Here is a 57,671-nt window from a genome sequence, read left to right on the forward strand (position 1 = left end):
CCTGGGCGCACGTACGCGGGACACTGCTGCGATGGACGAGCCCCTGAGGCCCTTCCTCACGATACCGGCGCAGCCACTTGTGGACAGTGCGCACCGAGATCCCGAAAGCCGCCGCAATAGTCGCTGCAGCCTCTCCGTTCTGGTGACGCAGAACAATTTGCTCTCGACTGTAAAAACACGTGCGGGCATTCTTGTGCGGGTTGTTCATTCCATCGATCCTGAAACTGATTGTGTTTGGTCACCAACCAGTCTCAGACCTTCAATGCGAATGAACAACCTTCTTGGAACTCACACCTAGGCGCTGGAAACCTGCCGTGTTTCACTCTTGGCGCAACCGGCAAGAGGAAGGCCGGCGACGGTACCGGTCTTCTGGGCGGTGTCATGAAGCTCCGCAAAGGGCAGGGCCGGACTGAAGTGATATCCTTGCACCAGACGGCACTGCAGGGACTGCAGCACATCCAGCTGGGTGGCTTCCTCGACGCCTTCCACGATGCAGAGCATCTGCATGGACTGGCAGAGATTGACGATGGACTTCACCACGCCTCTGGCGACCGGATCGTCCAGCCCCGAGATGAAGCTGCGGTCGATCTTCACGCAATCGATCGGCAGCCGGTGAAGATACCCGAGGCTGGAATAGCCGGTTCCGAAATCGTCAAGCGCCAGTTTGACACCTGCCTCGCGCAGGGTTTGCAGGCAGGTTTCCGCCGACTCATAACTGCCGATGACGGCCGTTTCGGTGATCTCGAAAGTGATCAGGCACGGATCGTACCCATGCTGGCGGATGACCTCGAGCAGAGAGCTCACCGTTTCGGGAGAGGTGATATCATGCGCCGACAGGTTGAACGACAGGGCCAGTTCGCCGGGAAGCGACTTGAGCTGTGTCAGCGCCTTGTCGAACAGCGAGAGGGTAAGGCGGTGGATCAACCCCGTACGTTCCGCGATCGGAATGAAGGTATCGGGAGAAATCCAGTTCAGATCCGGGGTTTGCCAGCGGGCAAGGGCCTCGAAACCGATAACCGTGCGGTCCGGCAGAGAAACGATCGGTTGAAAGTAAACCTGGAACTCCCTTGAAAGATCTGCGCCTTGCAAGGCGCATTCAATGGTTCTTTCGGAACGGATGCGCGCCTCGTGTTCAGTGGAGTAGACGGTCGTCCTGCCGCGCGTCGTGGTTTTGGAATGGTAGAGCGCGTAGTCGGACCGGTCGAAGAGAACATGAGCCGAATTTCCCGCTTCCGGATAAAGGGCGATGCCGCAGGAAGCCCCGACGGACATCCTCAGGTCGCCGACCTTGTAGGGCTCGCTGATGCGGGCACACATGGCCTGGCCGGTTGTTTCGGCCTCCCCCGGGTCGCCAGGAAAGAGAAAGCCGAATTCATCGCCGCCGAGACGACAGATCTCGACGCCGGGCAGATCCATCGCCTTCAGGCGGTTGCCCACTTCCGACAGGAGAAGGTCTCCGATCTGGTGACCATAGGTGTCATTGATCGGTTTGAAGCGGTCCAGGTCGACAACACCGACGGCAAATCGTTTTCCGTTCTTTTCGTCCGCCTCGATCAGGGCTTCCAGCCGGTTGAAGAAATAGCGGCGGTTCGGCAGGTCGGTCAGGACATCTGTCTGGGCGAGGCGTGCGTTTTCGGCATTCAGCCGGGCGGTTTCGACTTGTTTTGCCGCAAGCTCCGCCTGAGACTGGATGAGTTTGCAGAAGCTTCTGTAACTGCGCAGAAGAACCTGCAGGACAACCACGCAGACGAGGAAAATGTTCAATGCGATGGCGGTATAAACATCCTCGCCCTGCTGGATGTAGTAAATGAGGTAAGGCACCGTCACGATGAACATGACCATAAGTGCCGCCTGAGGCAGGTGCATCAGGCAGAAAATGCAGCCGATCACCGTAATCGCGATAAACAGAGCGACATGGCCGCGTTCAGCCTCGCTGCCGTACCCGTCCAGACTGAGCGACCAGGCGATATAGATTGCCGCCATGAGACTGCCCGTAAGAACGGTCCGCTGCATTTTTCTGATCGCTTCCTCCGGCCCGAGTTCCTTTGTGCGCGAACTGGCCCACACAAGGAGCCGGATGCAGGTGAAAACCAGGATGGGGGCAAGGATGCCGACGGTCAGATAAAAGGGGGTGCTGTCGTAATGGGTATAGGAAACCGCGATGGCGTTGACCATAAGGAGCGCGTACAGCGACGGAATCTGGGTCTTCAGCTCGCGGTACTGAGCCTGGGCAATCTCTGGATGACGCGGGTCAATCATCATCCATCTTGCGAATGCCCTGATTTTGTTCATCAATATCTCCCGCATCGTTTATTTTTTTCGTGCATGCAGGTGAAAGAACAGTCATCTCACCTGTCATGAATAAAATTCGGATATTTCGACGTTGCCGGGAATCAATACAGGTAGACGACGTAAATAAAATGATCGCGCCGGATACTGTATTGACGTCGGGGAAGCAAATCAATTTCAACTCGTGGTTAGCCACGGTTGCATTTCCCCGTCAAAGCTTCGCCGAAAATCCGGTAGACGCAAACCCCGGTGCCTCAACCCCCTCTGGCAGTACAGCGTTTACCTTAATCCGGCGATAGTCAATAGGAAGCAGCGTTGGGCGCGAATAAGAAAAGCCAACTATTTTTTTATGGAGGAATTGGAGTATATAGAACGACATGGCCGACCGCACCCGAACCAGACTCCTGAACGCGCTGAAATGCTCCGGTCCCCAGACTGCGGCAGACCTGGCGGCAGGGTTGAACGTAACTGCCGTAGCTGTCCGGCAGCACCTGGACGGGCTGCTGCAGGAAGAGCAGGTGACTTTTGACGACGTCAAGGGTGCTGTCGGGCGGCCGAAGCGCGTCTGGGACCTGACAGCCCAAGGCCATCGGGAGTTTCCGGACAGTCATTCGAACCTGGTTCTGGGGTTGCTCGACGGGCTTACCGACCTGTTCGGCGAAGATGGCCTCGAAAAGCTGATCTCTCATCGGGAAGCCCAAAGCCGCCATTCTTATTCGCAGGCTATGGGCGGTGCTGATAAACTGTCGGACAAGGTTACGATTCTGGCTGGGTTGCGCAATCTGGAAGGATATATGGCCGAGGTGGCCAAGGATGAAACCGGCTATCTCCTGATTGAAAACAACTGCTCGATCTGCGCGGCCGCAACCGCCTGCAATGGGTTCTGCCAGTCCGAACTAAGACTGTTCAGGGATGTTCTCGGAGCGGACACGGTCGTCACTCGCACGGAACACCAGCTTTCCGGCGACCGGCGCTGCGTCTACAGGATCGAGCCCCAGGCATAAATCATGTTTCAGTGAGGAGTTTGAACGCGTGTCATTCGCAAAGCCGTTTCTTGCGCGGCTGATCGACCGGTATTTTCACCCATTCGAGACACACCTGAAGCCGCTCGATCTTCCGCTGACACCCTTGCCGGACAAGAGTCCGTTGCATCTTGTCCTGCACTTCGCCGGCATGTTCCGCACTCAACTGGTCATCGTCTCGCTGCTGGCCATGATTTCCTCGGGACTGGGCCTGGCGGGCACCTGGACGATCTCCTACGTCGTCGACGGCGTGACCTCGCAAGGCGCGCAGGACTTCCTGAACGGACACGTCTGGTTCCTGTGCGCAATCTTCGTGCTGTTCGTGATCATCGATCCGCTGGCCTTCCTTCTGCGCCAGACATTCGCCTTCCAGACCGTGCGTATCCTGCTGCCGGCGGCGATGCGCTGGCAGGCCCACAAGGCGGTCGAGGCCCAGGATCTGGCGTTTTTCGAAGACACGTTCGCCGGGCAGGTGGCCTCGCGGATCGCCCAGGTGACAATGTCGGTTCATCGCCAGATGATGCTGGCAATCGAGACCATTCCCTTTCTGATCATCCAGTTCGGCGGATCTTTTCTGTTGTTGCTGGCGCTTGCCTGGCCGCTGGCAATCCCGGTCTTCTTCTGGATCGTTGCCAACATGCTGGTCGCCTGGCTGGCAATCCCGACCTATATGCAGCGCTCGGAAAAAGTGGCTGCCGCCATGTCGCGGGCCGCCGGCGCGATGACGGAGGTCTATTCCAACATCGCCACGGTCAAGCTGTTCGCGGCCGAGGATTCTGAGGCCGGCGCGATCCGCAAGGTCATCGGCGAGACCATCGACACGCGCCACAACGAAAACCGGGCCTATATCCTGACCGACAGCGGCGTCTATGCGCTCAACGTCCTGATGATCCTGGGCGTCGTGTCGATCGGCTTCTGGGGCATGACCGGAGGCTGGGTCACCATTGGCGATTTTGTCGCCGGCCTGACGGTGACCCGTTCGCTTTCGCATGCCTCGTCGAGTTTCATTGGCGTCGGCCAGTCGATCACCAGCACGCTGGGCACGATCCGCGACGCCATGCCGATCATGACCAGCCGGCCGAAAATCACCGACGATCCCGGGGCCACCGAACTCGATGTGAGTGCCGGCGAGATCCGTTTCGAGAATGTCACCTTCGCCTATCAGAAGGACCGCGCCCCGATTCTGGAGAATTTCAACCTGACGATCGCTCCGGGCGAACGGGTTGGTCTGGTCGGTCTTTCCGGGGCGGGAAAGTCGACCGTGATCTCGCTTCTGATGCGCCTGCGCGATGTATCCGCTGGCCGCATCCTGATTGACGGTCAGGACGTTCGCGACGTGACGCAGGCATCGCTGCGCAGCCGGATCGGAGTCGTGACCCAGGATATTTCCCTGCTCAACCGCTCCATCCGCGACAACATCCGTTATGGCAGGCCGGATGCGAACGACGACGAAATCCGTGAGATCGCGAGGGCTGCAGAGGCGCTGGATTTCATCGAGGACCAAAAGGACAGCAAAGGCCGTGAAGGCCTTGCCGCCCATGTCGGCGACAGGGGGGTAAAGCTCTCCGGAGGGCAGCGCCAACGCATCGCCATCGCCCGGGTGCTTTTGAAAAACGCACCCGTCCTCATCCTGGACGAAGCCACTTCTGCCCTCGACAGCGAGGCCGAACAAGCCATTCAGGAAAATCTTGCGCGGATGATGGACGGCAGGAGCACGCTGGCTGTCGCCCACAGACTTTCGACCATCGCCGCTCTGGACCGGCTGGTGGTGATGGAGGCGGGCAGGATTGTCGAGCAGGGCAGCCACAGGGAGCTTCTTGCCGGCGGTGGGCTCTATTCAGCGCTCTGGGAACGTCAGTCCGGCGGTTTTCTCGCGCTCAGTGCTGCGGAGTAAAGCTTCCGCCGGAGTCCCGCCCGCAAGGACGCACAATCAGGGGAACTCCACTCTTGCAGGCGCTGCATATCTGGCAGCCCTCAAGGGCTATCATGTTGGAAAAGTATAATCCGCCCACCTGTTGATTTTCCGAAATCCTGGAGACAATACTCCCTTCATGGATAAAAGAGACCGTGCCGAACTTTTTCGCGAACGCCTGTCCGACGCTCTGCGCAGCCGGGAGATGAACCGCAGCGATCTGGCGCGGGGGGCGGGACTGGACCGCTCCACGGTCTCGCAATTGCTGTCCGAGGAAGCGCCTCGCCTTCCCAATGGCCAGGCGCTGGCTGCCATCGCGACGGCACTCAGCGTCTCCTCGGACTGGCTGCTGGGCCTGTCGACCCACAGGGGCGCAGCGGCGGAAATCCTCGATCAGGCGGTTCAGGTGGCCGAGACTGACCGCCACCCGGTCGATGAGCATTTGCTTGCCTGGTACCGGGACGCGGTGGGGACAAAGATCCGCCACGTCCCGGCCAACCTTCCCGATGTGCTCAAGACCGAGGCCGTTCTGGCCTTCGAATATGCCGGCGAAACGCTGCGCACCGCCGATCAGGCCATCATCGGGACCCGCGACCAGCGCGCACTCCTGAGCCGCGCCGAATCCGACATGGAGATCGCGCTGCCCAGGGAATCCCTGGAGGGCTTTGCGGAGGGAGAGGGCATGTGGGCCGGACTGCCTGCCGACGCCCGCCGCGAGCAGCTGGACGTGATGGGCCGGACGTTGAATGACCTCTATCCCTCCCTGCGCCTGCATTTGTTCGGGGCCAACGACCGGTATTCGGCGCCCTTCACGGTGTTCGGCCAGAAGTGGGCGGCGCTATATCTGGGCCAGCGCTACCTGGCGTTCTCCAACACCCGCCACGTTCAGCTCTTTTCCGGCCATTTCGACGACCTCGTCCGCCATGCCGTCATCCGCTCGCACGAAGCCGGAGAGTTCGCGGTCCGCCTCGCGGAGGGCATCTAGGAGATTAACTTTCGGCCCATAATCTTGCGCGTCTCAAGATTGAACGTCCGCTGATCTACTGCGTGCCGTGTTTAAGCGGCTTCATGGAGTCAGGAAGACGCCCGAGGCAGCATTTGCTTTGCAAATGCGTTCGGGCGATCTTCAGAATTCAACGCGACGGTTCTTTAATGATGCGCGTGGTGTCCATGCAGGGCCTTGGCAGCGGAGACGGAGCGCACCGGTTCGAATTCCTCCGCGACAGCCATATCCCAATAGGTCGAATAACCGGGAATGTTGTGTGCCTCGTCGAGCAGGACGCCTTTTTTCAGCCAGGTGAGAGCCGCGCTCGCGGGCAGGATTTCGCGCTCACCTTCCCGGAGATAAAAGTGCTCCGGCTTGAATTCGCGCGGGTGGTTTAGGCCGGCCGCCGCGGTGAATTCGATCAGTGCATCAAGTGTGTTGCGATGGAAATTCGTCACTCTTTCCGCCTTGTCCGGAACCACAAGAGCCTGCTGACGCTTGAGGTCCTGTGTGGCGACGCCGGTCGGACAGCGGTTGGTGTGGCAGCTCTGGGACTGAATGCAGCCGACGGCAAACATGAAGCCGCGTGCCGAGTTGATCCAGTCCGCGCCCAGACAGATGGTTCCGGCGAGATCGAAAGCGCTGAACAGTTTGCCGCTGGCGCCGATCTTGATGTCATCGCGCAGGCCCGCGCCCACAAGGCAGTTGTGAACGAAGGAAAGCCCCTGAAGCAAAGGCGTTCCGAGCCGGTTGGCGAACTCGATGGGCGCTGCGCCGGTCCCGCCCTCGGAGCCATCGACAACGATGAAATCCGGCTTGATGCCTGTCTTCAGCATGGCTTTGATGATCGCCATGAACTCCCAGCGATGACCGAGACACAGTTTGAAGCCGACCGGCTTGCCTCCGGACAGGTCCCTGAGCGTCCGGATGAATTCCAGAAGTTCGACCGGCGTGGAAAATGCCGAATGATGCGACGGAGAGACACAGTCCTGGCCCATGGGAACGCCTCTGGCTTCGGCGATCTCCTGTGTGACCTTTGGTGCGGGAAGCACGCCGCCATGACCGGGTTTCGCGCCCTGGCTCATCTTGATTTCGATCATCTTGATCTGCGGATTCGCCGCCTGGCTTTTGAATTTCTCCGGATCGAAGGTGCAATCCTCGGCCCGGCAGCCGAAATAACCGCTTCCCAGTTCCCAGACGAGATCGCCACCGCCTTCCCGGTGATAGCGCGACACGCTGCCTTCACCGGTGTCGTGAAAGAAATTTCCGGCCTTCGCGCCCTTGTTGAGTGCCAGAATGGCGTTGCCTGAAAGCGCGCCGAAGCTCATCGCGGATATATTGAAGAGCGAGGCCGAATAAGGCTGCTTGCATTCCGGTCCACCGATGGTGACGCGCAGGTCTTCGTGGCTGACCGGCTTCGGGCAGATGGAGTGATTCACCCAGGAATAGGAGCCGTCGTAAACGTCCTGTTCCGTCCCGAAGGGCAACACGTCCTCGATGTTCTTCGCCCGGTCGTAGACCATGGACCGGCGCTCGCGCGAGAACGGTTTGCCGTCCTGGTTGCTTTCGAAAAAATATTGCCGGAGTTCCGGGCGGATGGCTTCGAAAAGATACCGGAAGTGTCCGGTCACCGGATAATTGCGCAGGACCGCGTGCGCGTTCTGACGCAGGTCAAGAACACCGATCACCGACAGAGCCGCGAAAACCAGAAACGGCCAAAGGAAATGGCCTGAAACGGCAAACATCAAGATGATGCTGATGACGGCAAGGAGGATGCAAAGAACAAATACGGTATAGCGGGCAGGGAACACGGGCTGGTGACTCCTTGAAAAGCTTGCTCCAACAGTTGTGTCAGGCCCGACGGAAAAAGAAAAGGGCGGTAAGCTGCGATAGGGGTCTGACCCGTTGAAAAGATACGGCAGCGCCAATGAAAGGCCGGTCCAGTCTCTCAGCAATCCCCGGGCAGGGCTCTATCTCGGCAGGAACCGTTCGATCAGCCGTCTTGCCGTTTCCCTGGCGCCGGGTTCGCTCGACATGAGTTCGGCCGCACGTTCCGCTTCGTCCCGGTAACCGGGTTTCTCCAGATCCCGAAGCGCTGCCGCGAGATTTTCAGGTGCCAGCTTTTTTTGCGGGATCGGCGCCGGCCCGGCACCGATGCCATGCAAACGGGCACCCCAGAACGGCTGGTCGGCGAAGACGGGGCAGATGAGAGAAGGTTTTCCCCAGCGAACCGCTTCATGCGTCGTTCCGGCTCCGCCATGATGGACGATTGCTGAACAGCGCGGAAAAAGCCAGCTGTGCGGCGCTTTTTCCAGCAGCAGCACCCGGTCTTCCAGATCGACGGGAATTGCATCTTTTTCCAATCCGCCCCAGCCCGTGGAAAGGATCGCCCGCTGTCCGGTGATCCTGAGGGCCGAAAGGACGGCTTGCGTCAGTCTTTGCGGCTTCTTGCTCGGCATTGACCCGAAACCGAGATAGACCGGAGCGGCTCCCGACTCAAGGAAAGCGGCCAATTCCGCGGAAGGCTGATATTCGGGATCGGGTTCACTCAGCCAGTAGCCACATTGCCAGTTCTCCTCCGTCCAGTCGGATGGGGTCGGCACCAGTGCGCGGGAATAGGCCTGCAGGCTCAGCGCTTTGCTTCCATCCGGCATGTGACCGTCAAGGTGGGAGCCTGGGACGGCCAGTTCTTTGTTCGCTTCGTCCCGCAGCGGCTTCATCGTCGAAGCAAGCCCCGCCCTCATCAGTTGGCGAAAAACCGGGAAGCTCAATCGGTTGAAGGTTCTGCCAAGATCCGGGAGGCCGAAAAGCGGCACGGGAAAATCGCCCGTCGGCGCGGTGACCGGCTGCAGAGCCGTCGGCAGGGCTGGCACATTCAGCCGCCGGGCTACGAGGGTCGTCACTGTGGCCTTCAGGTTGAACAGGATGAGATCAGGTTTCTCTTCAAGCCCGGCACGCCAGAGCGCAAGCGTGACATCCTGCTGCAAACGCATGTTTCTGCGGGCTGAACGGACCGCGCCCCTGAGCGAAAACAGCGCCTCCCTGATGTCGGGATCTTGCAGAAGCGTCTGATAATTGATCGGCAACGGCCGGGCCGTCGCTCCGGCGGCCTCGATCATCTCCTCGAAGCCTTCGCCCGTGCAAAGGACGACGTCCGCTCCTGCACGGCAGAATTCCCTGGCAAGCGCGGAATAGGGCTGAACGTCGCCGCGCGTGCCGAGACAGGCGATCAGGATCTTTTTGCGGGAAACGGACATCGTGTTCCTTTACAGCGGCTGAGGGCACGGACAAGGACAAGCCACCCCGCAGATGGATCTTTTGTCCGGATTTGCAACGTATGACCCTATCCCTTAAGCCTTCCCGACCTGTCGCCATCGCAGCATCCGGTGTCCGGATGAGCACGGATTCCGATCCTGTTTTTAAAGGGTTCGCATGCAGACCACATTCTCGATCCGCACCAACGGTCAGGGCCTTTACGAGTTTACCGGTCAGGTGGCCGGCTGGCTTGGCGAAGAGGGCGCGGGTGACGGGCTCGTCACGCTGTTTGTCCGCCACACCTCCTGTTCGCTGTTGATACAGGAGAATGCCGATCCCGATGTGCAGAAAGACCTCAAGGCCTTTTTCAGCCGTCTTGTGCCCCCGGCCGATGATCCGTCCATGAGCTATCTCGTTCATACCTTCGAGGGACCGGACGATATGCCCGCCCACATCAAGGCCGTGCTCATGCCGGTGTCCCTGTCCATTCCGGTTGCGAGCCGGCGGATGGCGTTGGGCAACTGGCAGGGGATTTATCTTTTCGAGCACCGCACGCGCCCGCATCAGCGGCAGGTGGCGGCTCATTTTCTGGCGGATCGCTAGCCTGCTTTGAACAGCCGCGCTCACTGACGGAAAAGGGAAAATTTCAAAAAGTGTGACGATCGTCACTTGTTGAGAGCAGGTGGACCGGAGCCTTTGTCCTGGAATCCTCTGCCACGATTGAAAATCGGATCCCTCGATCGCTCCGTCCCGGCAGGGCGTGCCGCCCCTGTCGAATATGAAGCTTGCCGTGGGCAGGCCGATGCTCCCTGCCGTACCGGTGAGGAGACCGGTCTGTCATCTCGTTTAATGGATGTGCGTTGAGAGGGAAGGGCAGTCTGTTGTCAGCGCATTGAAATGCAGACCCGGATCGCGCCGGCATTGTCCCACAGGGCGATATCCTTGTCGTTGATCCGGAAGGCATAGGTTCCGGCGGGATCGCGGGAGTTTATGGCAAGTGCCGCGAATTCTGCGAAAGGAACGATCCTCCCAGCCTGGTCGCGCACCAGCATCTCTCCGAAGGCGTAGGCCTGATCGTATTTGTATCCGAATAGCGGACCGAGTTTCTGGGCCGACTGTCCGGAATAGCCGCGCGGGCCGACAGGTGCGGCTTGACCGTTGATCACGCTCCAGCTTCCCGAATAGCCAATCTTGCCGATCCTGCCCTCGGGTAGGGACATCTGCTGCCATCCCTTTTTTGCCTGAACATCGACGCAGTGCTCCGCGGCAAGGGCGTCGGACGGCAAAATCAGGAGTAGAAACAGCGCGAAACGGGCAGATGCCATGGGCCGGGTCCGAAGTGGAGCTTTTCGGCACTAAGACAGCATTTCTGCCGCTACGTCAAGGGCTTCCGGGGAACGGCGGACGGTGCCTCACGCAAGCTTCACACAGGCTTGCCTTGCAAGTCTGGGGTCGAGAACCCACATTCTCAGGTGAACGATGAGGGTCGTTCCTCCCCAGACTGGCGCCCGGCTTTTTCAAAGCTGCGGCGCCTTCTTTTTGCGGGTAAGCTATTGATCCCGGCGCCTCGCGAGCCTGAACACAAGGGAGGTGGACGGGAAGCCATGTCGCTTGAGACAGGGTGGCCCGCGCCGCCGGACGGGGGCGACGCGGGCTCTAACACCGGCCTGAAAAGGAGGGGCTCAGGACGCGGTGTCAGCCGCAGCCGCCAGAAGGGCGGCGATCTGATCTTTCAGGTGCAGGCGTTTTTTCTTCAACTCCTCAAGAGCCTCGTCGGACGCAGGCTCCACATCCGTTTCGATGCGATGCACTTCCCGGTTTATGGTGTGATATTCGTCCGCAAGCCGGGCGAAATGCGCGTCGTTGGTCTTGAGGGCGTGCAGCGTCTCGGCCGCTTCAGGAAATTCTTCATGCAGTTCGTGGGGAACGTGGCTCATTATTGCCTCCTTGTGAGATTCCCAAATTGCCGTTTGCAGGGGCAATCCACCTTGAGACAGATCAATCGGCACCGATTAGAGCGCGTCGCGCTTGAACGGGTTCTTGGTTCGGGAAGGTGCCGGGGCAGCGTCCGCATTGCAAATGCGTTCTGGTGGTTTCCTGAATTCAATTCAACGCGACACGCGCTAGCGGTGGCTGACACCGGCCGGGAGCCTTCTGAAGGGTCCGGAAGATATGGCGAGGACAAATTTGGCCGTTCGGCAGGGCCGTCACCAAGCGGGGCGGGCACAGGGCTGCGTGCGCCCGTGGTCCCGAGCGGTGGTCGTCGGAGAACGCCACCGGAATTCCTTCAGGTTTCAAACCAGGGCTGCGGACTTCAGCTTGGGCAATCGGCCCGTGGTCGGCATCTTATGCTGCAGGCTCTGATCCAGCAGGTAGAGCGCGAAATCGTGGATCGGCATGGGCCTGGCGAAATAGTAGCCCTGCGCAAAATCGACATTTTGTGTTTTCAGCAAGGCGAGCTGCTCGGCGGTTTCGACGCCTTCCGCACAGACCTTCATGCCATGGGCATCTGCGATGCCGAGGATCGCGTGGACAAAGACGCCGCGCGCGCTCTCCGACTGCGTGCCCAGGTCATCGATGAAGATCTTGTCGATCTTGACCAGATCGGGGTTCAGGGCCTTGATCTGGGCCAGGTTGGAATAGCCGGTGCCGAAATCGTCAATCGCGATCTGGCAGCCGATGCTGCGCAGGTATTCCAGTGACTTGGCGATGCTGGTGCCGGTGCCGATACCGGTTTCCAGAATCTCGCAGCTCAACGATATCTTTGCCTGTGTTGCCGTTTCGAAGACCGGTGACCTGATCACCGTCTGGATTCGCTCGTCGTCCAGATCCGCCTGGAAGAAATTGACACCGACCTTGAAGTTCGGCCGCCGGGCAAGGAGCGGTGTCAGCTCCTTCAGCGCCTTGGCGATGATGATCTCGGTGAATTCCCAGGTCAGTTCCAACTCCAGGATGATCGGAATGAACTCATCGGGAAACAGCTTGCCTTGCGCATCCTCGAAACGGGCGGCAACCTCGCAGCCTTCGCATTTCATGGTGTCCAGTGTCACGAAGGGCTGGAAGTGCGGCACGAAGCCGGCGCCCCCCTTCACGATGGCGCGACGGATCCGGCCGGACGGACTGTTGCACTCGCGCACGAGGCGGCACACCCGGTTGCGACACCAGCAGGCCTGTGAAGAGACTGAAACCGGCAAAGATCGCGATCAGCGTGCTGTTTTCTTCAACGACCTGATCAAACCGGATCATGGTGAGATAGCAGAGCCTGACGAACCCTTCGCCGCAAGCCTTCGCGTAGACATGGCCGATGACCGGACCGAGGCTGTTGTGCGCGCGCGTCAGCAGATCCGGGTTTCCCTCGGCATAATAAAGCCCGACATGGGGATCCTCGATATCCGAAACGAACATCAGGTCTTCCGAGGAGCCCTGAAGTTTGCCTGTTCGGAAAAAGGACACCGCATAGCGGTTCTGCTTGAAGAGCGTGACCGAGCCGACGCCTTCAACCCTGTCGAACGGAACGCGGTACCAGAGCGAGCGGCCATCGGAAAACAGATTGATGGAATCGGGGGGACCAAAGTCTAAAGCAGGCTCGAAGCGGCCGAAACTGGAAGCGCAGGCCGATTTGGTATCGCCGTCCGGGAAAAACCAGATGTTCGTGATCTGTCTGTTTTTATAGACCAGAGAGTTGAGCAGGTTCAGGTGCTGTTCGCTGCAATCCTGCACCGGAAGCGATTCCACCCGCTCGTAAACCAGCTTGCTGCGCTCGATGTTGTCAAGCCAGACGCCAAGCAGATCGGATGTGCGGTTGTGCAGGTCCCGGTGTGCATCGAAAGCGATGCCGATCCAGGCCATTGTCATCATCATGACAAACGTCACCACACCCGCCAGATTCGACAGAAGACGGGGACGGTTGAAAAATGTTCTGAAGTTTAAAGACATCAATCTGTCTGGGTCCCTTTCTGTCTGCCAAGGTGTGAACTCACAACTGAAGACGACAGGGCACCTTTAAGTGCGACTTACCGTCTTGTGCCGTCTGGTACCGTCTGCGGCGCAAGCATTCTGCCCGGTCTTCCCTGAAGCACTTCCAAAACAGGCGCCTCCGGCGGACCGGCAGACGCAGCTACAAGGTTGCGGCATTTCTCCGGTGCTCCGTATTGCTTGTCCCGCTACGGTTGCGGTCCGATACGCGCCGTACATGTCTACGTAATTATTTCAAGTGTTTTGGTGTGAGCAAGCTTAATAAAAGGTCAATGTATTAGATCCAATGGAAACTATTCTTTCTATATTGCGCAAAGGGCAGTCATACAACTTCGAATATATGTTGAGTGCTGGAGAGGGATTGCTGGTTGGACATGGTGGGGTGCGTCAGGCGGGCGGCGCATTCCACCATGTCCGGGGGGGGGGGCTTCGCGACTGTCAGTAAAAAGACAGGGCAGTCCCGGCGGCCAGGAAATTTGTCCAGACTTGACATGAATTTGCAAATCGCGGCCCCTTGCGCTCTCCTGACAGAAGGCTGTCAGCAGGGGGTTGTTAAGCTGGTCTCCGTTACAACGCCAAAGGAGACTTTGCATGAGCTTTATTCCCGACAACTTCACCATTTGGATGGAGATTCCGGTCCTGGATCTGGACAAGGCGGTTGCGTTCTATAACGACGTATTCCAGACGGAGCTTGTCCGTGTCACCGATATGGGTCCGGATGAATTCGCGATGTTTCCGGTCAAGAACGGCGGCACGGCGGGGCATCTCTATCCCGGCAAGCCGCCGGAAAAAGGCACCGGATCGACCATCCATCTGGCCTGTCCGGATGGCCTTGAATCAACGATGGAACGTTTTGCCAGGGCGGGGGGAGAAGTCATTTCCGACCCTATCGCAATTCCCGCAGGCCGGTTTGCCTACGGGATTGATCCTGACGGCAATTCCATCGGCTTGTTCGCGCCCTAGAGTCTGTGGACGATCAGTATTTGGTCGAGGTTTGTATGCAAAACGCCCAGTTCAAGAAACAAGGTCGCCGGAAGGGTGTTCCCTTTCATGACATTGCGACGCCGAAATGGGCGTTTTGCGCCAAATCTCTTCGAGACGCGGCGGATTTCGGTCCCGATTGCGTCTGAAAGTCCTTACGGTGGGTGGCGCCACTGCGGGTTTTCCTCCTGTTCGGACACCGAAATCCGACTCGCGCCGCGACCCAAAACCTGATTGTTCACAGCCCCCAAGGAGCCCGCATCATGAGACGTGCCGACCGCCTCTTCCAGATCGTGCAGCATCTGCGCGGCGGCCGGCTTGTCCGGGCGCGTCAGCTGTCCGAATGGCTGGAAGTTTCGGAGCGGACCGTCTATCGCGATATTGCCGATCTGCAGGCCTCCGGCGTTCCCATCGAAGGGGCCGCCGGGGTTGGCTACATCATGCGCGACGGCTATGACCTGCCGCCCCTGATGTTCTCCCGGGACGAAGTTGTCGCTTTGCTCGCCGGTGCGCGTCTGATCCGGGCGTGGGGCGGGGCCGCGATGGCCCGGGCCGCCGAAGAGGCGATGATCAAGATCGACGCTGTCCTGCCGGAAAGAATGCGCGTGCGCCACAACGAGGTGGAGATCCACGCGGTCGCTTCGGAAATGACCCAGGAGGTCCGGGCGTATATCGATTTTCTCGAAGCGGCGGCGGATGCCCGCAAGCGCCTGTCCATCGCCTATTGCGACGGGAAGGGCGATGCAACCTCCCGGGTGGTTCGTCCGCTGGGCCTTTGGTTCTGGGGCAAGGTCTGGACGCTCGTCGCCTGGTGCGAACTGCGCGAGGATTTCCGCATGTTCCGTCTGGACCGCATTTCCGAGATCCGCGAGACGGGAGAAAGATTCTCCAAAGAGCCGGGCAAATCCCTGAAGGATTTTTACTGCCAGATGGAAGAGGCAGGCTACCAGGCATCGCGGAACTGACCCTTCCGGCCCGGCAAGTGCCGGTGGTCAGCGCAAAGCCGCGTACCCGCTGCCGAAAATCTCGCGCAGCAGCTTGCGTTTCATGGCGTGGGCATAGTCTTCATAGTCCTCCGCCACTTCGACGAACGCGCCGGGGCCTTTGAGGACCCTGGTGCGGTAATAATTGACCGGGGCCGTGTCCTGACCGGCGATGACCAGAGCGTTGACGGTGATGTCCGCGAAATCGAAGGCGCGATAAGCGCTCTCCGGGCCGAAGCCTTCGTTGTTGATGCCGTCGCCGGCGATATCGATCACCTTGCGGGCACACGGCTCGGGAGCTTCCTGCATCCGCACGGAAGCGTGTCCAAGGGCGTAGCCGATAGCGGTAGGAAACTCGGTGAAACCTCTGCGCGAACGGCGCAGGGCTGCTGCGGCCTTTTCGGCGCTGCGCGCATCGACAAGCTTCTGCCAGGAGAGCTGCAGCAATTGCTGGTACCTGCCGCTCCACTCGAAACTCGTCACCCAGATGCCGCCGACGGCTTCGATCGCCTCCACCACCTGCGGGTCCTCAAGGGCGTTCGCAAGACCGTTGAGCTGAAGAGCATGTTCGCGTGCATCGACACTCGCCGATCCATCCATGGCGAGGACCAGCGCAAGGGAACAGGAAGAGGCACGTGCGCTCGTCCAGGGTGCCGCCAGACACAGGATCGCCAAAAGCACGACGGCAAGCGTCCGCACTCCTGAGGACTGCGCCATATACGGTCGTGGCAGGTTCGGCATCCGAATGCGGTGATGCATGTAATTTTCCCTGACTGCGGCTTCAGGTTAGCTGTATGACGCGCCGCATGCAAAGAGGAGCGTGCCATAAAGGCGACGTTAAATGCTGCAATGCAAATTTATTCGCCACAGCACTTGAACGCACGGCAGCAACTGGGCAGGGTTGGAGCATGTACGCATCCCACGGATTTCTCAGGTCTGACATCGGCGACGTCGATGTCGTTTTTCATGACGGCCTTTTTCATCTCTTTCACCTGGTTCTGCCCAATCACGATTTCATAGCTCATGCAGTCAGTCCCGACGGCATGACCTGGCGCCGTGTCAAGAACGCGCTTTTTGTCGGTGAGCCCGGCGCCTGGGACGACGACATGCTGTGGACCATGCATGTGACCGCCGATCCTGACCGGCCGGGGGAATGGCGCATGTTCTATACCGGCCTCGCGCGTTCCGAATATGGGCGTGTCCAGCGCGTCGGTCTTGCGCGCTCAAAGGATCTTTATCATTGGGAGCGCTGCGAAGGCGGGGCCTATCCGCTTGAAATTCCGGCGCCGCATTATGAAAGCTCGATCGATGAAGGCCGCCACTGGGTCAGCTTTCGCGATCCGTTCTTCTATCATGACAGCGAGACCGGAGAGCGGTTGATGCTGAGTTCGGCGCGGGTGAAGGACGGGCCGGTTATTCGCCGGGGTTGCGTGGGCCTGGCCCGCGAGACAAGCGCGGACAAATTCACTTTCGAGGCGCCCTTGCACCGTCCGGGTCTTTACGATGATGTCGAGGTTCCCAATCTCTTCAAGCTCGACAACCGCTATTACCTCCTCGGCTCGATCCGCGAGGACACCAAGATCCACTACTGGTATGCCAACTCAATCGCCGGGCCTTACGAGAATTTCTTCGACAACGTGATCCTGCCGTCGGGCAATTATGCCGGCCGGATCTGCCGCGCCGATGGCGACCTTCTGCTCTTCAACTTCTTTTCCAAGACGGAAAATGTCCACGGACGCGAAACGGTCAAGAAGCTGCTGCCGCCGCCAAAGCGACTGGTAAGCGACCAGGCCGGCCGGCTGAAGGTCAAATCCTATTCGGGCTTCGACGCTCTGGTAACGCATCGCGAAAGCGTGACGGCGTCCTATCAGTGCAAGACGCTTTACGGAAACCCCCACGCCTCCGCGATAGACCGTTCCGACGGCCTGCATTTGTCATGCAAGAGCGGCTATGAAGCGTTTCTTCTGCCGGGAAAACACGAGGATTTCCGTCTGCGGACGCAGTTGATGCTGGAAGGATCGGGCAAGACCGGGCTGGTGCTGCGCATGAACGAGGAAGGCGACGGCTATTACCTGTCCCTCGACCTGGTCAACGGCATGGCGCAGATGCGTGCCTGGGGCGCCAATCCGACGCCTGAATTCGAGCACGCCTTCCGCTTCGATCCGCTTCAGGACGCCAGTTTCCGGGGCGGCGGTCAGGGCCCATGGCAGATCGAAGTCGTCGCCCACGGTCAGTACATCGAGTTTTCCATCGACGGCTATGTGGTGCTCAGTCTGGTTGACGACGCCTTCGCCGACGGCGGCGTCGGCTTCTATACCGAAAGCGCCGCCGTCTGCCTGAAGAACCTCGATATAGAAACCTTGCGGCGCCCGGTGACCGAGGACGCGTCCGAGCAGGTCTACACCACGACATATGTTGCCCCCGAGGAGGAGGTTGAGGGATTGTGAGCGGCAAAACCGACAGTCCTCAGCCCTGGCTTCTGGTCAGCGATATCGACGATACGCTGACCGGGAACTGGCAAGACCTGAACCGGCTCTGGCAATCGCTCAAGCTACGCCACGAAGGGGCCAGGCTGGCCCTGAATTCAAGCCGCCCGGCAGTCAGCGTCGACCGGACGCTGGCGGACTATTTTCCCGCGGACTTCACGGCCGACGCGATTATCACCGGTTTGGGAACCGAAATCCGGCTGGGCCGCTATTGGCTGGAGAGCTGGCAGACGCAATTCCTCGACTGGCCGGACAGGGACGTCCGCAGGCTGGTCATGGAACTTGGCTTTCCGCCACATGCGGACATTTTCCAGACGGAAGGGAAAGCCAGCTTTTCCGTCCCGGGAAAGGTGGAGGTGGGACGCATACTGGAACGCCTGGAAAAGGAAGGCATCCCGCTTAAATATATTTACTCAGGCGCGAGCGATCTCGACATTCTCGCGCCCGGTGCCGGCAAGGACGCTGCCATGCGCCACCTTGCCGATCACCTCGGGATACCGATGCAGAACACGGTAGCGGCGGGGGACTCAGGCAACGACCTGGCCCTCTTCGAAGCGGCGGGCAGGGCAATTGCCGTCGGCAACGCGCGAGAGGAACTCCTCGCCGCGATGCCGCGCCGGAAGACTTACCGAGCGAGCGCGAACCATGCCGCCGGGGTCCTCGAGGGATTGATAGAATTGGGAATGCTGCAGCAAGCAGCAGCCTGAACGACACGAGCCAACTGAAAGCCTGGGAAGACGGAGAACTAAACACGTAAAAAAGGTTGGACCACATGAACAAGCACAACATCGGATCACTCCTGATGATTTCGCTGCACGGCTATGTCGCCGGGACACCCGAATTGGGAAAACCCGACACGGGCGGCCAGGTGGTTTTCGTGCTGGAGCTTGCCAAGCGGTTTGCCCGCCTCGGCTACCGGGTAGATGTCATGACACGTCAGTTCGAGGGGCAGCCGGCCGAGGATGTCGTCAATGACAACCTGCGCGTTGTGCGCGTGCCATTCGGCGGTGAGGATTTCATCCGCAAGGAGGACATGCACGACTGGTACGGCGATTTCGTCACCAACGCGCTTGCCATGATCCGTCACCGCAACATTCACTACGACGTCATCAACAGCCACTACTGGGACGCGGGCGTCGCCGGACAGAAGATCGCCGAGGAACTGCAGATCCCCCACATCCACACGCCGCACTCCCTTGGCTGGTGGAAACGCCACGACATGGTCGGGGCCAGTGATGAAGAGATGGCGGGTTACCGCTTCGACGAACGGATCCAGAAGGAATTCGTGCTCTACCGCAACTGCGATCACGTCATCGCGACGACCGAGCAGCAGACCGATCTGATCATCGAGCACTACCAGCTTCCCAGGGAACACATCACCATGATCCCGCCCGGTATAGACGAGGGCAGGTTCACGCCGTCGACGCCGGACAGGGTGGCCGCGGCGCGGCAGAAGCACGATATCCGCGAGACGGATATCTATGTCGTCGGCCGGGCGGCGGAAAACAAGGGCTACGACCTCATCATCGAAAGCCTGCCGCACCTGCTCAAACTGCAGCCCCAAGCGCGCCTGGTGCTGGCGGCAGGCGCGAATTCCGACAGCGATATCGCGCTCCTCAATCAGTGGAAGCAGGTTGCTTCCGACATGGGCGTCTCGGACGCCATAAGCTGGCGCGGCTACGTGGAAGATGACGATCTGGCCGATTTCTTCCGGGCTCCGGGCATCTTCGCCTTGCCCTCCCGCTACGAGCCTTTCGGCATGACGGCGGTGGAGGCAATGGCCTGCGGTACGCCGACGGTTGTCACCGTTCATGGCGGTCTTCACGAACAGATCGAGTTCGGCCGCCACGCCCTGGTCGCCGACCCCAAGCGGCCGGAAGAGTTCGCCGCCATGCTCAACATGCCGATGCAATATCCCTGGCTGCGCGACACGCTGGCCGTGGAAGGCGCCCGCTTCGCCCGCCGCTCCTTCGGCTGGACCGGCATCGCCCGCCGCACCCTTCAGGTCTTCGAACACTTCAAGGGCCGCTACGACGACCTGCAGACAGAGGAACTGGTAGCGCTGTAGAGGGCATTGCTTACGGGCGAGCTCACTCCTGTCCGGTCAAGCGAGAACTGGCGCGCAACACTGTCTGCACCCCTCTCTCGGTTACCGGGTCCCCGCGAAGGCGGGGACCCGGTAACCTGCCGCCTCGGTTTTTTTTATTCCATCTCGGACCACGCGGAATACTGGATCACGGTCTTGCCGCTGCGCGGCAAACCGGGATGACAAGCAATTGCGCACCCCTGAAAATCCTCCCCGGCGAGACGCGTTGGGCGAGGGAGTGCGTTCAGCCAGACACGGCCGCCACCTGTTTTTCTGTCTCCATGCAGGCGACGAGGTGAGACTTATCCGGGTGCTGCAAGGAGCGCGGGATTTGCCGGACGTATTAGGCTGACGATTCTGCGCCCTTAACGCGTGCCAATTTGGATGTTCATCGCCGTTAGATTTCATGCTGAAAGCAGGCGTTCGCTGCAACACAAACAAAGGTCAGAGAAGCGCGGAGAGTGTGAATTCGCCGCAATTGCACGGAGGCTGTGTCATGTGACGAAAAGCGGACGTCCACTCGACCGGGATTCGATGAACGATGCTGCAGCACCGCATGGCAGCTTCGAGCCCAAAGTCACGGATGCTGCGAAGTGCATGAATGTCGGCTTCAGTCTCACAATCGGCCAAGCCAGCAGCTTTTCTCATTCTCTACAGTGCATCACTTTGACCGTGAGATGCGGAAGTGTCAGTCTGTTCAATATGATGTCAAATTCCGAGAGAGTGAACGTGCCAGACACCTTAAGCATCAGAAACCTGACTTGGGATGAATTCGTGCCGAATTTCAATGCGCATGTTCCGACAGCCTTCGCTCAGGATCATTCCTACGCTCTTTCAGACGCACTTTCGGAGCGTGAAAAAGAAAAAATGGCTCTGTTGGAAGCCAGACTCGGTAAACCATTCGAGCTTTGCCTCGGGGTTTTCGACGCAGAGAACCGCTTTGTTGGCTGGAGTTGGGGCAAACAGGAGAGCAAATCGACATTCAATATGATCAATTCAGCAGTATTGCCGGAGTTTCAAAGACAAGGAGTGTATTCGAAACTTGTCAGGCGAGTTTTGACAGAAGCTAAAACGCAAGGTTTTCAAGTCGTCTATAGTCGTCACTGTGCAACAAACAATGCGGTGATAATCCCGAAGCTCAAGGCGGGTTTCCTCATATCGAAGTTTGAACTCAGCGACACGCATGGCGTGCTTGTTCATCTTCACTACTATACCAATCCGACGCGAAGGCAGGTCATGGATTACCGCTCGGGTCAACGAAGCCTCGGCAAAGACCTTGAACAGTTATTTGGGAAGGCGTAACCGGTCGTTCGGATTGTATACCTGAAGATCCGCTTAGTCCGCTCTGCCGACTTTGCCGCGTGTCCTGGTTTAGCAGTTGCCGCGAACGTCTCCTTCGACTGGCCGCACCGCAGCGACATTGAGTCGGACGAACAGCAGCTCCGGGCCGAAACCTCCAGATGCTGCGCAGCCTATGAAGGTCTGCTATGAAGAACCATAGCAATGAGATAAGGCAGACAATGTCGATCAAAATTCTTCCTGCCAATCCGAATTGGCCGGCCCAATTTTCAATTATCAAAGCATTGCTTGAGAGAGCCTTACCTGAAGGCGGTTTAATCCATCATATTGGTTCGACCGCAGTACCGAATCTTGTCGCCAAAAATGTCATTGATATCCAGATCAGCTTGGCGTCGCTGAAAGACCTCGAAACGGAAGCAATGGTTGCAGCGGGATGTAGCCTCGGTCGGCCAATCTGTGACCATTGTCCACCGGGCATGTCTTTGCCGCAGGATGAATTGGCTAAACAATTCTTTCGCTGTAACGAACCATTTGTGGCGAACATACATGTCCGCGAGAAAGGTCGCTTCAACCAGCGCTATCCACTCCTTTGCCGAGATTACCTTCGCGCACATCCACTGGCAGCAAAGGCATACGGCGCGATCAAGCAACAACTTGCGCTTCACTTTCCGACAGACGAAGACGCCTATTACGACATCAAAGATCCAGTCTTTGATCTTCTGATGGTCGGAGCCGAGGACTGGGCGCTTTCAACAGCCTGGGTTCAACCGCCGTCGGACTAGAGGACGATGAACTGTGCTTTGCAGGATGCGGACCCACATTTGAATTGTTGAACGGCAGCAAAATCCGCTCTGCCGACTTTACCGAGTGCCCTGGCTTTGCGGTTGTTGCGCATGTCTCCTGCGACAGGTTGCACCGCAGCAGCATGGGGGCGGACGAGCGGCAGCAATGGGCCGGCAACAGACTGGCGGGTTTAACGTCGAGGATCTGGCAAGCGGACATTGTCGCTGCTCAGACGCATAGTCCCTTTGCGCACAAACGACCTCTCGTTTCTTTCGTAACAATGGCTGTTTTGTCTCCCGTTTTGGAAAGACGGAATAATTTCAAGACCGTGTGAGATCTGTTTTGAAACGGCCATTTGTCCAGTGATTTAATGCGTGTCGCGTTTGAGTGGTTTTGTGCATTCAGAAAGACGTCTGAACTGATGCGGTGGATGCCCCCACCTAGCGGCATCGAGTATACCAAGACGTGTGTGGATGCCCCCTGTTTGGCAAGCTTTATCTTCGATTTTTCGGCGGGGTCTTCGATCGGACGTGTGTCAGGCCTCAAATTGTGGCCTTCGATAACGCCACGGGCCGGTATGCTGTTCGGAAAGCTGGGTTCACATCGGTTCAGAGAGCTGCAAGCGCTCGAGCCCCGGGTCTGATTTTCCCTGCCTTGAACTTCGAAGTCCGTGTCGCGTACTCCTCGTCGATCGCTCACCCAGGCCTTGCGGCCATGTCGTGCCTTTTCCCTTCTCGGTTTCAGGTCACGCMATTCGATAATCCTCTTGCTTGGTTGACATGGCCCAGATCATCCGGGCCATTTTATTCGCCAGCGCAACGGCCGCGACCATCCTGGGCTTGCGTGCTACGAGGGCAGCGAGCCAGCGATTCGAACTGCCACCCTTTCGGACCACCCAGCGGATCACGCTCATCGCTCCGACGATTAGCAGTCGGCGGATATCGGTCTGCCCCATCTTGCTGACCGCCCCCAGCCTGGCCTTGCCCCCCGTGGACCTCTGCCGTGGCACGAGGCCGAGCCAGGCCGCAAAATTCCGCCCACTGTCAAAAGTGTCGAGGTCGGGCGCAAACGCCGCAACGGCCCCTGCCGTCACAGGGCCGATCCCGGGGATGGTACAAAGCCGCCGCAACTCACAATCTGTCTTCGATGCATCCTCCAACTCGTTTGCCAGCCGTTCGATCACGTCGGTCAGCCGCGCTATCTGCTCGAGATACACCGCCCCCATCTCCCGAACGGGGTCAGGCAGGTCGCWGCTCTCGTCCGCCAGCGCATTCTCTAGTAATTTCAGGCTCGCCGGTCCCTTCGGCGCCACCAGCCCGAATTCGGCCAGATGTCCGCGGAGCGCGTTGATGAGCTGCGTGCGCTGCCGGACCAAGCATTGGTGGGTGCGGAACGCGACAGCACGGCCCTGGGTTTCGGCACTCTTCACTGCCACGAACCGCATAGTCGGACGCATGGCCGCCTCTGCGATAGCCTCCGCGTCCGCGCGGTCATTCTTCTGGCGCTTGACGAACGGTTTCACATACGCCGCCGGCACCAGACGCACTTCATGACCGTGAGACTGTGCCATCCGGCCCCAGTGATGCGACTTGGCGCATGCCTCCATAGCAACGACACAGGCCGGCTGCTCGCCCAGAAGTGTCGCCAACCGGTTCCGAGACAGTGCACGATTATACAGAACCGTCCCATCGGATCCGACCGCACAAACCTGAAAGCTGCCTTTTGCTAAGTCGATCGCCAGAATGCTGATCTTCGATGTCATTGATGCGCCCTCCGCTCGGTGAATATAGAACCGTCTTGGTATACTCGATGCCGCTGGGTGGGGGCATCCACCGCATCAGTTCAGGTAGCAACTTTGATGAACCAAACGACAGAAGCTGGACCGGGGCTCCAGTCGAACCTCTCTACGCAGAGCGCCGAACGGCATTGTTGAAAGCGACAGGAGCGGCTGGCTTCACCAACCTGCCCAGTGAATGGTGGCACTATGACTACGGAAACTGGGTCTGGGCCTGGTACAGCAGCCAGTCAGCCGCTTACTACGGACCAACCCAGCTTCCACGTGACAGTTCAGCCGCGTAGCAGGGTCCTGAAAAAATTACCGAGTGTCCTGGTTTAGCAGTTGCCGCGAACGTCTCCATCGACTGGCTGCACCGCAGCGGCATGGTGCCGGAGAAACGGCAGCTTCCGGACTGAAAGCTCCCCTCGAACTTCGTAGGTGTGACTGTCCGATCAGGCAGCTTGCTCATCCGCAAGCCGCCTTCATGTCGGGCCCGAGATGTTTTTCCAAAGCCCAAAAGCCTCCCACCTCCCAATCCAAAACAACCGGTTCAGCTTGCGTTCATGTGAAATTGATTACACCTTGCCCAACACTTCGTGAGCAGAACCGGAATCAAACCCGTGAAACACATATTTGTCATACTTGTGCTCCTTTTCGCCGCGGTGGGACCGGCGCAGGCGGCCTGTCTGTCGGACGCGGCGGCCCGCAAGGTCGTCGCCAGCGGCCAGGCGGCTTCGCTGGGGTCCGTCAAAGGCCGGGTTCAGGGGGAAATCCTGAAGGCCCAGCTGTGTCAGCAGGGCGGGGGCTATGTCTATGTTCTCTCGGTCAAGAACGGCGGCAAGGTGACGACGGTCACAGTCAGCGCCCGCTAGATAGACGATCAAGGGGCCGGTCCCGCGCATGCGTGGGGGCCGCCGGATCATTTCACTGAACTTCGAAAAGTCGGAACTCATGCGCATTCTTGTTGTTGAAGACGATACCGATCTGAACCGCCAGATCGTCACCGCTCTGGAAGAAGCCGGCTATGTGGTCGACAGTGCGACCGATGGGGAAGACGGGCACTATCTGGGTGACACCGAACCCTATGACGCGGTTGTTCTCGATCTCGGCCTGCCGACGCTGGACGGGCTGTCGGTTCTGGAAACCTGGCGCCGCGACGGCAGGACGATGCCGGTGCTGATCCTCACCGCCCGGGACCGCTGGTCGGACAAGGTCGCGGGGATCGACGCCGGGGCGGACGACTACGTTGCCAAGCCCTTTCACATGGAGGAAGTGCTGGCACGGGTCCGCGCGCTTGTCCGCCGGGCGGCCGGTCATGCCTCCAACGAACTGACCTGCGGCGCCGTGCGTCTCGACCTGCGCGCAGGCAAGGTCACCGTGAATGGCTCGGCGATCAAGCTGACCTCCCATGAATACCGGCTGCTGTCCTATCTGCTGCATCATCAGGGCAAGGTGATCTCACGAACGGAACTCACCGAACATCTGTACGATCAGGATTTCGACCGGGACTCCAATACGGTCGAGGTTTTTGTCGGCCGTTTGCGCAAGAAGATCGGCTCGGATCTGATCGAAACCATCCGGGGTCTCGGGTACCGGCTGGGAGCAGACGGTGACAAGTGAGTCGACGCCGGCAGGGGAGCCGCAAACGGCCCGCAAGCCGCAGCGCTCGCTTGCCGGGCGTCTTGTTTTCGTGGCCGCTGTCTGGGCTACTGTCGCACTTGCCCTGGCCGGTATCTTCCTGGTGAGCCTCTATCAGAGTGCAAGCGAGCGCGCCTTCGACAGTCAGCTCGAAATTCACATCAACGCGCTGATTTCCGGAATGCTGGAGACCGATGCCGCGGACAACGGGGCGAGCACCACGCTGTCGGTGGCGGACTACAGCGGCGATCCCCGTTTTTCCCTGCCGCTGTCCGGCTGGTACTGGACGGTTCGCCAGGCAGGCAATGCGGAAATCATCGGAGCTTCGAAATCCCTTGTGGGCGATCCGCTCGACGTGCCGGCGATCGGTGACAAGGAGAGCGGCGCGGGGTTCGTCGCAGGGCCCGGCGGAGACGAAATTCGCGTCCTGCAGCAGAATATTTCGGTCGGTGAGACGCCTTACATCATCGCCGTTGCAGCCGCGACGGCGGACTTCTGGGCCGATATCTACGAATTCGGCCGTATGGCAGCGCTGACCTTGTGCATTGTCGGCCTCGGCCTGATCCTGGCGATCTTCCTGCAGGTCCGCATCGGGTTGAAACCGCTTGCCCGCCTGGAGGCATCGCTGTCGGCCGTCCGTCAGGGCGAGGCCGAGCGCATCGACGAGGCCTTGCCGCGCGAAATCGCGCCGCTGGCGGTGGAACTGAACGCGCTCATCGGGTCCAACAAGGAAATCGTCGAACGGGCGCGCACCCATGTCGGCAATCTGGCGCACGGGCTGAAGACGCCGCTGTCGGTGATTTCCAATGAAGCCCGCACGGCCGGCGGGCCACTGGCGGACAAGGTTTCCGAACAGGCGCAGATCATGTCCACCCAGATACAGCATCATCTGGAGCGGGCGCGTATGGCGGCGCAGCGCCGGGTGATCGGCGTCTCGTGCGAAACGGAGCCCGTGCTTTCCCGGCTGATTCGCGCCATGAACAAGATCTACCAGGACAAGGGCATTGCGGTCGGCTTTGAGCAGAACGGCGAGATCCGCTTTCGCGGGGAAAGCCAGGACCTGGAGGAAATGGGCGGCAATCTCATCGACAATGCCTGCAAATGGGCGGCCTCCCGGGCTTCGGTCACGGTTGCGTCGCTGATCGACCCGGCGACCAATCGGGACATGTTCACGATAACCGTGGAGGACGACGGCCCCGGACTGACGCCAGAAGAGCGGGCGGAGGCGGTCAAACGCGGCAGAAGGCTTGATGAAACCGTGCCCGGCACCGGGCTGGGCCTGTCGATCGTGGCCGATCTTGCCGCGCTTTACGGCGGCACGCTCGAACTGGACGGATCGGCGCTGGGCGGCCTGAAAGCCAGGCTGACCTTGCCGGCTCTTGTCGACAGACGCTAGAGACGAGAGCAATCGGAAGTTAAGGACAAGACCAATAAATTGTGATGAAAATTGACGCAGACTATGGCGTCAAAGACTGTATGAAGGCCTAGTTCGGCCACAAATTGAAAATAACAAAGGTTCATCTGCGGGTTCTGACCGGCTTCCATGATCATTCCGTGCCCGGGAGGCGCGATTGAGGACGCCGGGTCGAGACATCGGTCCGCTGTCCCGGTGCCGGGAGAGCCTGCCTTGAAACTGATTGCTCCGGGAGCTTTCGAGCATGTTTTTGCGCGGTGCCACATGTGTTGCTCTTGCCATGGTTATGGCGGGATGCTCCATGACGTCCAATTCCGGCGACACCGCCGGATTGGGCTCGTTCTTTGGCGATCCGAAGTCCGGTGTGGCCGGGTCCGAGGCGAATACCGCCATTTCCGTTCTGGTGAACAACGAACTCGGCGAAGCGCTCGAGCCTTCCGACCGCCGCGCGGCGGAAGATGCACAGGATCGGGCCCTGCGGGCGCGGGGACTGGGTGTAGCGGTCGCCTGGCAGAACGAGCGCACCGGCCGCAGCGGTCAGGTGCGTCCGGGCCCGGTCTATTTCGTCAACGAGACAAGCTGCCGGGAATTCACCCACGAAATGGTTCTGCAGGGACGCGTTCTGCAGGCGAGGGGCACTGCCTGCGAAACGGATCGGGGCGCCTGGCAGGTCATCGGTTAAGCCTGGGTCGCTGACGGTCCCGCAGAAGGACCGCAGGTCAAGCGTGTGTTTCGGATTACTTAAATTATTCTCAACATTTAGTTAAACCTTGTGGCGTTAGTATTGCGGAGATTCGGATCGCTATTGACGCTGTGAATGACCCACTCGGACCAGCTAGAACATAAAATCAAATCGTATCTGAGCAGTCTCACGCCGCAGGCCGTGCAGGCTTTGGTCCGTAATATGGAACGGGCCCAATTTCACAAGAATCCCGATCCCAACCTTCAGGTGGTTCTCGCTGCGGCTCTTGGTCTTCTGCGCAAACAGGACGAGCCGAAGCCTGAAATCGACGGGGGACTCCAGAGGCGAAACCAGATCCAGCGCATGTTCTTCGCGCCGCTGGAGGACTTTCTGATCAACGAAACCCTGCCGATCCGGCAGGAAGCCCGCATCAACCGCAATGTGCTCGACCGTGTCTGGAAATGGCTCGGGCGCGACCTCATGCCGGAAGATTTCCAGACCGTCCTGGAACAGGCAGGCAATATGCAGATCAGCGGCGAACGGGTCTCCGCGCTCGTCCAGGCGCTGCGCACGCGGGCGGTGGATGCCCTCGGCGAAGCCCTGCACCACAGCGAGGTGTCCGATACGCAGCGGCGCCGGATGGGTATCGAGCTCGGTGGAGAACGCGGTATTGCCGAACTCAGGGACATTCAGAAGATTTTTTCCGCCGAGCGCTGGCTCGTGCCGTTTCTGCAGAAAATTCCCGAACGCATCAACGAACAAAGGCTGAAGCGCGACAAGGATGTGCTGCGTCTGGTGGACAAGTGTTCCTACCGGTTTCCCGACCATGTTTCCATCATCGCCGCCGCCCTGGTTGAACGCTCCGAAGCGCCGGCCGCCCTGTGCAGCTTTGCCGGGCGCCTCGCCGGTGACGACGATCCCAAGGCAATCGAGAAATCGCAGTTCGCGCCGTTTGTCGATGTCGTGATGAGCGAGGCCGAACGGCTGCAGATCCTGGCGCTTGAGCACTGCAACAACAATCCGGATCCGGTCGCCTTCTCGCAAGCGCTCCAGGAATACCACTCGCTCGTGCGCGGTGTCGAACGGGACATGGACCTGTCCGTCTCCGGCAAATGGCGCAAGCGTCTGGCGGAAAGCAAGCGCAGCCTGTCCAGTGTTGTGACAAACGAGTTGAACAACGCCCATGGGGCCGTCCGCCGTGCGCTCCAGGTGCCAAAATTCGACCAGGACGGCAAACTGCAGATCGATCAGGAAGCAATCGACGATGCGGTGCGGACGTTGCGCGTGGTGAACATGGTCCGAAACGCCTCGGAGACCTTTGCCGTGAACGAGGTCGGAAAACGGACCAGGCAGGCCGTCGAGCAGACGCTGGAAATCGTCACCCGGTCGCAAATCTCCGATCTCGGCAAAGCCCGGGGCCGGCAGTTGCAGGCCCACCTGGCTGCGGCCGATGTGGCGATCATGCTGTCGGAGATCTATTTCGGGTCCGAATACGCTAACCAGCTCCGCCGCAGCCGTCAGGCGGCCGTGGCCAAGGCGCGCAAGTTGAGCACGTCGGAACAAGGTAATCCGGAGCGCAAGCTGGTCGCCAGCGCACTGGGCGGCAGGTAGTCCTTTGTCGCTGCCGGAGAGCTGAGCCGCGACCGCCGGTCACAGCGGTGCCATCTTGCTTTTGTCGGGATTGGGCGGTCTATAGTGCCCCATGGTATTTTGGATCCTTATCGCTGTCATGACAGCGGCTGCGGCCCTGTCCGTGCTTGTGCCCATGTCGAGAGCCCGTCGTTCGCAGGACGGCCCGTCCGGGAACGCGGACGAAGCCGTTTACCGCGACCAGCTCAGCGCCATCGAAGCCGAGCTGAAACGCGGATTGATCGAACCGGAAGCCGCCGGTGCGGCGCGCACGGAAATCGCCCGGCGGTTGCTCAACGCGCATGACAACCATGAGCGGGAAGCCGGCAGGATCAGCCAGGCACCGAGATTGAAATTCGTCCAGGGACTGGCGCTGTTCGCGCTGCCGGCGGTGGCCGTAGGCCTCTATCTCTTCTTCGGAGCGCCGGATGTGCCTGACGCTCCGCTCGCCGCAAGGCTCCAGGCTCCGGCGGAAGAGCAATCGGTGGATATTCTCGTGGCCCGGGTCGAGCGGCATCTGGCGGAAAACCCGGAAGATGGCCAGGGGTGGGTGGTGATCGCACCGGTCTACCTGTCGATCGGCCGGGCGCAGGACTCCGCCCGCGCCTACGCACAGGCAATCCGTCTGCTCGGACCGAGGCAGGACTGGCTGACCGACATGGGCGAGGCGATGGTCATCGCCAATCAGGGCCTTGTCCCGGCGGAAGCGCGGCAGGCGTTCGAACAGGCCGCGGCGATGGATGCTTCCGCGGTCAAGCCGCGCTTTTTCCTGGCGATTGCCCTTGGACAGGAAGGCCGAAAGTCAGAGGCAATCGAGGCCTGGCGCAATCTCATCGCCGGGGCCGATGGCACGGAAGCCTGGCTCGGGGCCGCACGCAATGAACTGGCGGAGCTTGCAGGGGCGGACGGTCAATCGGATCGGACGAGCCAGACGCTGGCGCCGCGCGGGCCTTCACAGGAAGATGTCGCTGCCTCGCAGGACATGAGCCCGGTCGACAGGCAGGCGATGATCCGCTCCATGGTCTCCGGCCTTGCCGAGCGGCTCGCCGATGAGGGGGGCTCCGTGTCGGAATGGGGGCAGTTGATGCAGGCCTATGTCGTTCTGGGCGAAATGCAGAGCGCGGAAAATGCGCTTGAAGACGCGCAGGCCGCTTTTGCCGACAAGCCGGAGGACTTGTCTTCCATCAAGGACGCGGCAAGGCAACTTGGTCTAACAGGATCATGAGACAAGAAGAGACTTCCGCGCCTCAAGGGGCAGAAGGCAGCGGGAAGCGGGCGGAAAACAAATGACGCGTAAACAAAGAAGGTTGACCCTTATCGGAACGGCAGGCGTTGTGCTCGCCTCGGCGTTCGGACTGATCCTTTTTGCTCTCTATGACGAACTTGTCTTCTTTCAGAGCCCGACCGATATCGCCCTGACCCCTCTTCCGTCCGGTCAGAGGATCCGGTTGGGCGGCCTGGTCGAGGAGGGCTCGGTCGTTCGCTCCGACAATGCGGAAGTCAGTTTTCGTGTCACCGACATGGAGAACACGATATCGGTCACCTATAAAGGGATATTGCCGGACCTCTTCCGTGAAGGGCAAGGTGTGGTGACGGAAGGTATTGTCAGTCCGGCCGGGATTTTTATCGCCGATAGCGTGCTTGCAAAGCACGACGAAAACTACATACCCAAGGAAGTGGCCGAAGCACTGAAGAAGCAAGGCCATTGGCAGGGCGGGAAAGCCGCGGCCAACTGACCTTTTGGGCCTGCGAGTTTTCGGGGCTGCGATCTTGTGGGGGGAGTGATCTGGTGAACGGAATTTGGGAGAGCCAATGATCGTCGAATTCGGACATTACGCGCTGGTGCTGGCCTTTGCTCTGTCGCTTGTGCAATCCGTTGTCCCCCTGTGGGGCGCGCTTGCCCGAGACGACCGGCTCATGGCCGTCGCCGCACCGGTTTCCGTGACGACGTTCATCATGGTGTTGCTGTCCTTCGCCGTGTTGACGAACGCCTATCTGACCGCGGATTTCTCGGTTCTGAACGTTCTGGAAAACTCCCACTCCGCCAAGCCCCTCGTGTACAAGTTCACCGGCGTGTGGGGCAATCATGAAGGCTCTATGCTGCTGTGGGTGCTGATACTGGTGTTCTTCGGCGCGCTTGTCGGGTTTTTCGGGGGCAATCTCCCGAAGGACCTGCGCGCTGCGACCCTGGCAGTCCAGGGCTGGATTTCCGCCGGTTTCATTCTTTTCCTGCTGGCGACGTCCAATCCGTTCGCCCGGGTTGCCAATCCGCCCCTGGAGGGCGCGGATCTCAATCCCATACTTCAGGACATCGGTCTGGCGATCCATCCACCGCTTCTTTATGTCGGCTACGTCGGCTTCTCGATCACATTTTCCTTCGCGGTCGCCGCCCTGATCCTGGGGCGCACGGATGCCGCCTGGGCGCGCTGGGTACGCCCCTGGACGTTGCTCGCCTGGAGCTTCCTGACCCTGGGTATCGCTATGGGGTCCTACTGGGCCTATTACGAACTCGGCTGGGGAGGCTGGTGGTTCTGGGATCCGGTTGAAAACGCAAGCCTGATGCCGTGGCTGGCAGGAACGGCCCTGCTTCATTCCGCGATTGTGATGGAACGGCGGGAGGCGCTGAAGATCTGGACCATCCTTCTGGCGATATTCACTTTCTCGCTGTCGCTGCTGGGGACTTTCCTGGTCCGCTCCGGTGTCCTGACCTCCGTGCATGCATTTGCCACCGATCCGACCCGTGGTGTGTTTATTCTGGCGCTGCTGTGTTTCTTCATCGGCGGGTCCCTGGCGCTCTATGCCTGGAGGGCTCCGGCCCTCAAGCAGGGAGGTCTCTTCGCGCCGATCAGCCGGGAAGGGGCCCTGGTGCTGAACAACCTGTTCCTCACCTCCGCCTGCGCCGCCGTCTTTGTCGGCACGCTTTACCCCCTGTTTCTGGACGCCGTCACAGGAGAGAAAATCTCCGTCGGCGCGCCGTTCTTCAATCTGACCTTCGGACCGCTGATGGTGCCGCTCCTGATCGCAGTTCCCTTCGGCCCCGTGCTCTCCTGGAAACGCGGCGACCTGCTGGCGGCCTCTCAACGGCTATACGCGGCATTCGGCCTCGCCATCTTGATGACGGTTTTCACCTTCTGGCTCTGGGGCATGGACATGGTTCTGGCGCCGCTGGGCGTCGGCCTCGCGGTCTGGGTCATGGCAGGTGCGGTCGCTGAAATTCTGACCCGGGTGAAAATCCTGGAGATTGGCCCGTCCCGTGCCTTTTCGCGCCTGATCGGTTTGCCCGGATCTGCCTGGGGAACCAGTATGGCCCATTTTGGCGTCGGTGTGACTGTTCTGGGCATCGTGACCGCGTCGGCGTTTCAGGAAGAGCGGATAGCGACCGTGCGGCCGGGAGACGTCGTGGAGCTGTCCGGCTATCAGCTGACGTTCGATGGCGCAGCGCCCCGGCGCGGCCCGAATTTCACCGAGGAAGTCGGTCATTTCACGATCCGCCAGGGCGGCATCTTCGTCGCCGAACTCGATCCGTCAAAGCGGGTCTACACGGCCCGGCAGATGCCGACAACGGAGGCGGCGATCCACACCACCGGGTTCTCGCAGCTCTATTTGTCCCTTGGAGAAAGCCGGGGTGACGGCGCTGTCGATGTCCGGGTCTATTTCAAGCCGCTTATTACCCTGATCTGGATCGGCTGCGTGATCATGGCGCTGGGCGGCGCTGTGTCCATCGCCGACAGGCGGCTTCGCGTCGGGGCGCCGAAACCGGCCAGAAAGCGCAAATCGGCTGCGCCGGCGCCGGCGGAGTAGGCATGCGATGATCCGGTCCCTTTTCACCAGCTTTTTCCTGTGTCTCTGCCTGCTGGCATCGCCGGCCATGGCCGTGGCCCCGGACGAAATTCTGGACGATCCGGCGCTGGAAGCGCGGGCACGGGTCCTGTCCGCCGAACTGCGCTGCATGGTGTGCCAGAACCAGTCCATAGACGACAGCGACGCGCCTCTCGCCAAGGATCTGCGGGTCCTGGTTCGCGAGCGCCTCGTCGCGGGCGACAGCGATGCGCAGGTGATCGACTATCTCGTCTCCCGCTACGGCGAGTTCGTGTTGCTCAAACCCAGGTTCGCCTGGAACACGCTTGCCCTCTGGGCGGCAGGACCTCTGGCGCTGGTTGCGGGTCTTTTTGCGATTATCCTTGCCCTGCGCAAACGGCGGGCACAGTCGGCGCAGGCTGCCGACAGCCCTGTCGCTGGCCTGTCCGAGGAGGAAGAACGCAGGCTGAAGGCGCTGCTGGAGGATAACGGCTAAAGCTTTGTCCGGTCGAGCGGCCGGCGGGAAAATATCGTCCGCCGGGCTGGTATCCCGGTTCCGACGGCCAATCCCTTCACGAAGTTGTACCCGGGTGTGATTTGCATGCCCGGCTCGCGTGGTTACTTGTGAAGCATTCTTCAAATGCTCATCCCGCGAGGAGATCCACGAATGGCAAACCGTCCGCTGAAACTGGAATTTGACGGTGCGCATGGCGCTCGGCTCGCAGCAAGACTGGATCTTCCCGCCGGCGGGATCAGGGCCTTCGCGCTCTTTGCGCATTGTTTTACCTGTTCCAAGGACATCGTTGCCGCCCGCCACATCGCCGCGGCGCTCAGTAAGGAAGGAATTGCGGTTCTACGCTTCGATTTCACCGGACTGGGCGGTAGCGGCGGAGATTTCTCCTCCACGGGCTTTTCCTCCAATGTGGAGGATCTCAAGCTGGCCGCGGATTTCCTCCGCAAGACCTATGAAGCACCGCAGCTTCTGATCGGACATTCGCTCGGCGGCGCGGCGATACTTGCCGTCGCGGGCGACATTCCCGAAGCGCGGGCTGTGGTGACGATCGGCGCGCCCGCCGATGCCGATCATGTTCTTCACAATTTCAACGGCTCCATCGAGGAAATACGTGAAAACGGTGCAGGGGAGGTAAACCTTGGCGGGCGCCAATTTACGATCCGCCGCGAATTTCTCGACGATCTGCAAGGGCAGTCGGTCAGGGAAAAGACTGCGGAACTTCACAAGGCCCTGTTGGTCATGCATGCGCCGCTCGACGAGACGGTCGGCATAGAAAACGCCACCAATATCTTCGCCGCCGCCCGTCACCCGAAAAGCTATGTCTCGCTGGATACTGCCGACCACCTGTTATCGGCGGAAAAGGACGCCTCCTATGCCGCCAGGGTGATTGCGGCCTGGGCGGGCAGATATCTGGACATGGGCGTGCGCGAAACCGCCAACAAGGACAAAGACGGGGTCGAGGTCCTGGAAACGGGCCAGGGAAAGTATCAGGTGATGGTGTCGAGCGGAGCTCACAGCTTGCTTGCCGACGAACCCGTGGCTGTCGGTGGTCTGGACAGCGGGCCGTCGCCTTACGGCTTTCTGTCGGCCGCGCTTGGAGCCTGCACTGTCATGACGCTGCGCATGTATGCCAACAGGAAAGGTATCGATGTGGACAGGATCGGCACGCGTGTCCTGCATGGCAAGGTTCACGCCGCCGACTGCGAGGATTGCTCGGACGGCCTGAAGGCGCAGGGCGGGAAGATCGACAGGTTCGAACGTCTGATCTCCTTTGAGGGAGATCTGGGTGAGGCGACACGGCAACGCATGCTGGAAATCGCCGACAAATGCCCGGTTCACAGAACACTGGAGGCCGGCGCGGCGGTGGTGACGCGGGAAGCCCCGTCAAAGACCTGAGGAATGGTGCGGCGATCTCCGCCAAATGCCGGTCTTCAAGAGGGGAGGGAACCTTCAGGCAAGTTTTTTTGCAAAGTGCCGAGCCGTATTTTCGTGAACGATAGCAGGCGGCGTGCGTCTTTGCCGGAAAGAGCCTCGTAGTCCTTCGTCCACTTCTCGACTGTCGATTGCGGCTGTTTGCTGTGGTTCGTGCGTGCCCGGCACAATGCGGAATATTCACTGTCTTCGACGCCCATCGCCCGGCAAAGAACCGCGATGCCTGTGGCATCGTAGCGAAGCATGACATTGGTAACGTATTTCTGCTCCAGGCCGGACATTTCTGCGAGCAGGAAGCTAACGTCGAGCAGGTTGTTGGAAAGGGAAAGCTGTGTCACGGCCTTCCCCAGCGAGCGCTGGCCGGTCCGGATTTCCTTCAAGGTCGCCTTCGCGCAGATGCGCCTTGCCTTGCGTTCCAGTTTGGTGCTGGTGACGATCTTGCCGGCCTCATGGAACAGGTCGTGAAGGAGCGCTTCATTTTCGTCGCGCATTTGACGGATCCTGATCTTCTGCTGCTCCGGCATCAGGTCGATCAATTTGTCATAGTCGACTTCCGTGATGTCTGAACGTTCCATCATCGAGTCGCGAATATTCTCGTCGCTCTCCGCCAGCTTGATCAGCATGCGGGTCCCCCAGCCGGAAATTTCTGCGCCCGCGTTCGCCGCGACGGACTGCTTGACGGGCTTTTCGCCGCGCTCCAGAAGGACGTCCGTCACTCTGGGTTCGAGATGCTTGCGCTTCGAAATTGCCAGAAGATGACCTTGCCCCATCGTTTTCGCGAGCTGAAGAATATCGGCTGTGTCGAGAACATTGGAAGATGTCAGCATGGGGCGGGCGATGTCGATTTCCTCACGGCCCAGTTCGCAGGCGACCTCGTGCGAAGTGCTGTCAATTGGCGCAAGTTTTTCCGAAATCGCTTTTTTTTGAGCGGCCTCCATCGAGGGGAGCATGCTTTCCAGAACCGAATTGAAGATCGCGATCTCTTCCGTCCGGCAACTGTCCGCACCTTTTACGAACAGGCTGGTGACATGCTCAACCAGTTGATGGCGTTTTTCCGGTGAGCTTTCCTGGGCAACGTTGAGAAGTTCGGTGATCATGTCGGGTTATCCGCTTTACCTGTATTACGAATAACGAGTAGATGTTTACAACAGCATAAAGAAGAACAGATAATTTTTTAAATGAAATTACTCTAGGTAATTATCGCAATAATTTATACGGTTATTTTAAATAAGGAGTAGGGTTTATTTCAGGTTGCTCGTCTTTTTGAGGGGTGCAAAAAAATCTACATGAAAATCATTGCGGCATCGCGCCGGCAAGCTGCGGTGTTGCCGGAGGCGAGCCGGACAGTTGTCTCCTTGTGTGAGAGTGGCACCCCGAGTTGCTGCGCGCGCAGGACAGATGAAGCGGAAATTGGGAATGGGCCATACCAACCGCAACAAACAAGAACCTGTTGGATGGCTGACGGTCTGCAAGGCGCGGCGCGCAGATCGGCCCGGTTGGCCGGTCCAGGGACGTGGGCGTAGTCAGGCGGGCCTGAACAAGCCRCCGGAGGCCATGACATGAGCGCGCTCCRCAGCGTCGCGCGTCTTGGCCGATGCCCCGCATCGCCCTGCGACACGCTCCTCGCGGAACGCGCTCATGTCATGGTCAAAYAGGKTCTTATTTATTGCGGCTGGTATAAGCGCTCGGAATACGCATGAGGGGGCGATGGCCAGGCAACCAGTGAGCTTGACGGTTAGGCTCCGGCTTACGCTCTATGCCGCCTCTTTCTGTTTTACCGTTTTCAGCCTGATCTTCATGAGCGCGAGCAGCCGCCGCGCATCAGTTTCGTCCAGCATATGGTAGTTGGTAAGCCATTTGCTGCCGGTGCTTTCCGGAAACTTCAAGTGTTTGCAGCGTTCCTTGCAAATCGCCTGAAACTCCTGCGCACCGATGCCCGTGGCCCTGCAGACCGTGGCGATACCGGTGGAGTCGAAGCGGATCATGAGCTTGTGGACGTATTTCATATCCAGAGCGGAGAAGAAGGATAAAAGGGCGACCGCGTCCAGAAGATTGTGTTCGACGGCAAGCTGATAGACCGCCTTGTTCAAGGTTGTCTTGCCCAGCCGGATACCTACAAGCCAGGACTTGGGACTGACTTTGGATGGCCGCCGGACCAGTTGGGCGCCGGCGGCGACTTCTTCATCGTCCTTGAAAAGGTCATCCAGCACCTCCTCGTTCGATTTACGCAGATGCCGGAGGCGATCACCGAGTTGCTGGGGCAATTCCTTAACCAGGGCCTCGAACTGGGTCATTGTGATTTCGGCACCCAGATTGGCGGCAAGAGTCTTTTTGACCGCCTGGTCACCCCGTTTGAGCATGAATTCGGAAAGGCCTTTGCCAACGTGATCGCGCTTGGCCATGGCCAGGAGATGTCCCTGACTTTTGGTTTCGGCGATCTTCAGCAGATCCGTGTCCTGCAGGGATTGCGAACGTTCCAGAACGGCTTTGGCGATAGGAAGGTCGTCTGCGGCAATCGTGGCTGCCAGACTGGAAGAGGTCGCCTGGATGTCGGCAAGGCGCTCGGACACCTGCTTGCGTGTGTCCGTTTCAAGCGAACCGTAAACGCCTTCCAGCATGCCATTGAGAAGATTCGATTCTTCCGAGCCGCCACTATCTGTTCTTGCCGCGAGCAAGTCTGTAACATGCTCAGCAAGCTGGTGCTTTTTCGTCGAAGAACTTTCTTTGGCAAGATGGAGAAGCGTATCGATCATGCATGTACCCTATCAAGGGGATTTTCTCAGAATTTTCTTTATAAGCGGTGAATAATGTCGCGAAGACCCCGGGAAAATTACTTAAGCAGCGCGAATTCTGCACGCGGGGTTTTTCTCTCAAGCTGGTTGCGCGATTGATAGTCTTGACGCTATTCCAGCTTTGCTTCATGGGATTGCTATGCCTGAACATCCAATCCTTTATTCTTTCCGCCGCTGCCCCTATGCCATACGGGCGCGGCTTGCGATCCTCGTGAGCGGTCAGACGGTCGAAATACGTGAAATCGTCCTGCGTGAGAAAGCTCCTGAATTCCTGGAAACCTCTCCATCCGCCACCGTTCCGTGCCTCAAGCATGGAGATGCTGTTGTGGACGAGAGCCTGGACATCATGCTGTGGGCGCTGGAACGCAACGATCCGGAAGACTGGCTCAGGACTGGTGGCGCGGACCTGGACGCCGCCCTTGAGCTGATCCGCGCCTGCGACGGTCCCTTTAAGAAACATCTCGACCGCTACAAGTATGATACGCGCCATCCGGATGCCGATCGCGACCATGAGCGCCAGGCCGGAGCCGTATTCCTGACGCACCTGAACGATGCTCTGAGCCGGGATGGCTGCTGGTTGCTGGGTCCGCGTGCGTCGATTGCCGATTATGCCATTCTGCCGTTTGTACGCCAGTTCGCCAACACGGACCGGACCTGGTTCGACAGTCAGGACTGGAGTGCGCTGCTGCTCTGGCTGGAAGCGTTCGAACGCTCCGAACCATACCTGGCGGTCATGCGCAAATGGCCCCGCTGGTGCAACGGCGATGCGCCGGTCCTGTTTCCCGCGTAGGTTCCGTGCCGGCCGCTACGTGGTGATGCAGGCGAGCTCCTTTGGCGGCCGGGCGGCTTTCTGGGCGTTCTCCAGTTGCATGACCATCAGGTTCAGAAGCCGGGTCGCATCGCGCGCATCCAGGAGGCTGTAGTTGGATGCCCACAGCGTGATGATCGATGCAGGCAGGCGCAGGTGGCTTCCCCGGACACGGCATAATGTCGAGTAAGCCAGATCGCCGACACCCAGCGTCTTGCATATAACGGCGAGGCCGGTGGCATCGAAACGCACCAAGAGGTGGGACACGGTCTGTTCGGGCACACCCGAGACTTCCGCGATGAGAGAGGCGACGGCCATCAGATTCTTGTCAAGGCAGAGTTGGGTCAGAACCTGATCCAGATGTACGCCGCCCTTCTTGAGGATGGCAAGCCAGTCCGCTATCGGAATGCGGGTGTCGCGCTCGGAGAGATCCGGTCCGACGGTCAGATCCCCTTCCTCCCTGAGCAGATCCTGGATGAGCTGCTCGTTCGACTTGCGCAGATGCGAGATCTTGTTGCCCATCTTTCCGGGCAGTTCCGCAACGAGCCGGTCGAAGTCCTCCGGTGAGATATCCGCCCCCAGATTGCAGAGAATGAACCTGCGAACTTCCGCGTCTCCCAGGGTCAGAAGCAGGGTTGTGAGTTCGCGGCCGAGAACCCCTCTCTGCGAGATCGCCTTCAGGTGCTCCTGACTTTTTTCGCGTGCGAGCTGCATCAGGTCTTCTTCGCTCAGAGCGGGAGATTTTTCGAGAATGGGGGCCGTGATCGAGGCCTCTTCGGACGCCAGAAGGCGTGCCAGGTCGCGCGAGGTGGATGAACTGCCGGCGAGCTTCTCGCTGATCCTTCGCTTCGTCGAGTGTTCAAGATCCGAAAGGGTATTTGCCAGAACGGCGTTGAGCGAGTCGACTTCACCAGCGTCCAGGGAATTCAGTCCCGTGGCGAGTTGATCGGCCACAAATCCGGCAAGATGATCGCGTTTTTCCTTTGGGCAACTTTCGACAAGGGTACTCAAGGCGGTCATCTGGAGGGGGCGACTCGATTTTCAACGGAAGGGTATTGCCTCTTTTATCACTAGTATAAATACCTAAAAATTAAAGAATATCTGACGCTTTCGAAGCGTTTTGTTTTAAATGCGAGCAACTGTCACCGGCTCCGATGCTACCTTACAAAATCGTAATGCCACCGACAGGCGCCTGTAAGGCTGGCTCACCTACCTTCCTCTTCGAACCAGACGCGCGAATCCCCGCTCGCGTTCAAAGTGACCTTCAAGTCGAATGTCGGTAGAGGAAATAGATATGAAAAATCGTGGCTCAGTCTCACTCTTGCGGTCCCGCCGCGCCAAGCTGATGGCGGGAGCGGTTGTACTTGGCGCCGCAGGCCTCTTGAGTGCGCAAACCATTGTCCCCAGCCAGATGGCTCTGGCGGATGCGGTGCGTGTCGATGCGCAGGCGCCGACCGACTTTTCCCAGGTTGTCCGCACTGTCAGCCCGGCCGTTGTCTCCGTTCAGGTGAAGCAGGCCGTGGAGCCGCGGATGATGAACTTCGGCGGCAAGGACAATTCACCGGAATTCTTCAAGGGACTTCCGGAAGGACACCCCTTCGAGCGGTTTTTCCGTGAATTCGGCGGCCGCGGTGGCGAGGAAGGACAGAACCAGCGTCGTTCTCCGCGTCAGTACGGCATGTCACAGGGCTCCGGCTTCTTCATTTCCGCAGACGGTTATGTCGTCACAAACCAGCACGTGATCGACAAGGGGACAGAGTTCACGGTCATCGGCCAGGACGCCAAGGAATATGACGCAACCCTGATCGGTGCCGACAAACGCACGGATCTGGCACTGCTGAAGGTCGAAGGCGACGAGGACTTCACCTATGTCGAGTTCGCCAAGGAAGCACCGCAGGTCGGTGAATGGACTGTCGCCATCGGCAACCCCTTCGGCCTCGGCGGATCGGTTACGGCCGGCATCGTCTCCGCCCGCGGCCGTGATATCGGTGCTGGTCCCTATGACGACTTCATCCAGATCGATGCGCCCGTCAACCGGGGTAACTCCGGCGGTCCGGCCTTCAACATGCATGGTGAAGTCATCGGAGTGAACGCGGCCATTTTCTCGCCCTCCGGAGGCAACGTCGGCATCGCCTTCGCTATTCCGGCCTCGACCGCGCAAGATGTGATCATGGAGCTGAAGGATGACGGGACGGTCGTTCGCGGCTGGCTGGGCGTTCAGATCCAGAATGTCACCGACGATATCGCCGAAAGCCTTGGCCTTGATGAGGCTCGCGGCGCGATTGTCGCGGAAGCCCAGGAAGACAGCCCGGCCGAGAAAGCTGGACTGCGCTCGGGCGACACCATCCTGGCCGTCGACGGTGCCAGCGTGAAGGGGCCGCGCGAGCTTTCCAAGATCATCGCAACCTACGATCCGGACACAAAGATCGACGTGACGATCTGGCGCGACGGCGAAGAGCAGGACGTTTCGGTCACGCTGGGCCGTTTGCAGGAAAAGGAGCAGGCCGCGGCGGCATCGCAGACTGAAAAGACCAAAACCAGCCTGGATGAACTCGGCCTCGTGCTGATGAGCCGGGAAGAAGCCGGTCTTGAAGGGAAGGGCGTTTTCATCGCCGAGATCGACCCTGACAGCGCAGCCGCTGAAAAAGGCCTCAATCCCGGCGATGCCATTCTGGAAGTCGCCGGCATGAAGGTCGAAAACCCCGCGGATGTCATCAAGGCACTCGAAAAGGCTGAAAAGGATGGCCGCAAGGCGGTTCTGTTCCGGGTTGAAGCCAACGAAACGACACGGTTCGTGGCACTTCCCATGAACCTCGCCTGATCGGGACCCGGCTCTTCGGAGCCGGGCCTGACGGCAGGGCCGGTCTGCCCTCTGCCCCAAACCCCGACGGACCGGTCCTTGCCTTGGGTTCAATGTAAAGAACCCGCCAGGGCCACCCGGGCCATTGTTATTCCGGCACAACTCAAGGTAAAAGGGGGGTATGTTGAGAATTCTCGTTATTGAAGACGACCCCGAAGCTGCCGGCTATCTCGTCAAGGGCCTGAGCGAGCTCGGCCATACGGCGGATCAGGCGGCTGACGGACAAACCGGCCTGCAGATGGCCATCGACAGCAGCTACGATATTCTCATCGTTGACCGGATGCTTCCGAAACTGGACGGGCTTTCCCTCATCAAGGAACTGCGCCGGGAAAACAACCACACTCCGGCCCTGATCCTCTCCGCACTTGGTCAGGTGGACGACAGGGTGAAGGGTCTTCAGGCCGGTGGCGACGATTACCTGCCCAAACCCTACGCCTTCACCGAGCTTCAGGCCCGTATCGAGGCTCTTGCCAGGCGGCCGAAATCGGCCCAGCAGGTGGAAACGACCTACACCGTCGGTGATCTGAGGCTCGACCGCATGACGCGCTCCTGCCGGCGCGGCGAGACGGACATACCGCTCCAGCCGCGCGAGTTTCGCTTGCTGGAGTATCTCATGCAGCATGCGGGCCAGGTGGTCACCCGCACGATGCTGTTGGAAAACGTCTGGGAATATCACTTCGATCCGCAGACGAATGTGATCGATGTCCACATTTCCCGGCTGCGTGGCAAGATCGACAAGGGATTTGACACACCGCTCCTTCATACGATCCGAGGCGCCGGGTACACCATCCGTGACACGGTTCACTAAATTTACCAGAACGACCGCTTTCAAGCTGTCGCTGCTCTATATTGCCGTGTTCACGGTGATGTCCGGATTTCTGCTGTTCTATATTTCAGACAGCACCGACACGCTGATGTCGGAACAGGTCGTGCAGACTGTTGACGCGGAGCTGAAGGGTCTGTCCGATATCTACGTGCGGGGAGGGCTGCGCGATCTGGTGGACACCATCGACCGCCGCTCCCGCCACCCCGACGCCAGCCTCTACCTGCTGGTGGATTTCGCAGGCAATGCCCTGACCGGAAACATCGCGCGATTGCCGACCGTCGTGCTGGAAGAGGCCGATGGCGGGCTGCGCAGGGTGCGCTACACGCGACTCGGTCAGGACACGGAAGACATCGAACGCCAGGCGATGGTCCGCATTTTCGAGCTGCGCGGCGGGTTCCGCCTGCTTGTCGGCCGGGATCTCGGCGACCAGTTGCTGTTTTCCAATCTTCTGGCAAATGCGCTGCGGCTCTGGCTGATCCTGGTGGTTATCCTGGCGGCGATCACCTGGTTGTTCGTCAGCCGCAGGGTGATGAAGCGCATCGACGAGATTTCGGCCACTGCCCGCACCATCATGAACGGCGATCTGTCCAGACGGTTGACGCTGGCGGGCAATGAGGACGAATTCGACCGGCTGGCCGTCAGTCTCAACGCCATGCTGGAGCGGATCGAACTGCTGATGCAGTCGATGAGGGATGTGACCGACAATATCGCCCATGACCTCAAAACCCCGCTGACGCGGCTGCGAACCCGCGTGGAAACCACTTTGCGCGAGGCGGAGGGAGAAACGGCATATCGTCCGGCGCTGGAAGCGACGCTTGAGGAAACCGACAATCTGCTGCGGATATTCAATGCGCTCCTGCGGATCGCCCGGATCGAATCCACGGCTCCCGGATCGGTCATGGGGCCGGTGGATATCGACAAGCTGGTCGCGGAGGTCGCGGATCTCTACGAGCCCCTGGTCGAAGACGAAGGCGGCCGGCTTGAAACGGATGTTCCCGCGGGGCTCAACGCGGACTGCAACAAGGATCTGATCAGCCAGGCCCTTGTGAACCTCATTGAGAACGCCCTGAAATACGGCCGGCCGGAAAACGGCGAGCTGTTGATCCGCCTGTCCGGCAGGGAAGAGGACAGCCGCGTTGTCCTGACTGTGACGGACACCGGTCCCGGCATTCCGCAAAAGGATCAGGACCGGGTCAAGGAACGTTTTGTCCGCCTCGAGGAAAGCCGATCTGAACCGGGCACGGGCCTGGGCTTGAGTCTGGTCAAGGCGGTGGCGCGCCTGCATGGTGGAGAATTACACTTCAACAGTGAGGGGCCGGGCCTTTCCGCCCGGATCGATTTGGCCACGGTGGGTGACGGGGATGGTGATGGACGGGACAGGACATCCGAAAACGCAAGGTTGCCACTTGGAAGGTGATGGCGGAAATGCCGTACTCGCCGATCGTATCGCCGTGGTTCCGGCCGCGCCCGATCCTGATCATGCGGCTCTCTTTCTGAAGGACCTTCTTGCGCATGCGGAAGCCGGGGCGCCTCTCGGCGCGCTCTTTAAGTCGAAGCCGGAGGTGAAAGACTTCCTGACGGGCATTATCGGCAATTCGCCTTTCCTGCGCGATCTCATGCTGACCGATCCGCCAAGGCTTCTGCAAATCCTGGAGGAAGTTCCCGAAGCCCGTGTCGGACGAATTCTGGCCGATGCCGAACAAGCGCGTGCCGGGGACGAGGCTGGCATCATGCGGGCGCTGCGCTTGCTGAAACAGGACCTTGCCCTGACCCTCGGGCTGGCCGATGTCTGCGGAGCTGCGGATCTCGACCTGGTGACCGGCGGCCTTGCCGGCTTCGCCGATGCCGCGCTCACGGCGGCGATCCGCTTCTGCCTGGACGATCTTGCCAACCGCAACAAGTTCAATCCGTTCGATGCGGAAAAACCGGAAAAAGGCAGCGGCCTGATTGTGCTTGCCATGGGCAAGCACGGTGCCAATGAACTGAATTATTCTTCCGATATCGATCTGATCGTTCTCTACGATCCGGAACAGGCCCCCATGGCGGGCACGGCGGAAGCCCCGGTGGAGTTTGTCCGGCTGGCGCGGCGGCTGGTCAAGATCATGCAGGACAGGACCGCCGACGGTTATGTCTTCCGGACCGATCTGCGCCTGCGGCCCGATCCCGGCGCGACACCGCTGGCCATGTCCGTCCCCGCGGCATTGGTCTACTATGAATCCCTCGGCCAGAACTGGGAGCGGGCGGCGCTGATAAAGGCGCGGCCATGCGCGGGCGATATTTCCGCAGGTGAGGCGTTCCTGCAGGAAATCGTTCCTTTTATCTGGCGCAAGTACCTCGATTTCGCCGCGATCGCGGACGTCCAGTCGATCAAGCGGCAGATCCATATGCACAAGGGTCATAGCGTTATCGCCGTTGCGGGGCATAACGTGAAACTGGGTCGTGGCGGCATTCGCGAGGTGGAGTTCTTCGTCCAGACACAGCAGCTCATCGCCGGCGGGCGCAATCCCGCCCTCCGGGGCCGCCGGACACTGGACATGCTGGACGCGCTATGCGAGGCGGACTGGATCCGTTCGGACGCCCGTGACGAGATGGCGCAAGCCTACCGCTTCCTGCGCAATGTCGAACACCGAATCCAGATGCTCAACGACGAGCAGACCCAGCTTTTGCCCAAGGATAGGGAAGGGATGACGAGGATTGCCGCGCTAATGGGGTTTGGCAGCCTTCAGGCCTTCGAAGCGGAATTTCTGGAACACGCGCGCAAGGTCCAGCATCACTACGCGGAACTGTTCGAGGACGAACCGGCGCTGTCGTCCGAACTCGGCAATCTCGTCTTTACCGGCGACGACCATGACCCGGACACGCTTGAAACGCTCTCCGGGCTCGGCTTCAAGAACCCGGCAGACGCCGCCGTCATTGTCAAATCCTGGCATTTCGGGCGCTACCCGTGCACCCGCTCGTCCCAGGCGCGCGAACGGCTCACGGAACTGCACCCGACCCTCCTCGGTGCGCTGGCCGCAACGGAAAACGCCGACGCGGCGCTACGGTCCTTTGACAGTTTTCTGGTAAAATTGCCGGCGGGTGTGCAGCTTTTTGCCCTTCTGAAATCGAATCCGCACCTCCTGACGCTGCTCGCCACCACTATGGGCGCCGCCCCGCGTATGGCAGACACGGTTTCCAAACGGGTTCATGTGCTCGATGCCGTGCTGGATCCGGCCTTCTTCGGCGCGATGCCGAGCGTCGAGGAATTCCGCACCGGTCTCGACCGGACACTGGCCCAGGCAAGATTTTACGAAGAGGCCCTGGACCGCGCGAGGATCTTCACCCAGGAACAGCAGTTTCTGATCGGCTTGCGTCTGATTTCCGATACGCTGTCCGCCGACAGGGTCGGCTTCGCGCTGGCCCGGCTGGCCGAGGTGGTGGTTGACCGTATTCTGACGCAGGTCATGAACCATGTCGGCGAAAGCCACGGCAAGGTTGAGGGCGGGAATGTTGCCGTACTTGCCATGGGGAAACTGGGCGGCCGGGAAATGACCGCTGCCTCCGACCTCGATCTGATCCTGCTCTACGAAGCCCCGCCGGACGCGAAGATGTCCGATGGCAAGCGGCCTTTGGCGATCCCTCAGTATTACACGCGCCTGACGCAGCGTCTGGTCACCGCCTTGTCCGCGCCAACGGCGGAGGGCTCTCTCTACGAAGTCGATTTCCGTCTGCGTCCGTCCGGAAATGCCGGACCGCTGGCGACCAATCTGGGCGGTTTCATCGATTATCAGGAAAAGAGTGCCTGGACCTGGGAACACATGGCCCTGACCCGTGGCCGGGTGATCGCCTCCACGTCTCAGAAGTTTCGGCAGAAGATCTACGAAAATGTCTGCAGGACACTCACGCAGCCGCGCGACAGGAAGAAGCTTGCCGACGATGTGCGAACGATGCGCGCCCGGATTGAAAAGGACAAGGGCACAAGAGACATCTGGGACCTGAAACAGGTCGCAGGTGGTCTGGTCGACATCGAGTTTATTGCCCAGTGCCTTCAACTTGCGCACGCCCGGGAAAACCCGGCTGTCCTGGCGCAGGGAACCGAACAGGCGCTGGAATTCCTGCGCAATGCCGGCTGCCTGGATATCGGCGAGGCTGAACTGTTGCTTGAAGCGCTGCGGCTCTATCAGCGCCTGACGCAGGTTTTGCGCTTGACCCTTGAGGGAAAATTTGTCCCGGCAGAAGCACCCGGCGGGGTTCTCAACCTTCTGGTCCAGGTCTCGGGAACTCCAACATTCGCCCGGCTTGAAACGGAACTTGCCGACCTTCAGGCAAGGGTGCGGGCGGCGTTCGTCCGGCTGGTGGGGGAAGTGGAGACGGTGGAAACAGACCCCTGACACCAGGCCTGCCATTTCCTGCAAAGGGGGACTTCACGCAGAAGAGCTGCGCGTCAGGCCGGTTCCTGCAGAGTATTTCAACTCGGCAGGGACAGGAGCCGGCTTGATTGCGGATTGGCAAATACTTGCCGTCCCCACGGCAGGAATTACGCCATCTCTTCCCCTCCCGGACAAGCATGCAGCAATCGGACCTTTCAAGAGCATGCCGCGTGAATTGAATTCAGGAAATCGCCCGAACGCATTTGCAATGCAAACTCTGCATCGGGCGACGGCCTGAACAAGCCACCGGAGGTCATGACATGAGCGCGCTCCGCAGCGTCGCGCTCATGTCATGGTCAAATAGGTTCTTATTTATTGCGGCTGGTATTATGCGCGGTGGTGACGCGCGACACAGGTTCACCTCGGTTGGATTCTCCATATTGAGACAACAGACGGTGCATGGAGAGATCAAATGGCGCTTCATCGGAACTTGAAAAACGTTGTGGACTGGGCCTGGTTGAGACGGGCGGAACTGATGCAAAAGGCCCGGGCCACAGGCCGGCCGAAAGGACAGACGCATATGTCGCCAGACAACCGGGCGGTCAGGGAGATCTATGGCTACATCTGCGGCGCGACCGCAGGCAAGCGTATCAGCGAAAGGACGATGACCACCTTCTCCGGAACGCTCTACAGGAAACTGCACAACAAGCTTGAAGGGCCTATCATATACTGGTGCCAGACCAACGAATTGAAAGAAATGAAGAATCTTGCCGATTTTCCGGAACCGAGAGACTGGGTTGGCGCATTCATCCATATTCAGAAGATTCGGATGCCCGTATGCACCGAACGTGTCTATATCAATCTGAAGGAAGCGACGCGGGCGAATGCGTTCAGTGCGATCCTGAAGAAGGTCTGGCATCTGCGCGGCGTCAGCAGCGCGAAAGTCGCAGCACCCGGCGCGGTCAAGACCGACACCGTCCTTGTCTACTGCGAAAACAGGGAAACACGTCAGGAAGTTATCCGGATTGTCACCAAGTATCAGGAAAAGCACCTGAGATACTTCGGATCGGAACTGCCGAGACTGGTGGCCTCGGCGGGAACGGGCGTCGGACATGGCGCCGAACCGCCTAATATGCGCCCGGAAAGGCCGAACAGCCAGAGGTTCGAAGCCGGCAAGACAAAAGGTCAGAGCTTCAATTTCTACCGGGCGACCCTCATATTCATCGCGCTGGAGCGCACTCAGTTTCCCGAAGAGATGAGCCAGGATTTCAGCAGGACCGGTTTCAACTTCAGCGGGTGTCAGAACGCCAACAGGAGACACGGGATGCATCTGGACATTGCCGGCGACCAGAAGAAGAAAGTCGCTTCCGTCATGAACATGGGTCAGAAGATGGAGTTCGAGCAGCGGGTCGAGGAGATCTTCCGGCTTGCGGGACTGGATGCGGAGCATCCGGAAACGCAAGGCGCTCCCATCCTGAGCGCTCCGCCGGCACCTCCGCCGCTGTCGGCAAACTAGAGCCCGCCTCGTCCAATCGGAGCCGTGGGGTTCAGAAGGACGCCCGCAGCAGCATTTACATTATAAACGCGTTCGGGCGATTTCCTGCATTCAATTCAACGCGGCTTTCTCTAGAATCGTGCCGAAATCCGGCGTATCCGGGTCAGGCAGCGTCCGGGTCCGCCAGCGGAAGCGTGAAGCTGACCGTAGTGCCTTTTCTGACTTCCGACTGGATTGTCAGGGTGCCGCCGTGCAGCTCGACCAGGGACCGGGCGATGGCAAGACCGAGGCCGGAGCCCTGGTGGGTCTTGGTGAACTGGTTTTCCACCTGAACGAAGGGCTGGGCGAGACGTTCGATGTCCCGTTCGCAGATGCCGATGCCGGTATCGCTCACTTCGAAGCGCAGCTTGTCGCCGCGCGGACGCGCCCTGAGGGTGACCGTGCCGTCGTCGGGGGTGAATTTTACCGCGTTGGCGAGCAGGTTCAGCAGGATCTGCTTCAATGCCCGCTTGTCCGCCTGGACGGAGATGTCCGCGGGCAGATCGGTGTTCACGGTGATGTTCTTTTCCGTCGCGGCTCCCGTGACGATCCGGCTGGCGTCTTCCGCTGCGGCGGAAGCATTGACCGCTTCCGTTTCGATGGTCATCCGGCCGGCTTCGATCTTGGACATGTCGAGAATGTCGTTGATCACGTTGAGCAGGTAAGTTCCCGAGGAATAGATGTCCTTGCAGTAGTCGTTGTAACGATCGGTGCCGATCGGCCCGAACATTTCCTGGGTCATGATGTCCGAGAAACCGATGATCGCATTGAGCGGGGTTCTGAGCTCATGCGAAATATTGGCCAGGAACTCCGATTTCGCCTTGTTGGCCGCTTCCGCCCGGGTCTTTTCTTCCTGGTACTTGTCCGCCAGATCCACGAGCTGACGGGCCTGGACTTCCAGTGTCTGACGGGATTTCTGCAGGTCGGTGACGGTGGCCTTCAACCGGCGTTCGGAGTCCAGCAGCTTCTCTTCGTGTTTCTTCAGCGCAGTGATGTCGGTGCCGACCGAAACGAAACCGCCATCCTTGGTGCGGCGTTCGGAAATCTGCAGCCAGCGGCCGTCTTCCAGTTGCGCCTCATAGGAGCCGTCCGGCGCACCGCCGCGCTGCGTGACGGTGACCGGCTGCGGCGCGACTTCCGCGTTCGAGGCGGCAGCCATCACGTCCTTGTAGGGCGTACCTGACTTGATCACCGAACTCGGCAGGCTGTGCAGCGACTGGTAATTGGAATTGCAGATCACCAGTTCGTTTTTGTGGTTCCACAGAACGAATGCTTCCGAAATCGTCTCGATGGCATCGCGCAGGCGCAGATCCGCCATCCGGCTTTGCTCGGCAAGCCGGTGCTGCTCGGTGATATCGATGCAGATGCCGATCAGATGCGGCTCGGCCCGGCCTGGCTCCGACTGAATCTCGCCCCTGGCACGCAGCCAGATCCAGCTGCCGTCGGCATGGCGCATGCGGAATGTCTCGTCCACAAGCGTTTCGCCGCTTTCCAGCAGATGTTCGGCAAGACCGAGCAGGTCGATGTCGTCCGGATGGGTAATGTCGGCGACGTCGGCAAAGCTCAGGATGTCGTCCTTCGGTTCGCGGCCGAGAAGTTCATAGAGCGATGAGGACCAGAACATCCGGCCTCTGGACAGATCCCAGTCGAACAGTCCGCAGCGTCCATGGGTGAGGGCGGTGTCGATCCGGGCCCTCGTGGCGGCATACATCTCGTCCGTGGCCTCGGCGCGCGTGGCCTGGCTGAAGAAGCCGTAGATCATCGCCAGCAGTACCAGGGAAGTGCCGACAAAGAGTGTGACATTCGTCGATAGCTCATTCCGCCACTCGACAAAGACGTGGCTTTCCGGCTGCAGGACGGCAACCATCCCCAGGCGGCCGTCGAGGTGATGAACGGTGGCAAACACCTGCTCGTCTCCATCGCCGCCGCCGATGTCCGCGGGAACGGACAGAACGCCCGCGCGCGCGCCGAAGACGGTCAGGGGCTGCGACGGGCTGAGAATATCGGTGACCGGGCGGTTTTCCAGGGCTGGTTGCGGCGGCGCGGAGGCCACGATCTTGCCCGTCTCATCCGTGATCAGGAAAATCCGGCCCTTGCTGGTTGCACCGGCAGGGAGGCTGTTGGCGAGGTCGCGTTTCAGGATTGTCCTGTAACTTGCTTCCGGCAGGGTGGCTTCGGTAGCCTCAAGGCTGTTGGCGACGACTGTCGCCATAAGGCTGAGGGTGCTCTGCGCGGATTGCCGGGTTTCGGAAAAGCTGTTGATCAGCTCGCCGGCACGGAACATTGCAAGTATGACTATGAAGATGATCGCCAGGCCGGGAATGGCGCGGCGCATGAAGCCGTCGGTGCGCGCAAGGCTTTCCAGAAGGGATGTGAACAGGGGCTGCAAGGGCAAGCCCGGCTGGCTTGCGCTTGTCTTGTCGTCCGACTCCTTCTCGCCGCGCCGCGAAATCGCGTCGCCAGCAAATGCTCGCGCCATAGGAAGTGTGCCTCAAAATCCGCCGCCTCGGAGCTTGCCCCGAATCACTTCCATTTGAATCAAAACGTCTGTTTTTGTCCAGCCCCGGCAAAGAAGAAAATGGTTAACGCTCGTCCGTTTTTGCTGGTCTTGCGTTAACCTTTCACAGTATTGCCCACTATTGCAGTGTTCTGTCGACGATATCGCGGCTGTCCCTTGACAGATCTTCGCATGAAGAAACCCTCAGGAGGGCAGTTTCAGCAAGGGCAGATCGTTGTGGGTCAAGCGCGCGCCAGGAGCGGAAACTGGTGAGAAGGCGTGAGGCGACCTGCGGATTAAGCTTGTCGATCTCCAGAACCGATTCGGCAATCAACTCAAATCCGGTTCCGTCGGCGCGGGCGAACTGTGTGGGATTCCCGGTGGCGAAGGACTGCAGCAAGGCGCGCACCCGGTTCGGATTGCCGGCTTCGTAAAGCGGTAGCTTCATCAGGGAGCGTATTTTCGCCGGTGTCTCGTCTCCCGGGGCAGTGGCCTGAACCATGAACCACTTGTCCATGGCGAGCGAATTTGTCTCGTGCCGCGTCTTGTACAGGGCGATTGCCTCTGTTTCGCGGGGCATATGATCATGCAACAGAAGGGTCAGCGCCGCCAGCCGGTCCGTCATGTTGTCGGCTTTGGTGAACAGGTCCCAGACCAGACCGGCGGCATCGGGCGAACCGGAGGCCGCGTAATAGTAAAGCGCCCGGTTGGACAGGGCCCGTTTCCCGGCTGCATCGGCATCGGGAGAATATGCACCCTCACCGGACAGGCCGCGCGCCAGGCCGAGAAGAATGTCGCCATGCTGGCGGGCAACGGCCTGCCGGAGCATCTTGCGGGCCGCATGGATGGCATCCGGATCGACATCCTTGCCGATCTCCTGGGCAATGTCCGCTTCGCTCGGCAGGGTGAGGGCCTGGGCCTTGAGCGCCGCGTCGAGCGACGTGTCGCTCAGCACGGACCCCAAGACACGGAGGACATCCTGGGACGGGACGGCGGGTTTGTCCTCCCGGTTCAGGCTCGCCAGCCGGACGAGATCCTGCATGGCAAGGGTTTGCACCGCCTGCCAGCGGTTGAAGGGATCGCTGTCCTGAGCAGCCTGGAACTGAAGGTCTTCCGACTGGAGTTCGTGGTCGAGGCGGACAGGTGCGGAGAAGTCGCGCAGAAGCGACAGGACCGGCGCGGAAGAAATATCGCGGAAGGTTATTTCCTGCTTGGCTTTCTCGAGCACGATGACATCGCCTTCAACCCGGCCCCCTTCGGGCGCGGTCGTAATGTCAATGTCCTCGCCATTGGGGCCGATGAGACCGTAGCGAAGCGGAATGACTGCGGGTTTGCTCGATTTCTGTCCCGGTACGGGCGGGATTTCCTGGGAGAGGGACACGGAGAAGGTCTGTCGCCTGGAATCGTATCGCGTTTTGACCGTCACCACCGGCGTGCCGGCCTGATCGTACCAGAGGGCGAACTGGCCGAGATCGGTGCCGGCGGCTTCCTCGAAACACGCCAGAAACGCCTCGATGGTCGTCGCCTCGCCGTCATGGCGCTGAAAGTAAAGGTCGAGACCTGCGCGGAATGTCTCACTGCCCAGCAGGGTCTTGAGCATGCGCACGACCTCGGCGCCTTTTTCGTAGACGGTCGCCGTATAGAAGTTGTTGATCTCATGATAGAGCCGGGGCCGCACGGGGTGGGCAAGCGGTCCGGCGTCTTCCGGGAACTGGTGGGACTTCAGCAGGCGCACATCGGCGATGCGCTTGACCGGACGCGAGCGCATGTCGGCGGAAAATTCCTGGTCGCGGAACACGGTCAGGCCTTCCTTGAGACAGAGCTGGAACCAGTCGCGGCAGGTGATGCGGTTGCCGGTCCAGTTATGGAAATACTCGTGCGCGATCACCGCCTCGATGTTGGCGTAGTCCTGGTCGGTCGCCGTTTCCGGGTCCGCCAGAACGTATTTGTCGTTGAAGATGTTGAGGCCCTTGTTCTCCATTGCGCCCATGTTGAAATCCGACACAGCGACGATGTTGAAGACGTCCAGATCGTATTCGCGGTCAAAGACGTCCTCGTCCCAGCGCATGGAGCGCTTGAGCGAATCCATCGCCCAGGCGCACAGGCTTTCCTTGCCGTGCTCGACGTATATGTTGAGCGCGACGTCTTTCCCCGAAGACGTGATGAACCGGTCCGGAACCTCGGCGAGATCTCCTGCGACAAGGGCGAACAGATAGGCGGGTTTGGGGTGCGGGTCGTGCCAGATGGCATAGTGGCGGTCGGTCCCTTCGACAGGGCCCTCCTCGAGACGGTTGCCGTTGCCGAGCAGTACGGGGCATTCCGCCTTCGGCGCCTCGATGCGGGTCGTATAGACTGCCAGAACATCGGGCCGGTCGAGGAAATAGGTGATGCGGCGGAAGCCTTCCGCTTCACACTGGGTGCAATAGGTTCCCGAAGACCGGAAGAGCCCCATCAGCTTTGTATTGGCGTCCGGATTGATTTCGGTCTCGATGGTCAGCTCGAAAGGTGCGGCCGGCGGGCTCTGGATTTCAATCCGGTCAGGCGCAGCCACATAAGCGGATCCCGGCAGGTCTTCGCCGTTCAGTTTCAGGCCGGCAAGGGTCAACTCGTCGCCATCCAGAACCAGCGGCGCGCCTGCTTCCGTACCCTGTGTGCGGGCAATCGACAGCGTGGCCGTGATTTTCGTGGCCGCCGGATCGAGAAGAACGTCCAGATGAACCGTATCGATGCGGTAGGCGGGCGGTTGATAGTCTTCCAGCCGGATGGCCGGCGCCGTTTCGGAACGCATCGAGGTCTCCTGAAGCAGATCAGCTGAACAAATCGCGGCGGGTAACAAGGAAACCCGCCTTTGGCTTAGCCGTTAGCATGATCGGAGTTCATGGCAAAGACCTGTTTCCCTTGCCAGGCCAACGGGTCGGCCGGAAGACCGTAACAGCGAATTGTCGGAGACGGCTTTGACCTGACGCAAGGCATTGTCTATGTGAGGAGCGTTGTCAGTAACAGGAAGTTTTTTAATGAGCCGTCTGGACAGTTTTATCCGCCGTATGACCTCCCAGAAAATCCTGCTGGAGCATCTTGTCGACAAGGTCAACGAAGTCGAGGGACCTGTCCTTGAACTGGGCCTCGGCAACGGCCGCACCTATGATCACCTGCGGGAAATCTATCCCCGAAAGGACATCTTCGTGTTCGATCTGGCCATGAACTGCCACCCGAGCTGCGCGCCGGATGCCGAACATATGATCCTGGGCGACATTCGCGACACGCTGGCCTTTTGCGGTCCCCGCGTCGGAGCAAAGGCGTCCTTTGCCCATATCGATATCGGTTCCGCGGATCCCACCAACGATCTAGCCATCGTTAACTGGCTTGAACCGCTGCTCGACGAGCGCATGGCTGTCGGCGGATACGTGCTGACCGCACTCGAACTTCATCTGTCGAATTTCGAAACCCTTGAGAAGCCTGAAGGCATTCATCAGGGCCGCTACCATATCTACCGCAAGGTCGCGGAAGCTTGAAATTCGAGGATTCGCGTATGAACGCGCCGCTCAATGGCATCAAGGTTGTCGAACTCGCCCGGATTCTGGCTGGCCCATGGACGGGCCAGACCCTGGCCGATCTCGGCGCGGACGTGATCAAGGTCGAAAGCCCTCAAGGAGACGACACCAGAGGCTGGGGCCCGCCGTTCCTCAAGGACGAGGCGGGACAGGACCGCGATGCCGCCTATTTTCATGCCTGCAACCGCGGCAAGCGCTCGATTGCGGTCGATTTTCGCACCGAAGAAGGCCGGGAAGTCGTCCGCAGACTGGTCGCGGATGCGGACGTCCTGATCGAGAACTTCAAGGTCGGCGGTCTTGCCAAATATGGCCTGGACTATGAAAGCCTTCGGAAGGTCAATCCGAAGCTGATCTATTGCTCGATCACCGGCTTCGGCCAGGACGGGCCCTATGCTCATCGCGCGGGATATGACTTCATGATCCAGGGCATGGGCGGGATCATGGACCTGACCGGCGAACCGGAAGGAGAGCCGCAGAAAATCGGCGTTGCCTTCGCCGATATATTCACCGGTCTTTACGGCGTCGTCGGCATTCTCTCCGCGCTGCGCCGGCGCGACCAGACAGGCGAGGGCGAATGGGTGGACATGGCCCTTCTGGATGCACAGGTGGGCGTACTAGCCAATCAGGCGCTCAATTATTTTGTCGCCGGCAAATCCCCGAAGCGCCTCGGCAACGCTCATCCCAACATCGTTCCCTACCAGATCTTTCCGGCAAGGGACGGGCACCTGATCATCGCCGTCGGCAATGACGGCCAGTTCCGGCGTCTGTGTGGCGCGCTTGGCCTGCCGGAGCTGGCGGAGGAACCGAAATTCGCCACCAACGCCGCGCGGGTTGCTGCACGCTCGGAGCTCGTGCCGCTTCTGACCGCGGAAACCGAGACGCGGATGCGCGACGATCTTCTCGATGCGCTGGAACTGGAAGGCGTTCCCGCCGGGCCGATCAATTCCGTCGAGGATGTCTTCAATGACACGCAGGTGAAGCACAGGGAGCTCAAGGTCGAACTGCCAGCAAGCGGGGTCGCGGGCGGTTCGGTCGCCTCGGTTCGCACGCCGATCAAATTCCGCAACGCTTCGCTCGTTCTGGACCACGCCGCACCCGGGCTCGGCGAGCATACGCAGGAGATCCTGGCGGAGCTCGGGCTGGCGCCGGATGCCGGCGGTGATACCACGCCCGGCTGACCGGCTCGCAGGGCCTGTTCTCCACAAGGCCTCCCAAAAAATCTGTTCTGCGGATGACATGATGGCTGAGCCGGAATTCCTGAAAATCCTTGAAACCAGTGTCCTTTCCGACGACTGGGGAAAACTGAACCGGTACAGGTTCGAACTGCGACGCCGGGACGGGAGCTGGCAGGAGCAGACCCGTGAAGCCTATGACCGGGGTAACGGCGTAACCTGCCTGCTTTACAATCCCGAAACGGATTGTGTCCTGTTGACCCGGCAGTTTCGTCTGCCTGTCTGGTTGAACGGCAAGGACCCTTTCCTTATTGAAACACCCGCCGGGCTGCTGGAAGGTGCTCATCCTGAGGACCGGATGCAGGCGGAGCTGATCGAGGAGACAGGCTTTGACGTCTCGGTTCTGGAGCATCTCTATGATCTGCATATGAGTCCCGGTTCAGTAACCGAATACCTTTCCTTTTTCACCGGCACATACCATCTGAAGAACAAGGTTTCCGAAGGTGGAGGCGAAAGAGAGGAAGGCGAAGACATACAAGTCCTTCACGTGCCTCTGTCAAAGGCGCTGGACATGATTCGAACCGGAGAGATCTGTGACGCCAAGACGATCATACTGTTGCAGGATCTTGCCTTGAGAAAACGGGCAGCAACCCGGCCCTGATACAATTTCCGACCGTTCAGTTACATTCCTTGCGGTTTTCGCCTTAATTTGACGCAAACACTTTGGCAGGTAAGCTGACTGTTACCGAAAGAGGATTCTGCCCGATGGCGATCATGAAACGCAGCGGACGGCGCCTGAAGTGGTCCCTGACGACAATCGTCGGGCTCGGCTTCGGCGCTTTCGTGGCAATCGCAATCGGTCTGGTCCTTGGATTGTCGGTCTCGGCGAATTTCCGTAATACGTTTTCGCTTCTCAACGACAAGACCATATTGAGTACAGAAGCACTGGACACCCAGCTTCGCACGCATTTCAGATCTGTCGAAAATGCGGTTGTCGGGATCAAACCCTATTTCGACAACGGAACCATCGGGTTCGACAACCCGGACGAGACCCTGGAAGACCTGTCGATTGTCCTGAGCGCCAATGCGGATGTGAGCACGTTGGCATTGACCGATCTGGAGGGACGGCGGATCGGCATGTTCCGGGCTCCTTCGGGGAAACTGTGGCGGGTGGAAACCGATGTGCCGCCTCCCGGTATGAACGTCCAGAAACTTCCCCGTCTTGCGGCCGACAGTCCTCCGACCTGGGGCCCGCTCGTGCGTCAGGAAGTCGGTCTGTTTGCAAATGTATCGGTTCCGCTGGTGCGCGACGGCGAGATGATCGGAACTCTGACGGCCGCCAGCACAATGGAAGACCTGGCCCATATCGTCACCTCCCAGGATGAAGGCAACGACAACACCGTCTTTATCATCTCCGGAGAAGGTCAGTTGATCATGCACTCCGATCAGGACTGGCTTCAGACCGGGGGAGGCATGAACAACGCGCTACCGGCCCCCTGGAAAACCGCGGGAGACCCGGTGATCGCCGCCTTGGGCGATGAGGAACCGCTGGAGGAGTTCAAGAAAGCAGCCGACCTGGGCATCGAAGTCTCCAGTGTCCGGGCCAAGGACGAGGATTTTATCGTCATGAAGGCCAGCCTCGACGGGTTCAGCGATCAGCCCTGGATTGTCGGGCAGTATTTCCGCGGCGCAACCGTTTCCAGGGAAGTCAAGCGGCTGACCGGTTCGCTGCTGGTCGGCTTCGGCGCTTTGGCGATTTCGGTGCTGATCGCCTACTGGATAGGCCTGCGGGTTGCCCGCCCCCTGCGCAATCTCGCGGTTCAGTCGCAGCGCGTGGGCAGTCTGTCGCTGAATGAGGTCGAACCGCTCCCGCGCAGCCGGGTCGCGGAGGTCGATCAGGTCGCACTGGCCTTCAACTCCATGGTGGAAGGCCTGAAGGCCATGAACCCCTATGTGCCGCGCTCTCTGTTCATCAAGCTCATGCGCCTCGGCGGCGGCAAGGCGGCCGAAGCACGGCGCGCGGAGCTGACAATCGTGTTCACGGATATTGTCGGGTTCACGGCCTTGTCCGAACATCTGAGCGCGGAAGAAACCGCAGGCCTTCTCAATGACCACTTCGCCATTCTGGTGGAGGCCGTCGAGGGAGAGGGGGGGACGGTCGACAAATTCCTGGGCGACGGCATGCTGGCTTTCTGGGGCGCTCCGGATGCGCGCCACGATCATGCAGAAGCGGCGGTCAGGACCGCCCGCCGGATCGCCTCGGCCTTTCATGCGGCCAACGAGGAGGCGAAGCGGACCGGCCGGCCGCAAATGTGTCTGCGGATCGGCATCCACACCGGCCAT

47 protein-coding genes (1 of these 47 running past the window's edge) are annotated in these 57,671 nt (G+C 59.8%); 31 read left to right on the top strand and 16 right to left on the bottom strand.

The window, feature by feature from the left end; all coding sequences use genetic code 11:
* The 3 genes from OA90_RS28185 to OA90_RS29110 all read right to left on the bottom strand — a co-directional run.
* A partial coding sequence (locus tag OA90_RS28185) for a leucine zipper domain-containing protein (RefSeq protein ID WP_156510618.1) occupies positions 1 to 208 on the bottom strand: 208 nt, incomplete at its 3' end.
* 86 nt (positions 209 to 294) lie between these two features.
* Positions 295 to 2,292, bottom strand: a complete 1,998-nt coding sequence (locus OA90_RS23970; protein ID WP_208986281.1) for an EAL domain-containing protein — start codon at positions 2,290 to 2,292, stop codon at positions 295 to 297.
* Positions 2,252 to 2,485, bottom strand: coding sequence for a hypothetical protein (locus tag OA90_RS29110; RefSeq protein ID WP_199823828.1), 234 nt, complete (start codon positions 2,483 to 2,485; stop codon positions 2,252 to 2,254). The genes OA90_RS23970 and OA90_RS29110 overlap by 41 nt, the downstream gene beginning before the upstream one ends.
* Before the next feature lie 181 nt (positions 2,486 to 2,666).
* Between OA90_RS29110 and OA90_RS23975 the strand changes: the two genes are divergently transcribed.
* From OA90_RS23975 to OA90_RS23985, 3 genes are all read left to right on the top strand, one after another.
* Complete coding sequence (locus OA90_RS23975; RefSeq protein ID WP_068418777.1) at positions 2,667 to 3,293, top strand: metalloregulator ArsR/SmtB family transcription factor; 627 nt, start codon at positions 2,667 to 2,669, stop codon at positions 3,291 to 3,293.
* Positions 3,294 to 3,321: 28 nt separating this feature from the next.
* Positions 3,322 to 5,205 (top strand): ABC transporter ATP-binding protein, encoded by a 1,884-nt coding sequence (locus OA90_RS23980; protein WP_068418779.1) that lies wholly within the window; start codon positions 3,322 to 3,324, stop codon positions 5,203 to 5,205.
* Positions 5,206 to 5,362: 157 nt separating this feature from the next.
* Entirely contained in the window at positions 5,363 to 6,208 is an 846-nt protein-coding gene (locus OA90_RS23985; protein WP_068418782.1) for a helix-turn-helix transcriptional regulator, read from the top strand.
* A gap of 164 nt (positions 6,209 to 6,372) precedes the next feature.
* Here OA90_RS23985 and OA90_RS23990 read toward each other — a convergent pair whose 3' ends face one another.
* Together OA90_RS23990 and OA90_RS23995 are read right to left on the bottom strand one after the other, a co-directional pair.
* Positions 6,373 to 7,953 carry an FMN-binding glutamate synthase family protein gene (locus OA90_RS23990; RefSeq protein ID WP_082837250.1) on the bottom strand — a complete coding sequence of 527 codons (1,581 nt, stop codon included), beginning with the start codon at positions 7,951 to 7,953 and terminating at the stop codon, positions 6,373 to 6,375.
* A gap of 225 nt (positions 7,954 to 8,178) precedes the next feature.
* Positions 8,179 to 9,465 carry a glycosyltransferase gene (locus tag OA90_RS23995; protein WP_068418789.1) on the bottom strand — a complete coding sequence of 429 codons (1,287 nt, stop codon included), beginning with the start codon at positions 9,463 to 9,465 and terminating at the stop codon, positions 8,179 to 8,181.
* A gap of 175 nt (positions 9,466 to 9,640) precedes the next feature.
* On the opposite strand from OA90_RS23995, the gene OA90_RS24000 reads away from it, so the two are divergent.
* The gene (locus tag OA90_RS24000) at positions 9,641 to 10,066 is read left to right on the top strand and encodes a secondary thiamine-phosphate synthase enzyme YjbQ (protein ID WP_068418792.1); all 426 of its coding nucleotides are present in this window, start codon (positions 9,641 to 9,643) and stop codon (positions 10,064 to 10,066) included.
* Between the two features lie 281 nt (positions 10,067 to 10,347).
* Here the strand turns inward: OA90_RS24000 and OA90_RS24005 are convergent, their stop codons facing one another.
* The 4 genes from OA90_RS24005 to OA90_RS24020 form a co-directional block, all read right to left on the bottom strand.
* Entirely contained in the window at positions 10,348 to 10,788 is a 441-nt protein-coding gene (locus OA90_RS24005; protein ID WP_068418795.1) for a hypothetical protein, read from the bottom strand.
* Between the two features lie 357 nt (positions 10,789 to 11,145).
* Positions 11,146 to 11,400: a DUF465 domain-containing protein gene (locus OA90_RS24010; RefSeq protein WP_068418799.1), complete on the bottom strand. Its 255-nt coding sequence runs from the start codon at positions 11,398 to 11,400 to the stop codon at positions 11,146 to 11,148.
* A 357-nt stretch (positions 11,401 to 11,757) separates the two neighbouring features.
* The gene (locus OA90_RS24015) at positions 11,758 to 12,513 is read right to left on the bottom strand and encodes an EAL domain-containing protein (protein ID WP_244274708.1); all 756 of its coding nucleotides are present in this window, start codon (positions 12,511 to 12,513) and stop codon (positions 11,758 to 11,760) included.
* On the bottom strand, positions 12,431 to 13,324 hold the full coding sequence (locus OA90_RS24020; protein ID WP_199823823.1) for a CSS-motif domain-containing protein: 894 nt from the start codon (positions 13,322 to 13,324) through the stop codon (positions 12,431 to 12,433). The genes OA90_RS24015 and OA90_RS24020 overlap by 83 nt, the downstream gene beginning before the upstream one ends.
* Positions 13,325 to 14,029: 705 nt before the next feature.
* Here OA90_RS24020 and OA90_RS24025 point away from each other — a divergent pair.
* Both OA90_RS24025 and OA90_RS24030 read left to right on the top strand, forming a co-directional pair.
* Entirely contained in the window at positions 14,030 to 14,401 is a 372-nt protein-coding gene (locus OA90_RS24025; protein WP_068418808.1) for a VOC family protein, read from the top strand.
* A 281-nt stretch (positions 14,402 to 14,682) separates the two neighbouring features.
* Complete coding sequence (locus OA90_RS24030; RefSeq protein WP_068418911.1) at positions 14,683 to 15,384, top strand: YafY family protein; 702 nt, start codon at positions 14,683 to 14,685, stop codon at positions 15,382 to 15,384.
* Positions 15,385 to 15,411: 27 nt separating this feature from the next.
* On the opposite strand, the gene OA90_RS24035 is transcribed toward OA90_RS24030, so the two are convergent.
* The gene (locus tag OA90_RS24035; RefSeq protein ID WP_208986282.1) at positions 15,412 to 16,161 is read right to left on the bottom strand and encodes a DUF1194 domain-containing protein; all 750 of its coding nucleotides are present in this window, start codon (positions 16,159 to 16,161) and stop codon (positions 15,412 to 15,414) included.
* A 149-nt stretch (positions 16,162 to 16,310) separates the two neighbouring features.
* On the opposite strand from OA90_RS24035, the gene OA90_RS24040 reads away from it, so the two are divergent.
* From OA90_RS24040 to OA90_RS24060, 5 genes are all read left to right on the top strand, one after another.
* Positions 16,311 to 17,849 carry a glycosyl hydrolase gene (locus OA90_RS24040; protein WP_068418811.1) on the top strand — a complete coding sequence of 513 codons (1,539 nt, stop codon included), beginning with the start codon at positions 16,311 to 16,313 and terminating at the stop codon, positions 17,847 to 17,849.
* On the top strand, positions 17,846 to 18,595 hold the full coding sequence (locus tag OA90_RS24045) for an HAD-IIB family hydrolase (RefSeq protein ID WP_068418814.1): 750 nt from the start codon (positions 17,846 to 17,848) through the stop codon (positions 18,593 to 18,595). Before OA90_RS24040 ends, OA90_RS24045 begins: the two co-directional genes overlap by 4 nt.
* A 65-nt stretch (positions 18,596 to 18,660) precedes the next feature.
* Positions 18,661 to 19,956 carry a glycosyltransferase gene (locus OA90_RS24050; RefSeq protein WP_068418817.1) on the top strand — a complete coding sequence of 432 codons (1,296 nt, stop codon included), beginning with the start codon at positions 18,661 to 18,663 and terminating at the stop codon, positions 19,954 to 19,956.
* A 552-nt stretch (positions 19,957 to 20,508) separates the two neighbouring features.
* Positions 20,509 to 21,276 (top strand): GNAT family N-acetyltransferase, encoded by a 768-nt coding sequence (locus OA90_RS24055; RefSeq protein ID WP_068418820.1) that lies wholly within the window; start codon positions 20,509 to 20,511, stop codon positions 21,274 to 21,276.
* Between the two features lie 185 nt (positions 21,277 to 21,461).
* A complete protein-coding gene (locus OA90_RS24060; RefSeq protein ID WP_199823824.1) occupies positions 21,462 to 22,055 on the top strand; it encodes a GrpB family protein in 594 nt (197 codons plus the stop codon).
* A gap of 746 nt (positions 22,056 to 22,801) precedes the next feature.
* On the opposite strand, the gene OA90_RS24070 is transcribed toward OA90_RS24060, so the two are convergent.
* Entirely contained in the window at positions 22,802 to 23,818 is a 1,017-nt protein-coding gene (locus tag OA90_RS24070; protein ID WP_068418826.1) for an IS110 family transposase, read from the bottom strand.
* A 635-nt stretch (positions 23,819 to 24,453) separates the two neighbouring features.
* On the opposite strand from OA90_RS24070, the gene OA90_RS24075 reads away from it, so the two are divergent.
* From OA90_RS24075 to OA90_RS24120, 10 genes are all read left to right on the top strand, one after another.
* Positions 24,454 to 24,705, top strand: coding sequence for a hypothetical protein (locus OA90_RS24075; RefSeq protein ID WP_208986283.1), 252 nt, complete (start codon positions 24,454 to 24,456; stop codon positions 24,703 to 24,705).
* Positions 24,706 to 24,784: 79 nt separating this feature from the next.
* Positions 24,785 to 25,453 carry a response regulator transcription factor gene (locus OA90_RS24080; RefSeq protein WP_068418922.1) on the top strand — a complete coding sequence of 223 codons (669 nt, stop codon included), beginning with the start codon at positions 24,785 to 24,787 and terminating at the stop codon, positions 25,451 to 25,453.
* Positions 25,443 to 26,867, top strand: coding sequence for an ATP-binding protein (locus OA90_RS24085; protein WP_068418830.1), 1,425 nt, complete (start codon positions 25,443 to 25,445; stop codon positions 26,865 to 26,867). Before OA90_RS24080 ends, OA90_RS24085 begins: the two co-directional genes overlap by 11 nt.
* A gap of 319 nt (positions 26,868 to 27,186) precedes the next feature.
* Complete coding sequence (locus OA90_RS24090; RefSeq protein WP_208986284.1) at positions 27,187 to 27,567, top strand: RT0821/Lpp0805 family surface protein; 381 nt, start codon at positions 27,187 to 27,189, stop codon at positions 27,565 to 27,567.
* 222 nt (positions 27,568 to 27,789) lie between these two features.
* A complete protein-coding gene (locus tag OA90_RS24095) occupies positions 27,790 to 29,178 on the top strand; it encodes a hypothetical protein (RefSeq protein WP_208986285.1) in 1,389 nt (462 codons plus the stop codon).
* Between the two features lie 91 nt (positions 29,179 to 29,269).
* Positions 29,270 to 30,421, top strand: a complete 1,152-nt coding sequence (gene ccmI, locus OA90_RS24100) for a c-type cytochrome biogenesis protein CcmI (RefSeq protein WP_068418839.1) — start codon at positions 29,270 to 29,272, stop codon at positions 30,419 to 30,421.
* A 61-nt stretch (positions 30,422 to 30,482) separates the two neighbouring features.
* Positions 30,483 to 30,932, top strand: a complete 450-nt coding sequence (ccmE, locus tag OA90_RS24105) for a cytochrome c maturation protein CcmE (RefSeq protein WP_068418842.1) — start codon at positions 30,483 to 30,485, stop codon at positions 30,930 to 30,932.
* Positions 30,933 to 31,008: 76 nt separating this feature from the next.
* Positions 31,009 to 32,997, top strand: coding sequence for a heme lyase CcmF/NrfE family subunit (locus OA90_RS24110; protein WP_068418845.1), 1,989 nt, complete (start codon positions 31,009 to 31,011; stop codon positions 32,995 to 32,997).
* Positions 32,998 to 33,007: 10 nt separating this feature from the next.
* Complete coding sequence (locus OA90_RS24115) at positions 33,008 to 33,490, top strand: cytochrome c-type biogenesis protein (protein WP_068418925.1); 483 nt, start codon at positions 33,008 to 33,010, stop codon at positions 33,488 to 33,490.
* 171 nt (positions 33,491 to 33,661) lie between these two features.
* Positions 33,662 to 34,903, top strand: coding sequence for an alpha/beta fold hydrolase (locus OA90_RS24120; protein WP_068418848.1), 1,242 nt, complete (start codon positions 33,662 to 33,664; stop codon positions 34,901 to 34,903).
* Positions 34,904 to 34,938: 35 nt separating this feature from the next.
* Here OA90_RS24120 and OA90_RS24125 read toward each other — a convergent pair whose 3' ends face one another.
* Both OA90_RS24125 and OA90_RS24130 read right to left on the bottom strand, forming a co-directional pair.
* On the bottom strand, positions 34,939 to 36,036 hold the full coding sequence (locus tag OA90_RS24125; RefSeq protein ID WP_068418852.1) for a DUF2336 domain-containing protein: 1,098 nt from the start codon (positions 36,034 to 36,036) through the stop codon (positions 34,939 to 34,941).
* 657 nt (positions 36,037 to 36,693) lie between these two features.
* Positions 36,694 to 37,692 (bottom strand): DUF2336 domain-containing protein, encoded by a 999-nt coding sequence (locus OA90_RS24130; protein ID WP_068418855.1) that lies wholly within the window; start codon positions 37,690 to 37,692, stop codon positions 36,694 to 36,696.
* Positions 37,693 to 37,870: 178 nt separating this feature from the next.
* Here OA90_RS24130 and OA90_RS24135 point away from each other — a divergent pair, with 178 nt between their 5' ends.
* Complete coding sequence (locus OA90_RS24135) at positions 37,871 to 38,521, top strand: glutathione S-transferase (RefSeq protein ID WP_068418858.1); 651 nt, start codon at positions 37,871 to 37,873, stop codon at positions 38,519 to 38,521.
* Between the two features lie 15 nt (positions 38,522 to 38,536).
* Here the strand turns inward: OA90_RS24135 and OA90_RS24140 are convergent, their stop codons facing one another.
* A complete protein-coding gene (locus tag OA90_RS24140) occupies positions 38,537 to 39,550 on the bottom strand; it encodes a DUF2336 domain-containing protein (RefSeq protein ID WP_199823825.1) in 1,014 nt (337 codons plus the stop codon).
* Between the two features lie 283 nt (positions 39,551 to 39,833).
* Between OA90_RS24140 and OA90_RS24145 the strand changes: the two genes are divergently transcribed.
* The 5 genes from OA90_RS24145 (at position 39,834) to OA90_RS24165 (ending at position 48,090) form a co-directional block, all read left to right on the top strand.
* On the top strand, positions 39,834 to 41,360 hold the full coding sequence (locus OA90_RS24145; RefSeq protein WP_156510619.1) for a Do family serine endopeptidase: 1,527 nt from the start codon (positions 39,834 to 39,836) through the stop codon (positions 41,358 to 41,360).
* A gap of 160 nt (positions 41,361 to 41,520) precedes the next feature.
* Positions 41,521 to 42,207, top strand: a complete 687-nt coding sequence (locus OA90_RS24150; RefSeq protein WP_068418867.1) for a response regulator transcription factor — start codon at positions 41,521 to 41,523, stop codon at positions 42,205 to 42,207.
* Positions 42,191 to 43,642 carry a HAMP domain-containing sensor histidine kinase gene (locus OA90_RS24155; RefSeq protein ID WP_068418872.1) on the top strand — a complete coding sequence of 484 codons (1,452 nt, stop codon included), beginning with the start codon at positions 42,191 to 42,193 and terminating at the stop codon, positions 43,640 to 43,642. Before OA90_RS24150 ends, OA90_RS24155 begins: the two co-directional genes overlap by 17 nt.
* Positions 43,593 to 46,595: a bifunctional [glutamine synthetase] adenylyltransferase/[glutamine synthetase]-adenylyl-L-tyrosine phosphorylase gene (locus OA90_RS24160; protein ID WP_068418875.1), complete on the top strand. Its 3,003-nt coding sequence runs from the start codon at positions 43,593 to 43,595 to the stop codon at positions 46,593 to 46,595. The genes OA90_RS24155 and OA90_RS24160 overlap by 50 nt, the downstream gene beginning before the upstream one ends.
* Positions 46,596 to 47,154: 559 nt before the next feature.
* On the top strand, positions 47,155 to 48,090 hold the full coding sequence (locus tag OA90_RS24165) for a hypothetical protein (RefSeq protein ID WP_156510621.1): 936 nt from the start codon (positions 47,155 to 47,157) through the stop codon (positions 48,088 to 48,090).
* Between the two features lie 142 nt (positions 48,091 to 48,232).
* On the opposite strand, the gene OA90_RS24170 is transcribed toward OA90_RS24165, so the two are convergent.
* Complete coding sequence (locus OA90_RS24170) at positions 48,233 to 50,587, bottom strand: PAS domain-containing sensor histidine kinase (protein WP_068418883.1); 2,355 nt, start codon at positions 50,585 to 50,587, stop codon at positions 48,233 to 48,235.
* Positions 50,588 to 50,744: 157 nt separating this feature from the next.
* Positions 50,745 to 53,393 (bottom strand): aminopeptidase N, encoded by a 2,649-nt coding sequence (pepN, locus tag OA90_RS24175; protein WP_068418886.1) that lies wholly within the window; start codon positions 53,391 to 53,393, stop codon positions 50,745 to 50,747.
* Positions 53,394 to 53,619: 226 nt separating this feature from the next.
* Here pepN and OA90_RS24180 point away from each other — a divergent pair, with 226 nt between their 5' ends.
* The 4 genes from OA90_RS24180 to OA90_RS24195 all read left to right on the top strand — a co-directional run.
* Entirely contained in the window at positions 53,620 to 54,117 is a 498-nt protein-coding gene (locus OA90_RS24180; RefSeq protein WP_068418889.1) for a class I SAM-dependent methyltransferase, read from the top strand.
* A 17-nt stretch (positions 54,118 to 54,134) separates the two neighbouring features.
* Positions 54,135 to 55,334, top strand: coding sequence for a CaiB/BaiF CoA-transferase family protein (locus OA90_RS24185; protein ID WP_068418891.1), 1,200 nt, complete (start codon positions 54,135 to 54,137; stop codon positions 55,332 to 55,334).
* 61 nt (positions 55,335 to 55,395) lie between these two features.
* On the top strand, positions 55,396 to 55,989 hold the full coding sequence (locus OA90_RS24190; protein WP_068418928.1) for an NUDIX domain-containing protein: 594 nt from the start codon (positions 55,396 to 55,398) through the stop codon (positions 55,987 to 55,989).
* 104 nt (positions 55,990 to 56,093) lie between these two features.
* Positions 56,094 to 57,671, top strand: the 5' portion of a protein-coding gene (locus OA90_RS24195; RefSeq protein WP_068418893.1) for an adenylate/guanylate cyclase domain-containing protein. 303 nt of this gene lie beyond the right edge of the window; the window shows 1,578 of its 1,881 coding nt (coding positions 1-1,578); it begins with the start codon at positions 56,094 to 56,096; the stop codon falls past the right edge of the window.

Source organism: Labrenzia sp. OB1 (assembly GCF_001624695.1).
Classification (GTDB): domain Bacteria; phylum Pseudomonadota; class Alphaproteobacteria; order Rhizobiales; family Stappiaceae; genus Roseibium.

Bases quoted from the DNA above. Each gene is read 5' to 3' on its own strand.
- OA90_RS23970 (WP_208986281.1), bottom strand. From the start codon at position 2,292: ATGAACAAAATCAGGGCATTCGCAAGATGGATGATGATTGACCCGCGT.
- OA90_RS23975 (WP_068418777.1), top strand. From the start codon at position 2,667: ATGGCCGACCGCACCCGAACCAGACTCCTGAACGCGCTGAAATGCTCC.
- OA90_RS23985 (WP_068418782.1), top strand. From the start codon at position 5,363: ATGGATAAAAGAGACCGTGCCGAACTTTTTCGCGAACGCCTGTCCGAC.
- OA90_RS23990 (WP_082837250.1), bottom strand. From the start codon at position 7,953: ATGTTTGCCGTTTCAGGCCATTTCCTTTGGCCGTTTCTGGTTTTCGCG.
- OA90_RS23995 (WP_068418789.1), bottom strand. From the start codon at position 9,465: ATGTCCGTTTCCCGCAAAAAGATCCTGATCGCCTGTCTCGGCACGCGC.
- OA90_RS24000 (WP_068418792.1), top strand. From the start codon at position 9,641: ATGCAGACCACATTCTCGATCCGCACCAACGGTCAGGGCCTTTACGAG.
- OA90_RS24005 (WP_068418795.1), bottom strand. From the start codon at position 10,788: ATGGCATCTGCCCGTTTCGCGCTGTTTCTACTCCTGATTTTGCCGTCC.
- OA90_RS24010 (WP_068418799.1), bottom strand. From the start codon at position 11,400: ATGAGCCACGTTCCCCACGAACTGCATGAAGAATTTCCTGAAGCGGCC.
- OA90_RS24020 (WP_199823823.1), bottom strand. From the start codon at position 13,324: ATGATGATGACAATGGCCTGGATCGGCATCGCTTTCGATGCACACCGG.
- OA90_RS24025 (WP_068418808.1), top strand. From the start codon at position 14,030: ATGAGCTTTATTCCCGACAACTTCACCATTTGGATGGAGATTCCGGTC.
- OA90_RS24030 (WP_068418911.1), top strand. From the start codon at position 14,683: ATGAGACGTGCCGACCGCCTCTTCCAGATCGTGCAGCATCTGCGCGGC.
- OA90_RS24035 (WP_208986282.1), bottom strand. From the start codon at position 16,161: ATGCATCACCGCATTCGGATGCCGAACCTGCCACGACCGTATATGGCG.
- OA90_RS24040 (WP_068418811.1), top strand. From the start codon at position 16,311: ATGTACGCATCCCACGGATTTCTCAGGTCTGACATCGGCGACGTCGAT.
- OA90_RS24050 (WP_068418817.1), top strand. From the start codon at position 18,661: ATGAACAAGCACAACATCGGATCACTCCTGATGATTTCGCTGCACGGC.
- OA90_RS24055 (WP_068418820.1), top strand. From the start codon at position 20,509: ATGAACGATGCTGCAGCACCGCATGGCAGCTTCGAGCCCAAAGTCACG.
- OA90_RS24060 (WP_199823824.1), top strand. From the start codon at position 21,462: ATGAAGAACCATAGCAATGAGATAAGGCAGACAATGTCGATCAAAATT.
- OA90_RS24080 (WP_068418922.1), top strand. From the start codon at position 24,785: ATGCGCATTCTTGTTGTTGAAGACGATACCGATCTGAACCGCCAGATC.
- OA90_RS24090 (WP_208986284.1), top strand. From the start codon at position 27,187: ATGACGTCCAATTCCGGCGACACCGCCGGATTGGGCTCGTTCTTTGGC.
- OA90_RS24095 (WP_208986285.1), top strand. From the start codon at position 27,790: ATGGAACGGGCCCAATTTCACAAGAATCCCGATCCCAACCTTCAGGTG.
- ccmI (WP_068418839.1), top strand. From the start codon at position 29,270: ATGGTATTTTGGATCCTTATCGCTGTCATGACAGCGGCTGCGGCCCTG.
- ccmE (WP_068418842.1), top strand. From the start codon at position 30,483: ATGACGCGTAAACAAAGAAGGTTGACCCTTATCGGAACGGCAGGCGTT.
- OA90_RS24110 (WP_068418845.1), top strand. From the start codon at position 31,009: ATGATCGTCGAATTCGGACATTACGCGCTGGTGCTGGCCTTTGCTCTG.
- OA90_RS24120 (WP_068418848.1), top strand. From the start codon at position 33,662: ATGGCAAACCGTCCGCTGAAACTGGAATTTGACGGTGCGCATGGCGCT.
- OA90_RS24125 (WP_068418852.1), bottom strand. From the start codon at position 36,036: ATGATCACCGAACTTCTCAACGTTGCCCAGGAAAGCTCACCGGAAAAA.
- OA90_RS24130 (WP_068418855.1), bottom strand. From the start codon at position 37,692: ATGATCGATACGCTTCTCCATCTTGCCAAAGAAAGTTCTTCGACGAAA.
- OA90_RS24135 (WP_068418858.1), top strand. From the start codon at position 37,871: ATGCCTGAACATCCAATCCTTTATTCTTTCCGCCGCTGCCCCTATGCC.
- OA90_RS24145 (WP_156510619.1), top strand. From the start codon at position 39,834: ATGAAAAATCGTGGCTCAGTCTCACTCTTGCGGTCCCGCCGCGCCAAG.
- OA90_RS24150 (WP_068418867.1), top strand. From the start codon at position 41,521: ATGTTGAGAATTCTCGTTATTGAAGACGACCCCGAAGCTGCCGGCTAT.
- OA90_RS24160 (WP_068418875.1), top strand. From the start codon at position 43,593: ATGGACGGGACAGGACATCCGAAAACGCAAGGTTGCCACTTGGAAGGT.
- OA90_RS24165 (WP_156510621.1), top strand. From the start codon at position 47,155: ATGTCGCCAGACAACCGGGCGGTCAGGGAGATCTATGGCTACATCTGC.
- OA90_RS24170 (WP_068418883.1), bottom strand. From the start codon at position 50,587: ATGGCGCGAGCATTTGCTGGCGACGCGATTTCGCGGCGCGGCGAGAAG.
- pepN (WP_068418886.1), bottom strand. From the start codon at position 53,393: ATGCGTTCCGAAACGGCGCCGGCCATCCGGCTGGAAGACTATCAACCG.
- OA90_RS24180 (WP_068418889.1), top strand. From the start codon at position 53,620: ATGAGCCGTCTGGACAGTTTTATCCGCCGTATGACCTCCCAGAAAATC.
- OA90_RS24185 (WP_068418891.1), top strand. From the start codon at position 54,135: ATGAACGCGCCGCTCAATGGCATCAAGGTTGTCGAACTCGCCCGGATT.
- OA90_RS24190 (WP_068418928.1), top strand. From the start codon at position 55,396: ATGGCTGAGCCGGAATTCCTGAAAATCCTTGAAACCAGTGTCCTTTCC.